General features: G+C 43.5%; 40 protein-coding genes and 1 pseudogene (1 of these 41 running past the window's edge). 22 read left to right on the top strand and 19 right to left on the bottom strand.

Annotated elements, in window-relative coordinates; translation table 11 throughout:
* The 3 genes from EO92_RS08350 to EO92_RS08340 all read right to left on the bottom strand — a co-directional run.
* A protein-coding gene (locus tag EO92_RS08350; RefSeq protein ID WP_048170803.1) for a type I restriction-modification system subunit M crosses the window boundary here: on the bottom strand, nt 1–1,154 show its 5' portion. 361 nt of this gene lie to the left of the window's left edge; 1,154 of the gene's 1,515 nt are visible here — the first part of the coding sequence; the start codon lies at nt 1,152–1,154; its stop codon lies off the left edge, out of view.
* A gap of 505 nt (nt 1,155–1,659) precedes the next feature.
* Nucleotides 1,660–2,166: a hypothetical protein gene (locus EO92_RS08345; protein ID WP_235283256.1), complete on the bottom strand. Its 507-nt coding sequence runs from the start codon at nt 2,164–2,166 to the stop codon at nt 1,660–1,662.
* A 748-nt stretch (nt 2,167–2,914) separates the two neighbouring features.
* Nucleotides 2,915–3,478, bottom strand: a complete 564-nt coding sequence (locus tag EO92_RS08340; RefSeq protein WP_048170800.1) for a hypothetical protein — start codon at nt 3,476–3,478, stop codon at nt 2,915–2,917.
* Between the two features lie 872 nt (nt 3,479–4,350).
* On the opposite strand from EO92_RS08340, the gene EO92_RS08335 reads away from it, so the two are divergent.
* The 4 genes from EO92_RS08335 (at nt 4,351) to EO92_RS08320 (ending at nt 9,167) form a co-directional block, all read left to right on the top strand.
* On the top strand, nt 4,351–4,818 hold the full coding sequence (locus tag EO92_RS08335) for a peptidylprolyl isomerase (RefSeq protein WP_048135491.1): 468 nt from the start codon (nt 4,351–4,353) through the stop codon (nt 4,816–4,818).
* A gap of 434 nt (nt 4,819–5,252) precedes the next feature.
* The gene (locus tag EO92_RS08330; protein WP_048170798.1) at nt 5,253–6,920 is read left to right on the top strand and encodes an adenosylcobalamin-dependent ribonucleoside-diphosphate reductase; all 1,668 of its coding nucleotides are present in this window, start codon (nt 5,253–5,255) and stop codon (nt 6,918–6,920) included.
* Between the two features lie 184 nt (nt 6,921–7,104).
* Entirely contained in the window at nt 7,105–8,082 is a 978-nt protein-coding gene (locus EO92_RS08325) for a DMT family transporter (RefSeq protein WP_048170796.1), read from the top strand.
* A gap of 164 nt (nt 8,083–8,246) precedes the next feature.
* Complete coding sequence (locus tag EO92_RS08320; RefSeq protein ID WP_048170794.1) at nt 8,247–9,167, top strand: DMT family transporter; 921 nt, start codon at nt 8,247–8,249, stop codon at nt 9,165–9,167.
* Here the strand turns inward: EO92_RS08320 and EO92_RS08315 are convergent.
* Together EO92_RS08315 and fdhF are read right to left on the bottom strand one after the other, a co-directional pair.
* On the bottom strand, nt 9,153–10,355 hold the full coding sequence (locus tag EO92_RS08315) for a Coenzyme F420 hydrogenase/dehydrogenase, beta subunit C-terminal domain (RefSeq protein ID WP_048170793.1): 1,203 nt from the start codon (nt 10,353–10,355) through the stop codon (nt 9,153–9,155). The two genes, EO92_RS08320 and EO92_RS08315, sit on opposite strands and share 15 nt — an antisense overlap.
* The gene (gene fdhF / locus EO92_RS08310; RefSeq protein ID WP_082107985.1) at nt 10,352–12,487 is read right to left on the bottom strand and encodes a formate dehydrogenase subunit alpha; all 2,136 of its coding nucleotides are present in this window, start codon (nt 12,485–12,487) and stop codon (nt 10,352–10,354) included. Before fdhF ends, EO92_RS08315 begins: the two co-directional genes overlap by 4 nt.
* Before the next feature lie 58 nt (nt 12,488–12,545).
* Between fdhF and EO92_RS18945 the strand changes: the two genes are divergently transcribed.
* The 3 genes from EO92_RS18945 to EO92_RS08300 all read left to right on the top strand — a co-directional run bounded on the left by EO92_RS18945 (nt 12,546) and on the right by EO92_RS08300 (nt 14,054).
* A complete protein-coding gene (locus tag EO92_RS18945) occupies nt 12,546–12,698 on the top strand; it encodes a hypothetical protein (RefSeq protein ID WP_082107987.1) in 153 nt (50 codons plus the stop codon).
* A gap of 206 nt (nt 12,699–12,904) precedes the next feature.
* Entirely contained in the window at nt 12,905–13,588 is a 684-nt protein-coding gene (locus EO92_RS08305) for an ABC transporter ATP-binding protein (RefSeq protein WP_048160719.1), read from the top strand.
* Nucleotides 13,589–13,598: 10 nt separating this feature from the next.
* Nucleotides 13,599–14,054, top strand: a complete 456-nt coding sequence (locus EO92_RS08300; protein ID WP_048170790.1) for a PPC domain-containing DNA-binding protein — start codon at nt 13,599–13,601, stop codon at nt 14,052–14,054.
* Nucleotides 14,055–14,212: 158 nt separating this feature from the next.
* Here the strand turns inward: EO92_RS08300 and EO92_RS08295 are convergent, their stop codons facing one another.
* Nucleotides 14,213–14,602 (bottom strand): transcriptional regulator, encoded by a 390-nt coding sequence (locus tag EO92_RS08295; RefSeq protein WP_048135509.1) that lies wholly within the window; start codon nt 14,600–14,602, stop codon nt 14,213–14,215.
* A gap of 638 nt (nt 14,603–15,240) precedes the next feature.
* On the opposite strand from EO92_RS08295, the gene eno reads away from it, so the two are divergent.
* Both eno and EO92_RS08285 read left to right on the top strand, forming a co-directional pair.
* Complete coding sequence (gene eno / locus EO92_RS08290) at nt 15,241–16,527, top strand: phosphopyruvate hydratase (protein ID WP_048135511.1); 1,287 nt, start codon at nt 15,241–15,243, stop codon at nt 16,525–16,527.
* A gap of 647 nt (nt 16,528–17,174) precedes the next feature.
* Nucleotides 17,175–18,344, top strand: a complete 1,170-nt coding sequence (locus EO92_RS08285) for an ABC transporter permease (protein ID WP_048160716.1) — start codon at nt 17,175–17,177, stop codon at nt 18,342–18,344.
* A gap of 98 nt (nt 18,345–18,442) precedes the next feature.
* Here the strand turns inward: EO92_RS08285 and EO92_RS08280 are convergent, their stop codons facing one another.
* Nucleotides 18,443–19,255 carry a sulfite exporter TauE/SafE family protein gene (locus EO92_RS08280; RefSeq protein ID WP_048170788.1) on the bottom strand — a complete coding sequence of 271 codons (813 nt, stop codon included), beginning with the start codon at nt 19,253–19,255 and terminating at the stop codon, nt 18,443–18,445.
* Between the two features lie 528 nt (nt 19,256–19,783).
* On the opposite strand from EO92_RS08280, the gene EO92_RS08275 reads away from it, so the two are divergent.
* From EO92_RS08275 to EO92_RS08240, 7 genes are all read left to right on the top strand, one after another.
* A complete protein-coding gene (locus EO92_RS08275; RefSeq protein WP_048170785.1) occupies nt 19,784–20,437 on the top strand; it encodes a hypothetical protein in 654 nt (217 codons plus the stop codon).
* Nucleotides 20,438–20,801: 364 nt separating this feature from the next.
* A complete protein-coding gene (locus EO92_RS08265; RefSeq protein ID WP_048170828.1) occupies nt 20,802–21,017 on the top strand; it encodes a hypothetical protein in 216 nt (71 codons plus the stop codon).
* A gap of 312 nt (nt 21,018–21,329) precedes the next feature.
* Nucleotides 21,330–22,658 carry an APC family permease gene (locus EO92_RS08260; protein ID WP_048170784.1) on the top strand — a complete coding sequence of 443 codons (1,329 nt, stop codon included), beginning with the start codon at nt 21,330–21,332 and terminating at the stop codon, nt 22,656–22,658.
* A 139-nt stretch (nt 22,659–22,797) separates the two neighbouring features.
* On the top strand, nt 22,798–24,129 hold the full coding sequence (locus tag EO92_RS08255; protein ID WP_048170826.1) for an APC family permease: 1,332 nt from the start codon (nt 22,798–22,800) through the stop codon (nt 24,127–24,129).
* Between the two features lie 218 nt (nt 24,130–24,347).
* Nucleotides 24,348–26,813 (top strand): plasma-membrane proton-efflux P-type ATPase, encoded by a 2,466-nt coding sequence (locus EO92_RS08250; RefSeq protein ID WP_048170782.1) that lies wholly within the window; start codon nt 24,348–24,350, stop codon nt 26,811–26,813.
* Nucleotides 26,814–26,939: 126 nt separating this feature from the next.
* Nucleotides 26,940–27,326 carry an SET domain-containing protein gene (locus EO92_RS08245; protein ID WP_048170780.1) on the top strand — a complete coding sequence of 129 codons (387 nt, stop codon included), beginning with the start codon at nt 26,940–26,942 and terminating at the stop codon, nt 27,324–27,326.
* A gap of 605 nt (nt 27,327–27,931) precedes the next feature.
* Nucleotides 27,932–28,972, top strand: coding sequence for a calcium/sodium antiporter (locus tag EO92_RS08240; protein ID WP_048170778.1), 1,041 nt, complete (start codon nt 27,932–27,934; stop codon nt 28,970–28,972).
* Nucleotides 28,973–29,196: 224 nt separating this feature from the next.
* Here the strand turns inward: EO92_RS08240 and EO92_RS08235 are convergent, their stop codons facing one another.
* From EO92_RS08235 to thiC, 7 genes are all read right to left on the bottom strand, one after another.
* Complete coding sequence (locus EO92_RS08235; protein WP_048170824.1) at nt 29,197–29,571, bottom strand: PleD family two-component system response regulator; 375 nt, start codon at nt 29,569–29,571, stop codon at nt 29,197–29,199.
* Nucleotides 29,572–29,630: 59 nt separating this feature from the next.
* Complete coding sequence (locus EO92_RS08230; RefSeq protein ID WP_255350337.1) at nt 29,631–31,961, bottom strand: ATP-binding protein; 2,331 nt, start codon at nt 31,959–31,961, stop codon at nt 29,631–29,633.
* 54 nt (nt 31,962–32,015) lie between these two features.
* Nucleotides 32,016–32,603 carry a PAS domain S-box protein gene (locus EO92_RS08225; RefSeq protein WP_048170776.1) on the bottom strand — a complete coding sequence of 196 codons (588 nt, stop codon included), beginning with the start codon at nt 32,601–32,603 and terminating at the stop codon, nt 32,016–32,018.
* A 288-nt stretch (nt 32,604–32,891) separates the two neighbouring features.
* Nucleotides 32,892–33,629 carry an alanyl-tRNA editing protein AlaXM gene (gene alaXM, locus EO92_RS08220; protein ID WP_048170765.1) on the bottom strand — a complete coding sequence of 246 codons (738 nt, stop codon included), beginning with the start codon at nt 33,627–33,629 and terminating at the stop codon, nt 32,892–32,894.
* 30 nt (nt 33,630–33,659) lie between these two features.
* The gene (locus EO92_RS18100; RefSeq protein ID WP_162197460.1) at nt 33,660–33,848 is read right to left on the bottom strand and encodes a hypothetical protein; all 189 of its coding nucleotides are present in this window, start codon (nt 33,846–33,848) and stop codon (nt 33,660–33,662) included.
* Nucleotides 33,849–34,085: 237 nt separating this feature from the next.
* Nucleotides 34,086–37,730, bottom strand: a complete 3,645-nt coding sequence (locus EO92_RS08215) for a PGF-pre-PGF domain-containing protein (RefSeq protein ID WP_048170763.1) — start codon at nt 37,728–37,730, stop codon at nt 34,086–34,088.
* 1,111 nt (nt 37,731–38,841) lie between these two features.
* Nucleotides 38,842–40,128, bottom strand: a complete 1,287-nt coding sequence (gene thiC / locus EO92_RS08210; protein WP_048170762.1) for a phosphomethylpyrimidine synthase ThiC — start codon at nt 40,126–40,128, stop codon at nt 38,842–38,844.
* A 513-nt stretch (nt 40,129–40,641) separates the two neighbouring features.
* Between thiC and EO92_RS08205 the strand changes: the two genes are divergently transcribed.
* The 3 genes from EO92_RS08205 (at nt 40,642) to EO92_RS08195 (ending at nt 44,820) form a co-directional block, all read left to right on the top strand.
* Nucleotides 40,642–43,143, top strand: coding sequence for a DNA topoisomerase (locus EO92_RS08205; protein WP_048170755.1), 2,502 nt, complete (start codon nt 40,642–40,644; stop codon nt 43,141–43,143).
* A gap of 880 nt (nt 43,144–44,023) precedes the next feature.
* Nucleotides 44,024–44,428 carry a pyridoxamine 5'-phosphate oxidase family protein gene (locus EO92_RS08200; protein WP_048137605.1) on the top strand — a complete coding sequence of 135 codons (405 nt, stop codon included), beginning with the start codon at nt 44,024–44,026 and terminating at the stop codon, nt 44,426–44,428.
* 179 nt (nt 44,429–44,607) lie between these two features.
* The gene (locus tag EO92_RS08195) at nt 44,608–44,820 is read left to right on the top strand and encodes a hypothetical protein (protein ID WP_048136213.1); all 213 of its coding nucleotides are present in this window, start codon (nt 44,608–44,610) and stop codon (nt 44,818–44,820) included.
* A 267-nt stretch (nt 44,821–45,087) separates the two neighbouring features.
* Here EO92_RS08195 and EO92_RS17090 read toward each other — a convergent pair.
* From EO92_RS17090 to EO92_RS08185, 3 genes and pseudogenes are all read right to left on the bottom strand, one after another.
* Nucleotides 45,088–45,277, bottom strand: a pseudogene (locus EO92_RS17090) (hypothetical protein); the annotation flags it as partial.
* Between the two features lie 92 nt (nt 45,278–45,369).
* Complete coding sequence (locus EO92_RS08190) at nt 45,370–46,539, bottom strand: ABC transporter permease (RefSeq protein ID WP_048170753.1); 1,170 nt, start codon at nt 46,537–46,539, stop codon at nt 45,370–45,372.
* Nucleotides 46,540–46,696: 157 nt separating this feature from the next.
* Nucleotides 46,697–47,848: a hypothetical protein gene (locus EO92_RS08185; RefSeq protein WP_048170751.1), complete on the bottom strand. Its 1,152-nt coding sequence runs from the start codon at nt 47,846–47,848 to the stop codon at nt 46,697–46,699.
* A gap of 518 nt (nt 47,849–48,366) precedes the next feature.
* Between EO92_RS08185 and EO92_RS08180 the strand changes: the two genes are divergently transcribed.
* Nucleotides 48,367–49,824 carry a cobyric acid synthase gene (locus EO92_RS08180; RefSeq protein WP_048170819.1) on the top strand — a complete coding sequence of 486 codons (1,458 nt, stop codon included), beginning with the start codon at nt 48,367–48,369 and terminating at the stop codon, nt 49,822–49,824.
* Between the two features lie 1,019 nt (nt 49,825–50,843).
* Here EO92_RS08180 and EO92_RS08175 read toward each other — a convergent pair.
* Nucleotides 50,844–51,464: a hypothetical protein gene (locus tag EO92_RS08175; protein WP_048170749.1), complete on the bottom strand. Its 621-nt coding sequence runs from the start codon at nt 51,462–51,464 to the stop codon at nt 50,844–50,846.
* Nucleotides 51,465–51,942: 478 nt separating this feature from the next.
* Between EO92_RS08175 and EO92_RS08170 the strand changes: the two genes are divergently transcribed.
* Nucleotides 51,943–54,702 carry a tetratricopeptide repeat protein gene (locus EO92_RS08170; RefSeq protein WP_048170746.1) on the top strand — a complete coding sequence of 920 codons (2,760 nt, stop codon included), beginning with the start codon at nt 51,943–51,945 and terminating at the stop codon, nt 54,700–54,702.
* 434 nt (nt 54,703–55,136) lie between these two features.
* Here EO92_RS08170 and EO92_RS08165 read toward each other — a convergent pair whose 3' ends face one another.
* Nucleotides 55,137–55,664 (bottom strand): CRISPR-associated endonuclease Cas1, encoded by a 528-nt coding sequence (locus tag EO92_RS08165; RefSeq protein ID WP_082107984.1) that lies wholly within the window; start codon nt 55,662–55,664, stop codon nt 55,137–55,139.
* 994 nt (nt 55,665–56,658) lie between these two features.
* Between EO92_RS08165 and EO92_RS08160 the strand changes: the two genes are divergently transcribed.
* Nucleotides 56,659–57,351: a hypothetical protein gene (locus tag EO92_RS08160; protein WP_052734309.1), complete on the top strand. Its 693-nt coding sequence runs from the start codon at nt 56,659–56,661 to the stop codon at nt 57,349–57,351.
* Nucleotides 57,352–57,671 lie beyond the last annotated feature (320 nt).

Here is a 57,671-nt window from a genome sequence, read left to right as displayed (position 1 = left end):
ATCGTGCCCGGGCTGCCTGTGTTATAGAAGAGGTTCTGGGGGAGGGCTAGGACAGCTTCGATCTGGTCATCGTCAACATAGCCCTGGCGGGAGACTTTCTCCTGCCCGCCGCGGAAGAGGACTCCGTTGTCAAGCACAATTCCAAGCACACCCGACGAGTTCAGGGTCGCTGTCATGTGCTGAATCCACATCCAGTCGGCTGAAGAGGCGGACGGGAGCGCGTATTTCACGCGGGAATAGGGGTCACCTTTGGCGAGCCAGTCTCTTGACCACTCTTTCTGGTTCCACATCGGGTTGGCTAAAACGCGGTCGAAAACCATCAGTTCGCCGTTGTCCAGCAGCTTGGGGTCGGCCATCGTGTCGCCTTTCTCGATCCGCGCGTCAAGGATGTCATGCAGGAGCATATTCATCTTGCAGATGGCCCAGGTGTTGAGGTTCTTTTCCTGGCCGAAAAGGGAGATTTTGTCCTGGTTTTTGCCGTGTTCCTGCAAATAGTGGATACATTCGATAAGCATGCCGCCTGAGCCGCATGTGGGGTCGCAGATGCGCATATTTTCGGCGGGCTTGACCAGCTTTACAAGGAGCCTGACCACTTCTTCAGGGGTGTAGAATTCCCCGCCTTTCTTTCCGGCATCGTCTGCAAAGTGTTTGATCAGATATTCGTAGGACCTGCCCAGCATGTCTTTGTTTTCAAGGGAATGGTTTGCCAGGTTGTATTTCCCGAAATGGGTGATAAGCTTCTGGAGGACGGCGTCGGATATGCGCTCCTTGTCGTTAAAATCAATCGCGATCAGGACGCCTTCAAGGGAGCTGTTTTCGTGTTCCAGAGCTTCAAAGGCTTTGTTTATAGCCTCACCTATGTCAGAGGACTTCTTTTCAAGTTCGGACCAGCGGGCGCGGGGAGGGACAAAAAAGCTTCCTCCGTGCTCGTCCTTGTCGGATAAGGCTATCTCTTTTGCTTTGGCTTCAGGCATTCCATCTTTTACCAGTTCTTCTGCAACCCGGCTGACGTTTTCCTCAAACTGGTCAGAGAGCCTTTTTAGAAAAAGCATTCCGAAAATGTAGTGCTTGTATTCGGAACTGTCAATTGAGCCCCGCAGGATGTCTGCGGCTTTGAAAAGGTGAGTGTTTAATTCGTTAAGGGTTAAAGGCATGTTTTTTGGTCCTGTTCTGGTGAGAATGAACACTGTGTCCTAAAATTTTGTGTGTGGGGTGACGGAGTTAGAATCGAATTGGAATTGAATAATATGACAATCTCTTATTAATAATCCAGTAAAAAGCTTGCGATTCCGTTTTACCTTTTCAAGATTGAAGCTCTTCTTTAAAACTCTCCTTTAAAGCTCTTCTCGCAAGCATTAAAACAATCAGTATAATTATTATATTTATTTTTAAGGAAGTGTGGTTGAAGTTTTCATTTTTTTCGCGAAAAGCCATTGGACTCAAGCCGCGCCGGATTGCTGGAATAAAAACGTGAGGGGGTTATTCAGGTCCCCCTGAATAATATATCACTAACCACGGAAACCGCAGAAAGCACGGAAATCTCTGTACCCATAAATTGGTCCTCTTGAGCGCAGCGAAAAGGACGGCGGGCTCCCGAATCGCAATTCGGGATCACAAAACCCCTTAAAATTTCACAGGTATCTTCTTCGAGAGTCAGTCTCAAATTTGGTCATAAGTCGTAACCATAGCCTTTGTCACTTCGAACAGATCTTCAAGTAGCGGTGTTGTGCTTTCAGATTGCCCGAGGGTTGCATTTGCAGCATCGATCATATCCTGCGGATATATGAGGCTTTCATTCAGGTTTGCAACAGCACCATCGAAGGTATTCAGAGTGAAATTTGCCTCACTCATGTTCTCAGGGCTTGTTTCCATGACAACAATAGCCGAGTTCACTGCTTCTATGCCCGTAGCAGCTCCCTCTATTATGGGCTGCAGAAAAGGATATTCTGCAGAGTGTTCATTGAGAGTTTCGTGTATAAGGTCCAGGTTGAGGTCAAGAAGATGGAGCATTGATGCGAGAAAACGGAGGCTCAGGCTCAGCTCCTGTTCAACGACTTCAGTTTCGTTATATGAAGATGTAGAGTTATCTATCGGATTTATTTTCGCGTATTCATTTTTAAGAATCGTTCCAGTGTCAAAATTTATTTCTGCTGAAACTGGAAGCACAGATAGAGTGATGAAGAGTCCTGCTGCTATCCACAGGCAAAAAACCTGAAATCTGGTTATAACAATTTCCCCCCTGTTGTAGATCGGAACTTAACTGTACGTAACAGAAATTAACAGTACTTAACGGCACTTAACGTATTTTCGCCCCTATTCAAAAGGATACTAAACTGCCTATAAAAACATAATGATTTATATAAAATTATCTTGGAAGTAAATGCCATGCAAAAGGACAATATAGTGAAGAGTTTGTACAAATTTTTTCATGTTTTATAAAATTTAAACTACTGTAGGGTGAATATTTAGAAAATAAATTTGTAAGTTAGACCGTAAGAAAAGAAAAGCCCCCAATCTCGCTCAAAAACTTTATATATTTGGGAACTGCATATTTATAATTATAGAGATATTATAATAGAACTTGGATAATCTTTATCGGACTTTAAACTCTCATTTCTAATTACCAATCTCAAATACACCATCAATAGAATGTACGGGCATCTTAACTCAGGAACAATAATCAGGAATTAAGAAATTTTATTTCTCGGAATTGTGCCTCCAAAAATGCCCGAAGTCCTGAACTATCTCCTACCTGATAAAAGCAAAAAGGACTGAGAACTGTTGAACGTACAGTTCAACTAAAAGAAAATGAAAGGCTGTATCTTTTTAAAAGTAAAAATGAATAAGCCGAGACCGGATCACAAAAATCCGTAAAACCTCAAAGGTTCCCTCGTCCCCTCTTCCTTATTCAGCCTCAGATGTTGTCATAAGTCGTAACCATTGCCTTTGTCACCCGGAAAAGATCTTCAAGGATCGGAGTTGTGTTTTCAGGCTGTCCGAGGGTCGCATTTGCAGCATCGAGCATGTCCTGCGGGTATACAAGGCTTGCGTTCAGGTCCGCAATAGCACCGTCGAAGGTATGCATAGTGGAATTTGCTTTACTCATGTTAGTAGGATCTTCCACATAAATAATCGTTGAGCCCACCGCGTCTATCCCTGTGGACGTTCCCTCTATTGTGGATTGCAGGAAAGGATATTCTGCAGAGTGGTCATTGAGAGTTTCGTTTATAAGGTTCAGGTTGAGGTCAAGCAGGCGAAGCATGGATCCGAGAAAACGGAGACCCAGACTCAATTCCTGTTCAACGACTTCAGTTTCGTTATCTGAAGCCGTTGAATATTCTGTTAAATTTAGTTCCTCTTTTTCATTTTCAAGAATTGGCCCAGCTTCAAAAGTTGTTTCTGCTGAAGCCGGAAGCACAGATAGAGTGACGAAGAGTCCTGCGGCTACCCACAGGCAAAAAACCTGGTATCTGTCCATAACAACTTTCCCCACTATCGTTTATCGGAACGTAACGGAACGTAACGGAACGTAACGGAACGTAACGGAACGTAACGGAACGTAACGGAACTTAACAGAACTTAACAGAACTTAACAGAACTTAACAGAACTTAACAGAACTTAACAGAACTTAACAGAACTTACAGGAATTTTACCTAGTTTTCCCTATTAAAAAATAAGCTAAGCTGCCTATAAAAACGTAGGGATTTGTATAAAATAATCAAGAAAGTAAATAGCCCGCGAAAGACAATATAATGAAGAGTTTGTACAATTTTTTTTATGATTTATAAAATTTAAACCACAGTCTACGGAAAGTTTAGAAAATAAAGAATCAAGTTGCACCATAAGAAAAGAAAAGCCTCCAATCTCGTTCAAAAACTTAATATATTTGCAAATAACAATATTATAATTTTGTGGCAATATTAATTCAACTTGAATAGTCTTTATCGGGCTTTAAACTCTTCTTTTCAACTATTTTCCTCAAATACGTAATCAATAGAGCACTCGGGCATGTCAAATCAAGAACAATAATTAGTAATTAAGACACTTTGCCTCACTGACTTTTGCCTCCTGAAATGCCCGAAGTCCTGAACTCTCTTCTACCTGAGAAGAACGAAAAGGACTGAGAACTATTGACCGCACAATGCAACTAAAAGAAAATGAAAGGCTGTAGCTTTGTAAAGTAAGTCCTCTTGAGCGCAGCGAAAAGGACAGCGTACTGCAGAGCCGCAACTCTGCTGGCGAAGCATTTACATGTAAGGCGAGCATACAATGCACAAAAAGCCAACAAAAAGACAGGCACACATAAAAATAAGGTTAAATCAGGTTAAAAAACCGGAAGAGGAACAGAAATGGCTGTATGGAAGGGAAAGAAAGTGGTTCTGCACACCACTATGGGTGACATCACTCTTGAACTGTTTGAAGACATGCCGATTACGGCAGGAAACTTTGCAAAACTTGTGGACAAGGGCTTCTACGACGGCGTGATTTTCCACAGGATAATTGACAAATTCATGATCCAGGGCGGAGATCCGACAGGAACAGGCATGGGAGGACCCGGCTATGAGATCCCGGACGAGTTTACGAAACACAACCGGAACGACAAGGGCACGATTTCAATGGCAAATGCCGGCCCGAACACAGGCGGAAGCCAGTTCTTCATTAACCTTGTAAATAACACCCACCTTGACAGAAATCATCCCGTTTTCGGAAAGGTTGTAGAAGGCATGGATGTTGTCGAAGCCATGGGAAAGGTAAAGGTCGACCGCCAGGACCGCCCGAAAACCGAAGTGAAAATCGTGAAGGCTGAACTGGTCTGAAGACTTTTCTATCTTCAGGTCAACCCTTATTTTTTATTTTTTATCCGTGGGGAATCGATTTCCGTAACGGCCTATGACGATTTCAGTTTTGCATCCTCAGATTTTCGGATTTTGGATTACGTTTTAGGATTTAGGATTACGTTTTAGGATTCAGGATGATTTTTAAGGGTCATGGATTCTACTTATTTGTTAAAATTCTTTTTAGGATTACACCCTCTAACTATTTGTTCTAATCATGTTTAGGATCATGGATTCTAACTATTTGTTCTGATTATATTTTCTCATCAGCCATTCTTATCATGTTTTCTAACCGAGTTTTCGGATAGAATGATAAAAAATCCCGTATAATTATGGAATAGTATTTCTTTTTAGCGAAAAACACCGAAACCTGCTTTTACAGAAGCCTGAGGAGATTTACGGGAGAAACGATTTAGGTGCTGGATACTGAGGAAGGATGGGATGCTCTGATTGCCGAAGCTCTTAAAGCCAGGTATCTGCGCGAAGGGGAGAAAGGCTGGGAGGACATCTGTGAAAGGGTGGCAAAAGCAATTGCAACGGGTGAAGAAGAATATCTGGAATTCAAAGACCTTATGGTCCGTAAAATCTTTCTTCCGAGTTCGCCCACGCTTATGAACGCAGGTACGGAACTGGGCCAGCTAGCCGCATGTTTTGTAGTCCCTGTAGAGGACAGTGTCGAGGAAATTTTTGATGCCCTCAAAACCGCAGCCCTTATCCAGAAGACCGGAGGAGGGACCGGGTTTGACTTCTCAAAAGTACGGCCAAAAGGTTCTCAGGCCCTTTGCGTTGACGGGGTTGCCAGCGGCCCGCTCTCTTTCATGAAGCTCTTCAACGAGGCAACGGAAGTCATCAAGCAGTTTGGCAGGCGCAGAGGCGCAAATATAGGAATCCTGGACGTTTCCCATGACGACCTCATACCTTTCATCAGGGCCAAGCACGTTGAAGGAAACTTCAGGAATTTCAACCTCTCAGTAATGGTCCCTGATGCTTTTATCAAACTTGTTGAAGCAGGCAGCACTGGAGAGGTCTGGAACCCCCGAACAGGCGCAACAGTTGGGACCATATTCTCCGAAATCGTTGATGGGGTATGGAGAAACGGGGAACCGGGCGTTCTCTTCTATGACCGTATAAACAGGGATAACTTCACCCCGAAACTTGGGAACATCACTGCCACAAACCCCTGCGGAGAAGAGCCTCTCCTGCCCTATGAATCCTGCAACCTGGGCAGCATTAACCTTTCCCTTTTTGTTGTGGACGGAAAAATCAACTGGGATTCTCTGAGGGAAACCGCCGGAAAAGCTGTCCGTTTCCTGGATAATGAAATTGACATAAATGTCTACCCTGTCCCGGAGATTGGGGAGGCAACCAGAAAGACAAGGAAAATTGGACTTGGAGTTATGGGATTTCACGATATGCTTTTGAACCTGGGGCTGCCCTATGACTCAACAGAAGCTCTCGAGCTTGCAGAAAAGCTTATGGAGCAGATTAGCCGGGCTGCAGTCAGGGAATCAAGAAAACTTGCGGCAGAAAAAGAACCTTTTCCGGAACATGAAAACTCCACCTGGGAACTTCCAATGAGAAACGCCGCATTGACTGCAATTGCCCCGACCGGAACTATCAGTATTCTTGCAGGTTGTTCTGCAGGGATTGAACCTGTTTTCAGCTGGGTCTACAGGCGGACCCGTACAGTGGGAAAAGAATTCCTGCTTGTTCACCCCCTCTTTGAAGCACATTTTAAGCCAGAGCTTTCGGAACCTGATTACCTCCGGCTCCTTGAGCATGTCTACACACACGGCACCCTGCAAGACATAAAAGACCCGAAAATAGTGAGCGAAGACGAAAAAAGGCTCTTCAGGTCAGCCCTTGATATTAGCTGGAAGACTCATATTGATGTACAGGCGGCCTTTCAGCGCCACTGCCATGCAGGAATCTCAAAGACCATCAACATGCCTGCAGATGCCAAAAAGGAAGATATTGAGAAAGCTCTGATTTACGCCTGGAAACAGGGATTAAAGGGGCTTACAATCTACAGGACCGGAAGCAGACAGCATGTGGTTCTCAACTTGAAAAAGTCAGGAAACTAATTCAGGAAACTAATTCAGGAAACTGAACTGTCTCTGGCAGGGTAATTTTGGAGTATTGGCCTCCCACTGCAAAATAAAAATACCCTTCAGAACAAGTCCCTTAAGATTTTTAAGAAGTATTATACTACTAGAATTATAGTTATCTCACTAAAAATATATATACATTCGTCCCTCCAGAATAGATATGACTGTTTCTGTGACTGCTGCCTCCAAACACCACCTTGAACTGCTCACTGCGTGTGTTATATATGGTACCGTCGGAATTTTCATGGAATGGCTCAGGGATATGTCTGTAGGTTCGATTATTTTCTACAGAGTCCTTTTCGGGCTTTCAGCCATACTATGTTATCTTGCAATTACCGGAAACCTCGGTCAGCTCTCTTTGAAAAGGAAGAAAAAGTACCTCCTTCTTCTGGGAATTCTATACGTTTCACAGATGTTTTCCTACTATTCTGCAATCCGATACCTGGGAGCTTCTTCTGCTGTCCTTCTCCTGTATACTGATCCTATATACCTGACTTTCCTTGCACCCGTTCTTCTAGGTGAAAAGAATACTGGAAAAACTATTCTTGCTCTTTTCCTGGGTCTGGTAGGCGTCTTCTACGTAACAAGACCTGAAGGCGGTTTTGAACAGCTTGAATTTGGAAGCAACTATCTGAAAGGTGTAATCTTCGGGCTCGTAGGAGGCCTCTTCAGCAGTGGAGTCATAATATCCGTCCGCTTCCTCAGGGACGAGTATAACGGCCTTACCCAGCTTGTCTGGCAGAGTGTAATCAGTCTGGCCTTCCTCTCTCCTTTCGCAATCTCCCTTCCAGGGCAGGTACTCGCTGCAAACCTTCCTGTCCTCATGCTCTTCGGCTTCCTCATCACCGGTGTAGGTGCAGTGTTCTATATAAGAGGCGTTGCGGGCGTAAGCGCCATTACAGGCAGCGTCCTCACCCTTCTTGAGCCGGTTTCCTGTATATTTTTTGATCACACCGTTCTGGGAAGCCCTGTTCACAGCGGGATGCTTATAGGTTCCTTCTTTATCCTTGCAGCAGCAATCGTAGTAAGCCTGGATAACTCTGTTTTCCTGAAGAAGTTGATTTTCGGGGAAAAGATGAGATCGAGCAAAAAGATACCTTTCTGGAAAAAAGAGCTTTTAAGGGTACAGGGTAAATAAGTACCCTGTTTTCTTTTTTATATATTCTTTTTTATAATTACAGATTTTTACCATACAGATTTCTTCCATACAGATTTCTTCCATACAGATTTCTACCATACAGATTTCTACCAGTTTTTCCCTTTTCCAAAAAATATATATCTGCAGTCTTTTATTTCCAGAATGTGGCAGTGCAGGAAAACTCTTTCAAGCCGTACTCCGAGGTCATAACAGGCAGTATCATTTATGGTACTATAGGAGTTTTTCTGGACAGGGTCCAGGACATGTCCGTAGGGTCCATTCTCTTCTGCAGGCTCTTTTTCGGGTTATGCATGATTTTCTTTTATCTGCTGATGAGCGGAAGCCTTGAACAGCTCAGACCTGGCAGGAACAGAAAATATCTTCTGCTGCTGGGTTTTCTAAATGCTGTAACAGGCATATGCTATTTCTCGGCCATAAGGTACAGCGGAATTTCCGTTGCTGTCCTGCTCCTTTATACGGCTCCTGTATATGTCAATCTGCTTGCTCCTTTAATCCTTGGAGAAAGAAGCAGCAACAAAAGCCTTCTGCCTCTTTTCATCTCAGTTGCAGGGGTATTACTCATTACCCGTCCCGGAGAGGTCCTGGCAAGCCTGAGTACAGGGTCCGATTTTATGAAAGGCCTGTTCTTCGGCCTGCTTTCAGGGCTCTCCTTTGGCACCACCATAATCACGATCCGCTACCTTAGGCATGACTATACAGGGATATCCCAGACTTTCTGGCTGACCGGAATAAGCCTTCTCTTTATGCTGCCGTCTGCCCTTTCGACCCCCATCCCTGTCTACTTTAGAAACTTCAGTACTCTGCTTCTCTTCGGTTTGACCATTACACTTGCTGCCATTCTCTACCTCAAAGGAATTTCGGGCATAAGGGCGCAGACAGGCAGCATTCTTGCCCTGCTAGAACCTGTATCGGGAATTTTCTTTGACACTGCCGTCCTGAGAAACCCTCTCTATATCTCGACTTTTCTGGGCTGTGTCCTCATCCTGACAGCGGCTTATCTTGTGAGCCAGGCCAGGGACGCAGAAGAAGTCCCTGAAGATTCCCTCCCCTCATCGCTTGCCTGATTTATTCTGTCCCTTTTCGTGAAAGAAAGCTTCCAGAGGTGCGACCGTCGGAAGGGAGAGGTCCTCTCCTGCCCTGTACCCGTAGAGTTCCTGAAGCTCCACAGCAAAGGAATGCATGAAAAGCGCATTGGGGATGTCCATTGGACAGAGTTCCTCGCACTGCCCGCAGTTGATGCAGGAATCCGCAACAAGGGAATAGCGAAGCGTGTGGAACGCAAAAGCTGGAGGGACCTTTCCGGAAGCATCTACTGTAAAATCGGAGGGTTTTGCATGGGGGAGGGCAGGGCAGACTTCAATGCAGGTGTAGCATTTAATGCATCGGGAAGTTTCATTTATTAGCTGTTTCAGGCGAGCCTTCCCCTCCCCCAGCGCCCGGAAGTCTTTTTCCCTCCATTCCTCAGCCAGGTTCAGCATCGACTGCTCGATTTTACCCCGGACCTCCAGCCCTTTCGGAACGGGCAAAGAGGCTTCGATAGCTCCTGAGGCTTCAGCTTTTTCAAGCAGCTCTGCACCCTTTGCGCTGCAGACCTCAACAAAAGTTGCTTCCGTGCCAATAACACCCCATTCCCCACAGGCAAGGTCAGTCTGTCTTGGGATTTTCAGCTTGCAACGCCTGCAGTTACTCCTGCGCCCATAGCCTTCCTCTTCAAGTTCGTCCATGGGCACTGAAAATTCCCCTTCAGGAGTCCTGAAGATGAACTTCCCCTTTGAAATCCTTTCCTTTTCAACCGAATCAGGGTCCACTGCAAACTTTTCTGCAGCCATTTTCCTTGCCATTTCCGGACTTATTGAGCCTCCGCAGTTCAACCCCAGCATGAGGATATTTTCCAGCCTGACCTCTCCCCGCTTTGCAAGCTCGTAAAGCCCCATTACATCGCAGCCTTTCAGGGCAGCTGCAACCTTCAGGTCCTTTGCCCCACCCAGGTAACTGCTGAAAAGCCTGGAGAGAAGAAGAGTCCCACAGTGCAGAGAACCCGAAATGTCCGAAATTTCCGCCGGGTCTGTGATCAGCACCGGAACAGCGTCGTAGAGGTCTGCACCTTTCCTTACCCCAAGTACTGCGTCCACGCTTCCGCTTTCCAGGGCGAACTTCAAAAGGGCTGATACCGCACCCCCGGACTCGCCTTTTTCCAGGAACTCCCGGTCACGGGCCCGGACATAAAACTTGTCTCCTTTCAAAGGTTTCAAAGTTTTCCCTCCACCGTCTCTACTTGCTCGACCTGTTCTACTTGCTCGACCTGTTCTACTTGCTCTACCTGTTCTACTTGCTCTATTTTCTCTACCCTGACCGCACAGGCCTTGTACTCCGGAATCTTTGCCACGGGGTCAAGGGCTCCGCTGGTCAGCAGGTTGGCCGCACACTCCTTAAAATGGAAGGGGATGAAAACAACCCCAGGTTTTATGTCTTCCGTAACCATCGCAGGGATTTCGATTTTCCCCCTCCGGGAAAGTACGCGGACTTTTTCCCGGTTACTGACTCCAAGTTTTTCCGCATCCTCCGGGTGAAGCTCCACCCAGCCGGTCCTGACTTCGGAGTCCAGGGTTTCTGACCTGCGGGTCATGGTCCCGGTGTGCCAGTGCCAGATATTCCTTCCTGTGGTAAGGATGAAGGGATATTCCGTATCCGGAACTTCGGCAGGAGGCTTCCATTCCACGGCGGAAAACTCCCCCAGCCCGTCCGGGGTGGCAAATTTTTCGGTATGCAGGATGGGCGTTCCCGGATGGGACCTGTCCGGACAGGGCCACTGGAGAGAGTCAGGGTTTTCAAGGCGCTCGTAGCTCATACCCCCATACTGGGGAACAACCTTTACAATTTCCTCAAAAATCTCAGCTTCATTCAGGTAGGAAAACTGCGGCCTGTACCCCATACGCCCGGCAAGTTCGCAGATAATGCGCCAGTCTGCTTTAGCCTCTCCCGGCGGGTCAAGGGCTTTTCGGAGCCGCTGGACACGGCGCTCGGTGCTGGTCTGAGTCCCGTGTTTTTCTGCATAACAGGCTGCAGGCAGGACGACGTCAGCAAACTTTGCAGTCTCGCTCAGGAAAATGTCCTGTACGACCAGAAAGTCCATGTGTTCCAGGGCTTTTTTGACCCTGTTAAGGTCCGGGTCCGAGAGCATGAAATTTTCTCCCATAACGTACATGCACCTTACCGGCGATGTCCCTTCCGCAAGCTCTTCCATCAGCTCTGTGACCGTGACTCCCGCTTTATCAGGAAGTCCGCCAACTCCCCAGATAGATTCCATCTTCCTGCGGACTTCAGGACCTGAAACCTTCTGATACCCGGGATACACGTCCGGAAGGCACCCCATGTCACAGGCGCCCTGTACGTTGTTCTGCCCCCGCAGGGGGTTGACCCCTCCTCCGGGAACTCCAAGGTTTCCGGTCAGCAGCATCAGGTTTGCTGTGGACTTCACGTTGTCTACTCCCACCGTATGCTGGGTAATACCCATGGAATAGAGAAGGACAGAAGGCTTTGAGTGGGCGATCCACTCAGCTGCGGTTTTTAAGTCTTCCTCAGGCACTCCTGTGATTTTCGAGACATTCGGCAGGGAATAGGCCTCCTGCATGACAACGGTTTTCATTGCCTCGAAATTTTTTGTCCTTTTCGCGATAAATGCCTGGTCTTCCCACCCGTTTGCTATGATATGATGCATGAGCCCGTTCAGGAGGGCCACGTCTGTACCCGAGTACATGGAAAGGTAGAGGTCCGCCTGTTTTGCCGTGGGTGTGAAGCGGGGGTCCGCATAGATTATTTTAGCTCCCTTCTTCTTTGCAAGAATTACCCTCCTGCCTATAAGGGGGTGCTGCTCGAAGGTATTGCTCCCGATAATGAAGATGCATTTAGACTCTTCCAGGTCCGCAATTGAATTCGTCATGGCCCCAGAACCGAAAACTGCAGCAAGGCCAGCGACTGTAGAGGAGTGGCAGAGCCTTGCACAGTGGTCGACGTTGGACGTCTTAAGGACAACCCGGGCAAATTTCTGCATAAGGTAGTTGTCCTCGTTTGAGGTTTTTGCCGAAGAGAGACAGGCAATTTCCTCATGGAGAAAAGTAGTGAACTTCCCTGCAACCAGGGTCAAAGCTTCTTCCCAGCTAGTTTCCGCAAGCTGCCCATTTTTCCTGACCAGCGGCTTTACAAGCCGATCCTTGCTGTGGATGAACTCGTGGGCATACCTGCCCTTCTGGCAAAGCTTCCCTGAATTGACAGGAGCCCGGTGCCAGGGCTCGATACCTGCAACCCTGTTGTCCTTTACCACAAGGTTAAAACCACATCCTGTTCCGCAGTAGGGACAGGTTGTGGGGACATATTTCAATTCCATGTTCTTCCTCCCCTTAAGATGATGGATCTGATAAGCTGTTAATCATGAATATTGATTAATCCTTCATAAAAGAGTTAATCTGGCAGTAAAGATAGGATCAGGAGTAAAGATAGGATCAGGAGTAAAAATAGGATCAGGAGTAAAAATAGGATCAGGAGTAAAAATAGGATCAGGAATAAAGATGGGATCAGGAATAAAGATGCAGAAATGATCGTTCGGTAAAAATTTGAAACTGTATTGTGAATTTTCAGTCTATCTAGAGTCTCTGATACTTTGCGGGAATCTTACCGGGCTCGATCAGCCTGTTTGGATTCCAGAGCTTCTCCTTATTCCCGGCTTTTGCCTTTCTGCCCAAAAACTCTTTACTTAAGAAACCCTCTATTTTGAACATAAAAGTTATGAAAATGCAGGAAAAGCATGACAGACGGAAGCCCAATTATAGAGCTTAAGAACCTGACCAAAGTTTATAAAAACGGAGTGGAGTTTCGCGCGCTCGACAATGCAAACCTGAAAATTAAAAAAGGGGAATTTGTTGCAATTGTAGGGCCTTCTGGTTCAGGTAAAAGCACACTTATGCATCTCATAGGTCTGCTCGACACACCCAGTTCAGGTACCCTCCTGATAGACGGCAATGACGTGACTAAAATGTCGGATAAGGAGCGTTCCGGGATGAGAAACAGGATGCTCGGCTTTGTCTTCCAGTATCACCACCTGCTTCCGGATTTCACTGCTCTGGAAAACGTAATGATGCCGCTCTTGATTGCGGGAAAGAGTAAGGACGAAGCAAAGGATATTGCCGAAAAACTTCTGAAAGAGGTAGGGCTTGAAGACAGGATGGACCACAGGCCAGGAGAACTCTCCGGAGGGCAGAACCAGAGGGTTGCGGTAGCCCGGGCTCTTAGTTGTTCTCCGGCAATCGTACTTGGGGATGAGCCTACAGGCAACCTGGATACTAAAGCAGGAGATTTGATCTATGAACTGCTCCGCAAACTGAACAAGGAATATAACCAGACCTTTATTGTGGTAACCCATAATGAGGAACTGGCCGGAAAAGCCGATAGGATAATCAGAATTGTAGACGGAAAAATAACGGATCAGTGAGGGGGAAATAATGGAGTACTCAAAAGGAAGGATAGGCAGGGTCTTTACTGTCAGGGTTGACCACGGGGATGACCTTCTCCTGGAACTTATTAAACTTGCAGAGATGGAGAAGATCGAATCAGCTGTGTTTATGCTGCTTGGCGCGCTGAGGAAAGGAAAGCTTGTTACAGGCCCGAAAGAAAACAAAAGGCCTCCGGAACCTGTCTGGTCTGGCTTTAATGATGCCCATGAGATTCTCGGGATAGGAGATATTTTCCAGGAGAACGGAAAGCCCAAAATACACCTTCATGCAGGAACAGCCAGGGGAGACAGCATTAAACTGGGATGCCTGAGAGGTGAAAGCGAAGTTTTTATGGTTGTTGAGGTATTCATTTTCGAGTTGGAAGGAATTTCTGCCAGAAGGGTAATGGATGCGGAGCAGGGCTTTGCTCCTGTGAGCTTTGTGCATGTCCCTGATCAGGAATGACGCATTGAATAGAGTAAGCGTTAAAAGGGCTCGACAATTGGAGTAATTAAAGCTGAAAACGATTTATGGAAAATAAGATCTGGCAGATCTCCTTACATTTATTTTTTGTGAACTTATTTTTTGTGAACTTATTTTTTGTGAACTTAATTGCGGTGAATTTAATTTTGCAGTATAATTTCCAGTTCCCTTAGCCTTTTGAGCGCGATCATTTTCTCGTTGTTGTATTTTAAAAATTCCTCTTCGAGAATCTGTACTATCTGTGGGAACGGTACTGTTAACTGGTAGTACTTCACAGGTCTGCCTTTTCCCTTATTCTTTTTTTCGGACCTTTCATCCACCCAGCCCCTATCCCTGAGAGGGCGCATAGCTACACTCACTTCAGGCTGCCTGAGCCCGGAAACAAGTTCGATATGAAGAGATCTGAGTTCTCTGCAGTCTTTTAAGCACACGATTGCGGTGGCCTCTGTCCTCGGGAGTCCCAGGCTCTGGAGCTTATCAATAATTGAATACTCTTTTTCGGTTAAATTAACTGGAGAATCGTCGGTCATCGAGAATGAATAATACTTTCAGGTTTATATATTTTATGTAGATAAAATTATTTTTTTAATAAATGGAGTATTGTCAGTAAGTAAAAAAGGCATCTAACCCTAGTAAGGCTTTTTTTCTGGAGTTTTTATATAAAAGACTGTGGGGATTCATCTTAAGAAAAAAATGTGCCCTGTAGTTTTAACCAAAACCTTTAAAGCAAGTGTTTGCAGGAATAAAACATCCTTTAAGTAGGAAATAGGCTTTCCAGAAACAAAGAGATAGGTTTTGCCATATAGAATATTGAGGCTCCTGAAAGTTGGAAATTAGCCTTTCTGAGAAATGAAATACCCGGTTTTGAGCGCAGGGATATCTTCAATTCTTTAAGAGGGGAAAATTCACTCAAAAAGAAGAAAGAATAAATCCTTAAAATCTGGACTCCTTAAATACTGCTGCTCTAAGGTAGACAGGATACTGGAAGCGTGAAATAGAGGAGTCTCTTCTATAAGAAACACGGGTATAATTCAGGTAAATTGATTAATTCAAACCGGATAAACAGTTAAATACCATTCGGACATGTAACGGTTAAGTTAAGTAAAAGTCAAGTTCAAATAACAGAATATATCTATAGATAGATCAGAGATTTAGAAAGGGTGAAATGATGTCGTATATCGGTTTACAGCAGGATTCTGGAGAATATAAGATCCAAAAGATACATGCTCGGGAGATCCTGGACTCAAGGGGAAATCCCACTATTGAAGTTGATGTGTTTACACCGAAGGGATTTGGCAGAGCAAGTGTCCCTTCAGGAGCTTCCACGGGTACGAACGAAGCCCTTGAACTGCGCGATGCAGACCCCAACAGGTACGGTGGAAAGGGAGTCCAGACTGCAGTCAAGAACGTAAATACCGTTATCCAGAAGGAATTGCTTGGACTTGATGTGCGAAACCAGCGGGAAATCGATGAGCTGATGATCGAGCTCGACGAAACCGAAAATAAAGCAAATCTCGGAGCCAACTCAATTCTTGGCGTATCCATGGCGGTTGCAAAGGCTGCAGCTGACTCCCTTAACATGCCCCTTTACCGCTACTTCGGCGGTTCTAATGCTTTTACCCTTCCTGTACCCACAATGAATGTCCTGAACGGAGGCAAGCATGCAGGAAATGAGCTTGCAATCCAGGAGTTCATGATTCAACCCAAAGGCGCAGACACCTTCTACGAGGCCCTGCAAATCGGGACAGAGATCTACCAGACCCTGGGGAAGTTTCTGGAGAAAAAATACGGACGCTCTTCTATTAACGTGGGCTATGAAGGCGGGTATGCTCCCAAAATGAGCGAGTCTACAGAAGCTCTTGACGCCCTCGTACAGGCAATTGAAGAAGCAGGCTATACCGAGTCCGAGGTTACAATAGGGCTTGATGCGGCAGCAACCGAGTTTTATGAAGATGAATTATACGCAATTGATGGAAAGAAACTGGCTGCTCCGGAACTGCTTGACTACTATGTAGAGCTTGTAAACTCTTATCCCATCCTTTCTATCGAAGACCCCTTCCAGGAAGAAGCCTTTGATGATTTTGAAGCCCTTACCAATGAACTCTGGGACACGATCATTGTAGGTGACGACCTCTTTGTCACAAACATAGAAAGGCTCTCAAAAGGCGTGGATATGGGAGCAGCAAATGCCCTTCTCCTCAAAGTCAACCAGATCGGCTCAATCTCCGAAGCCTTTGATGCCGCAAGCATGGCTTCCAGAAACGGCTACACCGTAATCGTAAGCCACCGCTCTGCCGAAACCGAAGACACCACCATCTCAGATCTCGCAGTTGCCATAGGAGCAGAAATGATAAAGACCGGAGCTCCGGCCCGTGGCGAGAGGACTGCAAAATACAACCAGCTCCTCAGAATCGAAGAAGATCTCGGTGAAGTTGCACATTACGTGCAGCTCTAACCTTTTTTTAATTAACTTTTTAACTTCATTATTTATTTTTTAACTGTTGCATTCACTTTTTTAACTTTTGCCCCCTTAGTCCTTAATCTTTTAGCTCTATTAATCTTTTAGCTCTATTTTTCATTGATTCCTGATTTTTTAGTATTTTTATGGTTTCTTAATTCTGGCAGTTCATGAGAAACCGATAAATACTGCTACGGTACTGCCTGAATATCATTATCCTCCGTTCAGGTCTCGCGTCGAAAAGTGGCTGGAGTCCTCCTTTTTGATGAAATGGAAAAGCGAAAATGCCCCTGCTTGTTCGAAAAGTACTTCTCTTTACCCCAGAAACCGGTTTTAAATCCATGCATTATAGGATGCCTCCGCCAGCTTGCATTTCTACCTATTAGTTAATTACAGGTGTTCTCAGTAGTTTTCATTGTATTTTCCGTCTCTTTTTTCCGGTATCAGAAACAGATTTATAATCAGCCCTCTAAAAGTGAATACAGAAGTCTAAAGATCTGAAAATCCTAACAATTTAGAATCCCTTGAAGTTCAAATATCTCAAAGCTTTGAAATGTTGAGCAAATTGAACTTTCCTGATACTTTGAAGGTTTGAAGCTGCCTGAAAATTCAGATAATCTGGTCGGGTCCAGGAGTTTATCCAGATGTATGAACTGAGAATCGCTTTGAGGCAGGTATTATCCAGAAGAAGACAGACCCTTTTTGCCATACTTGCTGTTGCTCTGGCAGTTGCTGTGATCACGGTAATGATGGCAATGCTGTCTGGTTTTCAGGATGAACTTGTAACCTCAAGTATTGAAAACAATCCACATATTGTTATCAATCCTCAAGATGAAGAGGAAGAGTTCATCCACCTTTACAGGCATACATCTGCCCGAATTGCTGAAAAGGAAGGAGTTATAGCCGTATCCCCTAAATACCTGGGCCAGGCAGCTCTTGAATACAGGGACAACGCCGAAGGGGTTTCTCTTCAGGGAGTTGACCCTGTGGCTGAAGAGAATGTTATGAGGGTAAGTGAGGATGTTGTAGAAGGGGACCTCATGACCCTTGTCCACACAAGATACGGGATTCTGCTCGGAGATAAGCTTGCGGAAAACCTTGAAGTCCATGTGGGAGACAGGGTTGACGCCGTTTTTCCGGGCTCGCAAACAACTTCTTTTAAGGTTATAGGACTGGTTCATACCGGCACTGCTGCGGACGAGGTAACAGCCTACACAAGGCTGGATTCAGCGCAGGACTTTTTTAACGAACCCGGAGTTGTGAGTACCATTGGAGTCCGGGTTGCAGATCCATACCAGGCCGAGGTTATTGCAGCTTCGATTGAGGGAGAAACCGGGCTTGATGCCGTAAGCTGGAGCGAAGCAAATGCCGAAATCCTCAGCCTCCTTGATACCCAGATGGTCTTTGTAAATATCTTCTATCTCCTGATCTACGGGATTGCCGGTTTCGGGATTGCAAATACCCTGATAACCATCGTTGCCCAGAGGACCAGGGAAATCGGTATTCTGAAAGCGATGGGGGCTTCTCAAAAAAGCATAATGGTTGTCTTTCTTTTCCAGTCCCTGGTCCTTGGAGCCATAGGTCTGGTGCTCGGCACTGTTCTGGGTTACATTGTGACTGTTGCCCTGCAGAACTATGAAATCGAAGTCCCTCAGGAAATGTATTTCGGGCTTCAGACCCTTCCTCTTGAGGTAAAGCCCCTTAATTTTGTATATGCCTCATTTTTTGCTTTCATAATAAATATAATCTCAGGCATCTACCCTGCAAGGAAAGCTGCAAAACTTGACCCTGTAACAGCTATTGAAAGCGCCTGAAAAGAACGGAATATTATTTTTAACAGTTGTTAATTTTAACAGTTGTTACTTTTAACAGTTTCAGAAATTCCCTTTCAGCATTTCTGTTTATTCTGTTTTCAAATAACTCCTACCATTTTTAGCCCTACGTAGATCATCAGAAGTACAAAAAGATGTTTTAAATATTCCGGGTTTACCAGATGAGCAACTTCTGCTCCTTTTTTTGCTGCAAGAAATCCCGGAACTACAAGTAAAAACCAGTTAAGGAGATTGATATATCCAAGAGAATAAGGAGGAAGCCCTGTTTGCCCCCAGCCGTTGATGATGTATCCGACCGATCCTCCAAAAGAGGTAAAGATCATTATTGCAGCCGAGGTTCCAATGGCTTTCCTCATATCAAAATGCAGAAACACAAGCATGATTGGAATTCCAATTACCCCTCCCCCGATTCCAAGAAGCCCTGAAAAAAAACCTATAAAGATACCGGCAAAAATATAAGATATCAGATTGGAGCTAATTTCAGTCTTTTCCTTTACAGCCGGCGTGGTATAAGTTTTCAGAGCTCCCAGTATGATCACAACCCCGAAAATTGTACTCAGTGTAGAGGCAGGCAGGTAAGAAGCTACCGCTGCTCCCCCGAAACTGGCAATTAATCCGGAGGCTCCCATAATAGTAGCCTGTTTCCAGAGCACTGCTTGCTTTCTATGATATTTTAGGGTAACAATTATGGAGTTTATTAAGATCACGAAGAGGCTTGTCCCGAGAGCTGCCCTTATAGCCAGGTCTGGCTGCATTCCTGTTTCCTGCAAAAGCCAGTACTGGACAGGAGACATAATAAAGCCTCCTCCCACACCCAGAAGACCTGAGATAATGCCCGTAAAAGCACCTGTGAGAACGAGGATACCAAGATAAAGGGGGTCTGTAGGAGTCATTTTCAGATTAGTATATTATATTTATTTCCTGATTTTTCCTGATTTAAACGTATATTTCTGGCTGATCTCTACATGAAACTGCGAGTTTATTTAAGTTAATAGTATCGTGCTGAAAATTAACAGTATCGTACTGAAAATATGCAGGGCTGCCACTGATGGTAAAGTGGAAAAATCCGGAACTTGCAGAAAGATTGTACTTGAAGGGATAAATCATGGGTTAAGAGGGTAACTATTTTTCTTAAATAATTTCCCCTCGGAATAATTCTTACTTTCTTTAAATCAGCCTTAATTTCTCAGGTTTCCCTGCTGAATATTCAAGGAATAAATCGAGTAACTGTAAAATTAAAAAGTGAGCATGCTGCGCAACAAATATTTAAAATGAGTTATTATTTATTAGCCAGAAGCAAGTTATTAGCCAGAAGCAGGTTATTAGCCAGAAGCAGGTTTACGAACTATTTATCTATATAATGTATTTACCAGACCGGATTTATGTTTTATTTACCACAACCGGGTTAAAGAGGCGCTTTTATGATTGAAATGAAGTTACATGGGACATACAACATTTATTTTGCGATTCTTGGAATGCGGAACCCTATGAATTCCTGGCACCTGATGGACAGCAGTGAGCCTGATCAGGCAGGGAACTGCAGACTCGGGGAAAAGGACCTTAACCTGGCCAAGCGCCTGACCCTTGCAGGAAACGAACACGGAAAGTTTCTCAGGTTCATTACGGTCTGCTTTGACCTCACAGCCCCCCTCTACTGGTGGAAAGAGTTTGATACTTACAAATTTACGGAAAAGAATTCAACCTCTACAATGCATAAGCTGACCAGCAGGGACCTGGCTCCCCACGACTTTTCCTTTGATACGATGACGGACTACAGGAACTCCCAGATCCGGCATCTCAATGACCTTATCAAAGCTTACAAGTCCCGCGAAGGGGATAGTGAAGAGGACAATGCATACCGGAAAGCAATCTTCAGGGAACTTATTCAGGACCTTCCGAGTGCTTACATGCAGAAAAGGACAGTCATAACCAACTACGCTGAACTCCGGAACATCTACTTCCAGCGCCGCCACCACAAGCTTGATGAGTGGCGGGAGTTCTGCGACTGGATGAAAAAGGAACTCCCGTACTGTGAAGATCTGATCTGCCTTGAAAAAGATGAAACCAAAAACTAAATTGTAACTATTCACTATTACCTGGAAATGCCAAATGATATTCATTGATTCCAATGCTAATGCCGTAAATGGAAACAAAGCTGAATGGCACATGCTCAAGGTATCACAGATGAGAGAAATCTATGCAAAGTGTGAAACACCATTTTTGCCTGGACTGGGAGTATTCAGTACTTTGTGTATTCTATTGACAGTGTTTATTCTGATTAAGAAGAAGTAAACCAGTTATATACTAGTGTCGTGTCAATCCTCAAGGATTAAAGGATTCTGAATAGCTGTAATAGACTATATGCGACATTTTACTGCTGACGCAACACTAGTGTTACATTTTTATTTCTGGAAAAAAAATCAAATGGTGTGGAAGTTTATGAAATTCGGTTTCAGAAAACCATCTTTGAAAAAGTCTATTAAAGCAAGGACTACAGGCAAATTAAAACGCAAAGTAAAAAAGGCTGTAATACCATTTTATGGAAAAAAGGGAACGGGAATTGTAAAGAATCCAAAAAAAGCAGTGTACAATAAAGTTTACCATAGGACATCGTTTAGTATATTCGGTATTTTTAAGAAGCTATTAAAAAAATAAATTCAATATTTCGATAAAATTTAATAGTTCCAAATTAAAGCCAGACAATTAAATATTTTTTTAAAAGGAACTGGGCTCTTCAACAAAGCTCTGTTTCCTCTCGATTTAAAGCCTTCCTTTATATGCAGATGTTTTTTCTTTTCGTGCCCTGGATCTATCGCCTTTTTTGAAGTAAGCTGCGTATGAACCTGCAAAGGGATAATATTTGACTTGCACAGATGAAAATCGCAAACATTATAGGGTTTTAAAGTGTATCCTCGGTTTCTTCCCCTTCACTTCTATGAATTATCCGGGACAGAAAGGATACAAATCATGACCGAACTTGAAAAAACAGTTACTCTTGGGCGAGGTGTGGTCCTTGCAATTCTTATGGTTATAGGTTCAGGGCTCCTGGGCCTGCCCGGGCTGGTTGCGGATGTAGGGACAGTGCAAGAAGTGGTTTTCGGCTGGCTCCTGATTATTCTGGCAGCAATGCCTCTTATTCAGATCTGCGCAAGGCTCGGAAAGAAATTCCCCTGTTCAGGGGGCCTTTTCCATTATGCCCGTGAAGCGGTAGGAGAGTGGGGAGGGTATGCAGTGACAGCCCTTGTCTGCGGCTCCTTTATTCTGGGAGAGCCGGCAGTTGCCCTCATTGGCGGCGAATACCTGCAGCACCTCTTTGACCTGCCTGATTTTGGAGCCCATTTGCTGGCTTTTCTCATCATCACAGCCATGGCTCTTATAACGGTTGCCGGGGTCAGACTGGTCTCTTTTTTCAACTACGCAGCTGTTGCTGTATTGCTTTTCCTGATTGCAGCCCTTACCTTTTATAACTTCAATTTCTTTTCTTCAGGGCTCGCGTTTTCAATACAGGCTCTTGGAAGTGGTTTATCCGCTATTCTGGAAATGAATTTTGAAGCTTTTGACCCTTATAGCGTCTGGGAAATTTCTGCTCTTCTCTTCTGGGCTTTCCTGGGCTGGGAAAATATGTCCTTTGGCATTGGAGAACTCCAGAACCCGGAAAAAAATGTCCAGAGAGTTTTCTGGCTCAGTTTTGTCCTGGTAATCTTCATTTACCTGATGCTGGCAATCACAAGTATAGGGGCTGATGCAGCCGGAATTCCTCTCTCCGGGGCATCCGGACTCGTGGAACTCGTTAAGTTCACACCTCCGGGAAATCTGCTCATCTGGCTGATGGCAATGGTTATCGTGGCTAATGTAACCTGCTGGAACTTTGCTTCAAGCCGCCTTGTCTACGCATCGGGAAAGGAAAAAGTGCTTCCGGCTTACCTGGGAAAACTTTCGAAGCGCGGACAGCCTATGGCAAGCATCTTGAGTATGTATACGGCTTTCGTACTGGTGCTCCTGGGGACTTATGTGTTTAAGGTTCCGGTTTCTTCCCTCCTCATGCTCACAAACCAGAACTTCCTCTTCCTCTACGGCTTTATCCTGCTCTCCTACTGGAAAACCGAAACCGGCTGGAGGCGCTGGATCTATTCAGGGCTTTCCTTCCTGTCTCTCTCATTCCTGGTTTCAGGGTTCACCTGGAAGATCCTCTATTCCGTTGCCCTTACAGGGCTTGGGTATTACGGGTTTGTGAGGAAAACAAGAAAGAACAGGAAAGAAGAAAAAGCAGCTTCTCGGACTCATTCAGAGCTGTAAATTTTCGGAGCTGTAATTTTCGGAGCTGTAATTTTCGGACATTTAATATTCTGCCGGTCAGGGAGAAATAACCTTGACAAACCGCTGGCATATAGATAAATATTACAAAATATATTTACTGATCTACTTAAGGGGAAAAATGACTGAACTTGGAAAAACAATTACCCTCAGGCGGGGGCTTGGGCTTGCAATCTGCATGCTCATAGGAACAGGAATCCTGGCACTACCGGGTCTGGCACTTGATGCTGGCAGTGTCCATGAAGCAGTCCTTGGCTGGTTCCTTATTTCTCTAATCGCAGTTCCTCTTATCCAGATCTGTGCTCGCCTTGGCTTGAAATTCCCTTCAACTTCCGGCCTTGCCGGCTATGCCGAAGAAGCTGTGGGTCCCTGGGGAGGGTATGCGGTCTCCTACCTTGTTGGTGGGTCTTTCTTTTTCGGGCTTCCCGCTGTTGCGCTTATCGGAAGCGAGTACATGGGACAGCTCTTCACCCTCTCCGAAGCAGGGGTCGCCCTTTTTGCAGTTCTCCTCGTAACCCTGATGCTCCTCTCAAATCTTGCCGGAATGAAAGCTATTTCCCTTATCAATTACATGGCCCTTGCAGTGCTTTTCCTGCTAATAGGCCTGCTTATCGGCTTCAACCTGGACTTCTTCGGCTCAGGCGTGGGGATTGCAAGGGAAGCCTTAAACGGTAATGGAAACGTAGACCTGAGCAATGTCTGGAAAGTTACAGCCCTCCTTTTCTGGGCCTTTCTGGGCTGGGAAAACCTCTCCTTTTCCCTGGGAGAAATTAAGGACCCTGAGAAAAACGTGCCTCTCCTTTACTGGCTGAGTTTTGCCCTGGTGACCTCCATCTACATCCTCCTGGCCCTTATCAGTGCAGGAGCCAGTGCTGCAGGCGTCCCTCTTCGGGGGGCTGCCGGGCTTTCGGGCCTTGTCCTCTTTACTCCGGGAGGAAACTTCCTTGTGTGGCTCATGGTGATAGTGGTTGCAGCAAATGCATGTTCCTGGAATTTTACGGCAAGCCGCCTGCTCTATGCCGGAGGCAGGACAGGCATTTTCCCTGAAACTTTCGGAAAACTGTCAAAGAGGGACATTCCTGTGTCCGGCCTTGTCGGGTTATATGTTTTGTCAATTATCCTGATTCTCGGAAGCTATTTCTTCAAAGTCCCGGTTTCAGCCATGATCCTGCTCGTAAACCAGAACTTTGTCTTCCTCTACGCCTTCATTATAGTTGCCTACTGGAAGACCGAAACCGGCTGGCAGAAGTGGGTCTTTTCAGCGCTTTCGCTCGTATCCCTGAGCTTTCTGGTCTCCGGTTTTAGCTGGGAGGTCATTTATCCGATCTTCCTGATCGGGTTCGGATATTACAGGTTTATCGGAAAAAAGAGACAGTTAAAAACATTGCAGTCTGGAAAGGACTTATCTTTATGCGAAGACTGCATGGAGCTTCCCTGTCCCACTCAACACTGAAAAACCTTATTTTTTTAGGTGATCGAATCCTTTCCCGGGAATATCCTGTTTCTCTGGCCCAAGCCCTTCAGCTTACTGTTATTCTTTTTTGAATTTTTTGTGTGGCAGGCTATAGATAGCAGAATGATATAATTGATTAATTGGGAAAATGGGATTTATAGGGAAAAGAAGATCGAATAAGAAAAAGAGGGTCAAAGTGTTTTGTGGGGACCATTTTGATGAACCAAAACATCATGAGCACGGATGAAGCAAAAGAAGCATCTGTAGCTGAACTCCTGGAGAAACTATCTTCAAGTGAAAGAGGGCTTACTGCTTCAGAGGCAAAAGAACGGCTTCGACTATATGGGCCCAATGAAATCACGGAAAAGAAAACCAGTGCTATTGTCAAGTTGTTAGGCTATTTTTGGGGGCCTATTCCCTGGATGATCGAGATTGCAGCAGTCCTGTCGGCAGTCCTGCATCGGTGGGAAGATTTTGCAATTATTCTTGCGCTGCTGCTGCTGAATGTAACGGTGGGCTTCTGGCAGGAACACAAAGCCGATAATGCTATTGAATTATTGAAGCAGAAACTGGCCTTGAAAGCAAGGGTACTCCGCGACAACAAATGGCTTGAAGTATCCGCCAGTGAAATAGTTCCCGGAGATGTAATTCGCCTCCGGCTGGGGGATATTTTCCCTACTGATGTCAAACTCATAGGCGGAGATTACCTGCTGGTAGATGAATCCGCATTAACCGGAGAATCTCTCCCTGTAGAAAAACATGTGCCCGATGTTGCATACTCCGGCTCTGTTATCCGGCAGGGGGAAATGGATGCACTGGTAGTTGCAACCGGCATGAACACCTTCTTTGGCAAAACTGCAAGGTTGGTAGAAGAAGCCAAAACCCGGAGCCACTTCCAGAAGGCTGTCATCAAAATCGGGGATTACCTTATTGTTTTTGCCCTTGCGCTTGTAGCCTTTACTTTTCTTGTGGTTCTCTTCCGCCACGAAAGCATGCTTGAATTTTTCCAGTTTGCGCTTGTCCTGCTTGTAGCAGCAATCCCGGCAGCTTTGCCTGCAGTTCTATCGGTGAGCATGGCAGTAGGAGCAATTACCCTGGCCAAAGATGGAGCGATCGTCAGTAAACTTGCAGCTGTTGAGGAAATGGCCGGAATGGATATCCTGTGTTCGGATAAGACAGGGACTATTACCAAAAACGAGCTGGTTCTGACTGAAATAAACCCTTTTCAGGATTTTTCCGAAAACGATGTGCTTCTTTTTGCCAGTCTGGCTTCAAGGGGAGAGGACCGGGACCCGATTGACGATGCAATTCTCGCCAGAACAAAAACCTTGCAGGGTTTTTCCGGGTTTGCCGAAACTTACAGAGTACTTTCATTCAAGCCTTTTGACCCTGTTTCAAAACGGACAGAAGCCGCAATAGAGGACTCTTCCGGCAACAGGTTCCTGGTAACAAAAGGAGCAACTCAGGCAGTTTTGGCTCTCCTGGACAGTAAAGTTACTATGGACAGTAAGGATACATCCGGACCACGGGTTGACGAATACATTAACGATTTTGCTTCCAGAGGGTACAGGGCCCTGGGAGTTGGCAGAACAGATGCTCAGGGAAGCTGGCATTTTGCAGGACTCATTGCCCTCTACGACCCACCTCGTGAAGATTCCGCAGAAACCATCAGGACTGCACAATCAATGGGCGTGAATGTAAAAATGATTACCGGAGATCATATTGCTATTGCAAAGGAGATTTCCAGGCAGGTAAACTTAAAGTCGGACATCATGCTTGCAACGTCATTTCTGGACATGCCTGACAGGAAAGCAGAGGAAATAGTCGATAATGCAGATGGTTTTGCCCAGGTGTTCCCTGAGCATAAGTACCACATAGTGGAATTACTGCAGCACAGGGGTCACATCATAGGCATGACGGGAGACGGGGTCAATGATGCGCCAGCCCTGAAAAAGGCCGATGCAGGCATTGCTGTTGCCGGAGCTACGGACGCAGCCAAATCCGCTGCTGACATCGTGCTGACAAAGCCCGGGCTTTCCACCATAATCAATGCAATCAAAGAGAGCCGTAAGATCTTCCAGCGGATGAACAATTATGCTCTATACCGTATTACTGAAACAATTCGAGTATTGCTTTTCATAACACTTTCAATCCTTGTGTTTAAGTTCTACCCCGTAACTTCCCTGATGATAGTTTTGCTGGCACTTCTAAATGATGCTCCAATAATGACTATTGCTTATGATAACGTCAAATACTCCGATCTGCCGGAAAAGTGGGACATGCGGACTTTGATGAGTATGGCTACTATACTTGGAATTGTTGGAGTTATTAGTTCATTTGGAATCCTTTACATAGGCCTGCATACTTTTCAGCTGACTCCTGAAGTCCTCCAGTCTTTCATATATCTGAAGCTTTCTGTAGCAGGTCACTTTACAATTTTTGTGGCAAGGACAAAAGGCCATTTCTGGTCTGTAAAACCGGCAAAACCCTTATTCACAGCGATAGTAGTTACACAAATAATTGCCACGCTCATTACCGTGTATGGGTTCTTGCTTCCTGCAATGGGCTGGAAACTTGCCCTTTTTGTATGGGGATATGCGTTGACTGCCTTTATTATAACAGATTTTATCAAAGTCCGTGTCTACAGCTTGCTGAACCACACCGGGATAAAGTTTCATATATAAAATAGGCTGCAATTTCATTTGAGTCTTCCGGAGAATCTTTTGGAGGGAAACTTTTAAATTCATTGCCTTCTCAAAATAATGCAATAGTTAACAGGCAATTTATAACACGTACAGGAGCCTGATCAAATGTCATTGGTAAGTGTTAAAGACGCACCTGGAAAAGGTAGAGGCGTATTTGCACAGAGAAATCTTAAAAAAGATGAAGTAATAGAAACCTGCCCCGTTATCGTTCTTCCTCCTGAAGAAGTTGATACTCTTGAGCTTACCCAGCTTTTTAACTACTACTTCGCATGGGGAACCGATTCAAGAGCAGCAGCGATTGCTCTGGGCTATGGGTCTCTTTACAACCACTCTTATACCCCAAATGCAAAATACCAGAAAGACTTCGACAACGGCCTTTTGAAATACGTCTGTATAAAAGAGATCCGGAAAAATGAGGAAATCACCATAAACTATAACTGTGACCCTGAAGACAAAACCCCTGTCTGGTTTGATGTTTCAAGCCGGAACTGATTTTCCAATTTTTAGCTGAGGGGAGATAAATTTTATCCTCCTATGCCAATTTATTTTTCACTTTTTTACCAGAAAATATGTGGCTGATTTCGAGGCACCTTTCCTGCTTCCACGGGCAGGCTTTCAAAAAGAAAGGTTTAGATCCAGGCTTTTCTGGTGCTTTTTCCCCTCAAAATTGATCTGCCTTCTGCATGCTCAGTTCTTTTCGTCTCTGAAGTTCTTCAGATCCCTGACAAGATACGGACCGTTTTTTATGACTTTTATTGAAGGTTTCTTTTCTTCGGTTTGTGAAACCATTTGTCCCATCCCCTGGTATTACATTAGCCCTTTCGGCTTAATTATTTGCCCGTGGCTTCTGATTACGCAGACCGGCTTCCCGCGGTTTGCTGCCTTAAAGTACCGTCGCTGCCTTCACAGCCCCTGCCGGACTTGTATTCTATCTTTGTGTAATCTTATTGTATAGCCTTCAAAAGGCTGCCTGAATAGCCGCCTGAATAGCTCCCTCTTAATTCTCTTTTTACTGAAAGCTTTTAATAAAAGTTATTCAGATTAAAGCTTGAACCGATAATGATCAAACAGCCGAAAAACATATCAGATGTGATTTTATGATCACAATGAATTTCCTCATTCTTTTACTTGGCCTGGTCTTTCTGGTCAAGGGTTCAGACTATTTTGTAAAGGCAGCCTCGACGATTGCAAAAAAGCTTGGCGTTTCTGAATTTATCATAGGGCTGACTCTGGTAGCAGTAGGGACATCAATCCCGGAACTTGCTTCTTCCATGGTCGCGTCTATCCAGCATGCAAGCGGTATTGTAATAGGAAACGTTGTAGGCTCAAACATTGTTAACATAGGGCTAATTGTTGGGCTTGCTGCATTTCTTTCCCCGATGAAAACCGAAGTTGAGATGCTCAAAAGAGATGGGTATATCATGCTCTTTTCATCTGTGCTCTTCTTTGTTTTTGCCCTCAATGGAGAATTGTCAATAATCGAATCAGGTATCTTTGTACTGCTGTATATCGCTTATGTATTTTTCCTGTTTGAGGAAGGAGAAATATACGGAGGGAAACCCTATTTCAAAGAGTTTCTGAAGTATTTTGTCAAATTCAAGTATATAAACAGTGCAATGCAAAAGATCAATGGCGCAAACCGTAACAGAACCTCAGGCTCAGAAAATGGAAATGGCCGATTAGAGGGAGGCTTTGCAAAAGATATCTTTACCCTCGTGTTAAGCTGTGCAGCAATTGTAATCGGGGCAAAGTATTTTGTGGAAGAGTCTATCTTCTTTGCAGAACTCTTAGGGGTCCCGGACACTATCATAGGCACGACTCTGGTCGCTGTAGGGACTTCCCTCCCGGAACTTGTGGTAACCGTATCTGCAGCAAGGAAGGGTTATGGAAGCATAGCCCTTGGTAACATCATAGGTTCTAACATCACAAACGTATTCTTGATCCTCGGACTTTCCGGGCTTCTGTATCCCATAGCCGTTGCAGAAATAAGTCTCTTCTTTACGACTCCTGTCATGATAGTCATAAGCCTGATCCTTCTGGTGTTTATCAGCACGGGCTGGGAAATAAAAAGATGGGAAGGAGTAGCAATGATGGCATTTTATGCAGCTTTCCTTGTCATGCTCTTCTGGATTAGCTGAGTGAAAGGATGGGATGAAATCCAGGGTAAAACTGAAAAAGTTAAAAACAGTATAAGAAAACAGTAGTGAACTGCCCCTGGGTAAAACCTGGGGGTTTTACGCTTCGTTCTATAAAAACAGTATAGAAGGCAGGAACGACCCGAAAGCAGGAATAGTCCGAAAAAATCCTCATATACCTCAAAAACAGGAGAAAACAAAACGAAGGGAATTATAGGAAATGTAAATTAGAGTCCCAGAGTTCTCCTGGCAGTTTCCAGTTTTGCTTTTAGTTTCTGGTTATTAAAAGGCTTCTTGAGGTAATCATCGGCACCTGCCTTAAAACCAACCTCAATGTCCTCATTCAGGTCTCTGCCGGTTATAAGGATTATATACATGCTGCTTATCCGGGGATCTTTCCTTATTTTTTCGCAGACCTCTATACCCTTCATTTTTGGCATCTCCCAGTCGAGAATTACAACTCCCGGAGGGTCGCATCCTTTCAAAACCTCCCAGGCTTCGCATCCATTGCGCGTGGAAATGACTTCATAACCATATCTGGTCAACATATTTTTAAGCCACAAATTGGAAATCGGTTCATCTTCAGCAATCAGAACTTTCACAAGCTTGCCTCCCGTTGAAAGCCGGAAACTAAAAGCAAAACTGGAAACTGCCAGCCGAACTAACATGCCTGGCTTTCAAGATACCTGATAAGGACCGGTTCAAGTTCTTCAAGTCGGAATTTTATTTCTTCAAATTTGTTTGAGGCTAAATCCATTCGGTTTTTTCGCCCTATCTGCTCAAGGTAATAAGCAGCCCTGAAGACCCTGTTTGCCCCTATGCTTCCTGCTGCACTTTTTAAAATGTGTGCACTTTGACTGAGTTCTTCAGCCTCTCCTTTTCTTATAGCATTATTTATGGAATCCAGCAACTCCGGCGACGTCTCAAGGAAAATTTTAACCATTTCCATTAAGAGTGTCTCGTCACCCTCTGTCCTTTCAAGCACTTCTTTCAGGTCAAAAACCAGGTCTTCCGGAAAATCAAAACCTATACTTTCCGTGGTTGTTGTCCCTGTGTAAGGGGATATTTTCTCCATCCCAGTAGATTCCTTTGTCCTACCCGAATAAGAGGATTCGTATTTTGTATCTGAAGATACTCTTTCAGGAGTAATTTTTCCGGACCTGATGTCTTCCAGTACCATGAAGAGTTTTTCTTTTTTCAGGGGCTTTGAAATATAATAGTTCATACCTGCTTCAATACATTTTTCATTATCTTCTTTCAGAGCCCGGGCAGTAAAAGCTATTATCGGAATTTCATGCCATCTCACTCCGGAAGAAGGGTCCCTTATCCTTCGAGTAGCTTCCAGCCCATCCATGCCCGGCATCTGGACGTCCATCATCACAGCGTCAAAATCTCTTCTGGAGAGGGCATCAAGCGCATCTTTTCCGTTAGTAACAAGGGTAAGGTTATGCCCCTTTTTCTCAAGAAGACTCACAATTAATTTTTGATTTATCGGGTGATCCTCGGCAAGAAGGATATTCAGGCTTTTTCCGAATATTCCTTTTCCATAATTTTCGGTATCTTCCGGGCACGGTAATGGGTTTTCTTCCGGAGATCTTTTTTCCTGCTCCTGGCCTTCTTTGCCTGTCTGTTTTATTACCCTGACAGTGAAATAAAAAGTGCTGCCTTTCCTTACCTTGCTCTCCACCCATAACCTGCCGCCCATAAGCTCGACAAGTTGAGAAGATATTGCAAGCCCGAGGCCGGTCCCACCGTATTCCCTTGTGACAGAGGCGTCAGCTTGTGTGAAGGAATCGAATATTCTGGAAAGGTTTTCAGGAGGGATTCCAATTCCAGTATCTCTTACCTTGAAAAGGAGTATCATCTCTTCTTCTAAATCAGGGTTCGACAGCCCATCATATTCCCTATCCGATGGCATGTATGCCTCAACTGAAAGGACAACTTCTCCCTCTTTAGTGAACTTTATTGCATTGCCTAGAAGGTTAAACAGAACCTGTTTGAGGCGAATCGGGTCCCCTATGAAGGTGGACGGGAGGCTCTCTTCAATATGAAAAGCCAGTTTTAGTCCGCTTGAGTTTGCTTTTCCAAAAAGTAAGTTAATGATATGGGATATGAGGCTTTCAAGATCGAAACTGATCTTTTCAAGCTCGATTTTATTTTTTTCAATTTTTGAGAAATCAAGCACGTTGTCGATTATAGAAAGGAGAGATTCTGCCGAGAAGTGGGCAAGCTGGAGGTATTCCCTCTGCTCATCCTTAAGGCTGGTTTCCAGCAGCAGGTCAAGCATTCCAAGAACTGCGTTCATAGGAGTACGTATTTCATGGCTCATATTGGCAAGGAAATCCCCTTTTGCCCGGTTTGCAGTTTCTGCTGCTTCTTTTGCGTTAAGAAGCTGTTCTTCCAGGAGTTTTCTTTCCGAAATGTCCTGAGTTGTCCCGAACATCCTGATCGGGGTTCCCTTCTCATCAAGGCTGATTTCTCCCTGGTCATGGACGTAGCGAACCGAACCATCAGGCCTTACAATCCGGTACTCAGAATTGAATTGATATTTCTCCTTTACTGCAGTTTGAAATGCTTCACAAATGCTTTTCCGGTCTTCAGGATGAATCCGGGAAGTAGCCATTTCTAATGAAAGCTTTTGATCGGGTTCATAGCCCCATATAGCTTTAAGTCCCTCTGACCAGCAAACTTCCCCCGTCCGGATGTCAAGGGAGTAACTGCCCAGATGAGCCATTGCCTGGGCTCTGGCGAGATTTGATTCACTTCTCCTCAGGGCGTCTTCAGCAATTTTCTTTTTCGTGGCATCCATTGCCGTCCCGATCAAATGTAAAAGTTTACCCTCAGGGCTCCGCTGAGCTTTCCCTTTAACCAGAAAATGACGTATGGTCCCATCAGGATGGAGTAAATCATGTTCAAAATCATAGTTGTCGGTCTTTCCTTCCACAACTTCCCGAAATATATTCAGCACCCGAATATTATCTTCGGGAGGCAGAGCTCTATTAGAAAGTTCAAGTAAATTTTCATGAGTCTGGAGAAATTCTTCCTTCTATATGCCCGCCAGACGAAAGAGGGTTTCGTCCCATGTAATTCTATTGTTGAGATAGTCCCATTCCCAGGTCCCCATCCCTGCAGCTTCGAGTGCAATATCGAGCCGCTGTTTTGACAGCGAAAGCTCTTCAGTTCTTATTTTCAACTCATTCTCTGCCCGCTTGCGCTCAGTGATGTCAAAAAGCGAGCCTACAATCCCGATGACTTTTCCATCACCGTCCCTTAATATATTTAAAGATACGTGGGCATCGAACAGTGTCCCGTTTTTTCTTCTGGCAACCAGTTCACCATCCCATTCACCTCTTGCCCTGCATTCATCTCCTGCCTTCATCACTTCTGATGGAGAGTTCCAGAACTGAGAAGCAGGATGCCACAGAATTTCGTCAGCTTCGTATCCCCATATTTTGGGCACTACAGGATTCACATATTTCAGGTTCCCTGTAAAATCCGTAGTAATGAGGACAATATTTGAGGATTCGACTGCCCAGCTAAGCAGTTTAAGTTTTTCCTGCAAATGCACCTCTTCCTGAGCTGCAATAAATTCTTCTTCCCTTTCCTTTTCAGTGATATTCCTGATACCACTCATAGTTTAATGTCACCATGTTCTCAAAATAGCATAACCATTTTTAAAGTACAGGATTATACAAGTTATAGTAAGAAAAGATCTACGAAGTATAAATTGAATAGTTCGTATATATAAACTTGACTAAATAATATTATAGTTCCTCATTAGGAGTTATAATCAGACTCAAGATAGAATAGTATCATACTTGATATCTGAGATATAATACTTGATATCTGAGAGATAAGGGCGAATGTTCTTCGAAAATCCTGAAAAAAGAAAATTTGGACTGAATTGAAGAAATATCCCTATTCAGTCCACTAGCGTAAAATACATTCTCCTGTTGCTCTTCCCCTTGTTCTGAAGTTTTTCGATCTTTATTCCCTTAATCTCTCCTGTGTTTTTCAGGTGCGTCCCGCCGCAGGCTTCAATTGTCACGCCTTCGATTTCTACAAGGCGGACTTCGGTGATCTCTTCGGAGAAACCTTTGGCAAGCGTGGTAAGCCTTGAGAGTTTTTCTTCGGCTTCTTCGCGGCTGACCAGGTAGAAATTTACAGGATGGTTTCCGGCTATTACCTCATTTGCTATTTTTTCGTATTCGGCGAATTTGTCCCTGTCAAAAGCTTCAAGGCTGAAATCCACCCGGCTCTGGTCAAGCCCGAGCTGGTTCCCGGTAATCTGGGCTCCGGCTTCTTTTTCGATCACGTTGGCTATTACATGGGTTGCCGTATGCATCCGCATGTGCATGTAGCGCCGGTCCCAGTCAATGACTCCTTTTACCCTGTCCCCGGCTTTCAGGCCTGAAGCTGCGTTTTCACCTGCCGGGGCAATTTCATGGCTTATGTCCCCATTGAACTTGCCGACATAGACAACCTCAAACTCAGCTCCGTCGGACTCACGGACAAGCTTTCCGGCATCACTGGGCTGGCCTCCGCTCTCGGGATAGAAAGCCGTGCGGTCAAGAACAATATACTTATCATCCGTTACTTTTTCGACGGTTGCTTCAAATTCTCTCAGGTAACAGTTAAGGAAGTAAAGCACTTCTGTCATTTGTAATCCTCTCTTCTTAAAAATATATTATCAGGTAAATGGATATTCCTTTAAAAGAGTTTCCAAATATTGCGTTAAAGAATCTCTTAATTCATCGGTTAATGCCCCTCCAGCTCGAGAAATACTCCCCTTGACCACGGGAGCCTCATTTAAATCCACATTAAATATAAGCGCCCCCGCCAGCTTGTCTGGCGGCCTATAAAAAAGAAGACCGAACATAGAAGAAAAAGGACAAAAAGAGACCGAAAAAATAATATTATTCAGATAAAAATTGATTTATCTTTCTTTGGCATCTTTAAAGGTTTTTAGGTTGCTTTTCTTGCTGTTTTTTTGTTGATCTCTTATCGGACTTCCCGGTCATTTCTACCTGTGAGTTTCTTATAGGTGTCATCAATTGTTTTTACTTTTTGGCTTATATTTTTGCCCTATTTTTTTCTCTTATTTTTCCATCATCGCTCACTGTTTTTTAATCCATAGTGTGCCTGCGAGCAAAAGGACGAGACATGTTACAAAACCAGGGGATGGAATATTCCTGTTATCTTCGTTGCCCTCTTCTTCGTTGCCTTCTTCTGTGGAGTTGTCTGCATTTTCACGCGTGATCCAGATTTCCGGAGCTCCGTCCGGGCCTGTTTCAGGCGAGTTATTCTGCATGCCGGCATGAGAAGGAAACTGTAAAGACCCACTCTGCTTCTGGCCAACGACTGCAAAAGATGCAAAACCCGGAGTTTCGGATTCAAAATAGAAGAATGACTCATCTTCTCCGGTAATCCCGGAAGAAAGTTCTGTCCAGTTTGTGGCAGAGTACCTGTAGAGAGAAACTGAAGCTGGGACAATTCCATTTTCGGAAAGCCAATCTTTTTCTACCCTGAAGCTGACTGTTGGATTCTCAATATTTTCCGGAGATGCAAATCCACTGTTGCCAGCCCAGATATTGAAGTGTCTGTAAACCTCGCCTTCCGGCAGGCCTGAAACCAGAACTGACAGGTTTTTTAGCATTTCCACGGTGACTGTAACTTTTCCGGCGTTTTTCCTGGCATCAAATTCCACGGCTGTCACAGGTGTTGCGTTTCTGGAAAAACCGAACCGAATATGGCTTCCACTGGCAACGATATTCTGCGCCAGTTCCTTGCTTTCGACATTACTTGAGGGCTCAGGGGAACCGCCTGCACTACCTGCACCGCTTCCTCCGCTCCCTCCGCTTCCACCGCTTCCACCGTCTACTGCACTCTTTTCGTTACCTCCTCCTGAAATGCTGCCCCTGGTCACATTATCTTCATTTGTGTTCTCCTGCGTGCCTGTCCCTTCTTCTACAGGAGAGGTTGTCAGGTTCCAGCTGTGCTGCAGGGTTGAAGAGCCGTTTGCCGCAATAACTGTCAGATTGTATTCAGCCGGGAGAGGGGTAGAAATGTTGCTCTCTGTTACGCTGCCTGTAAGTTCGCCAGTATTTATGGAAAGAACGGCAGAAGAAACAAATTCGTTTGTCTGCAGCAGGACTCCGTTTAGCAACCAGCTGAAAGTGCAGTTTCTCGTAGACCTAATTGCGAATTCCAGGGTTTCCTCCTCAATTGAAACAGTATCCTGGGCAGGAGCTGTACTCCCTACCTCAAAACCCGTGGAATATGCTGCCAATCTGGCAATAAGGGGAGAAGAATCACTGCCATAAGGGATGTCACCTATCCCGCTACCGTCTGCGTCCGGCCCCTCATAATCAGAGTAAAAGTTTCCAAATCGACTTTCATAAACCCCGCCATTATAAAGATAGCGTACCTCTTCAACCGTGTTCCAGGTGTTTGAAAGCCCTGTTTTTCCTGCAGAACTTTCATTGATATTGATACTGTTATCAAACTCGTTTTCAAGGATCAAGTTCAGGAAAGAGTCTGTTAACCTGAGCCCTTCCGCATTATCTGAGATGTTATTTCCTGTAAGAGTGTTGTTAAAGGACTCTTCCAGCAGGACTCCCGGACTGCAACCTGACACCTTATTATTCGCAAGCATACAGGCTGTTGCACTTTCCAGGTATACGCCAGCCCAGCCAGAGCCGTTTATCCCAAACCCGCTTATCTTTGCAGAATTTGCAGTCACATGAAAGGCAGGCTTCGCTGAGTTTTCAGCTTCGAGAATAGTATCCTCGGGCTTTCCGGAAGCAGAACTTATATTGAGAGCCCAGGGCACATCCACGTTTTCCCTGTACTTTCCCGGATAAACAAGAATGGAATCTCCAGGCTTGCTACTGTTTATGGCATCCGAAATTGAGGGAAAATCCCCGCTACCGTCTGTTTTCACAGTAAAAGTGGAAGGATCGGCTGATGCCTGTTCATGCATCCTGAGGGCGTCTACAAGCCCGTGTCCGAAAACAGGATCATATCCGGGCTCACCGAGGTCGGTTGATGAGGTGTAAAGCAGCCGCCTTATATCCATAGCTGACTTTTCCGGAGACGCGCTCCAGACCAGCCCTGCAATGGCTGCAACGTGAGGAGAAGAGGCGCTTGTGCCATAAAACTGCTCTGAAATCCCGCCTGCACCTGTGACACTTACGCCATCAATCCCTGAGAGGTCTGTTTTAGGGCGAATTTCCGGAGAAGGATAGGAGAGTGTAACAGGGCCAACGGAAGAGAAGGACTCTATATAATAATCACCGGATTCCCCTGTACCAACTGCCCCTACAGTTATTACTTCAGGCAGTGCCGGGTGCCCGAAAATAGAATCTTCGGCAACGATGTTTGCAGACCTGAGCATTACCCCAGGCCAGTAGTAAATGTAGAGCTCGAGTTCTCTGGCTTCCCCGGAAGTTTTTCGGACCTCGATAGAAGCGTTAAGGGTGTTTTTTCCACTATTGGTATACATTATATATTCAAGGGGCAGATTGTCCCCGTCCTGATAAACTTCACTGGACGCTATGGTCTCTAAAGTATTCCTGTCTTTAAGGAAAAGGTCATAGTTATTTCCCGAATGTTTCCACCTGTCATCCCACTGGAGAAAAACCCATACCTCTCCTGAGGACTGGATTTCGAGCTGCAGGTTCTCTACCTTTCCCTGCCCACTGCTGAAATCATGCCAGCCACTCCCGTTGTCATAGAAAGACCCCTGGTAATGGCTGTCTCCGGAATTTCCTGCAGAGCTTACGTAAAGGAGATCATGCTCTTTTACAACCTCTTTTACATGGTCTGCCACTATCCCATCTTCAAAGAAAGGTTCGGAAAGCCAGCCTATATCGTCACAGATTACAATACATCCTTCGTTAACAAGGGCATCGACCGCTCCATTGAATTCGAGCCTGCTGTTTCCGCAGTCGTGGAAATACAGTTCTGCCCCGGGCGCGATATCATGGACAATTTCAAGCATATTCGTGCCTTCATTTCCTCCGATCTTATTGCTCAGAACATGCACATCAGAAGAAAGATCGTCCGTAGCCTGCGCATCCTTAAGGCTGTCCACGCCGTCAGATATGATTCCGATTTTTATTCCTGTCCCATTTACGCCGTAGAGTTCCCTGAGGCTGGAAGAGTTAAGAATTGAGTCCCCTTCCGAAACCGTGCTCCCCTGCCTGATAAAAGGGGGCAGGACAGTTTGAATATTCCTTACCTCAGAAAGAGCAGCCAGCTTCTCAAGAGATTCAAGCGGGACCCATGCTACTGCAATATGATTTTCTTCATCCCTATCCGTAACCTCGCAGTACCCGTCAAGTATGCTGCTGTTTGCAAAAAACTCCAGAGAAACGTAAACATAAACTTTTTCATCCGGATAAGAAGAAGATTCGCTGGCATTTTCCCCCGAACCTGCAGGATTCTCAGTATTCTCAGTATTCTCAGTATTCTCAGCATTCTCCGGGTTTTCTCCTGAAAGAACCACCCTTCTCGAAACAGGATCTGCCTGACTCAACTGTCCCAGCTTAACCATACGAGCTCTCAGAGTCTCAGAAGATTCTTCTCCGGACAGATAGCGCTCATCACTCAACTGCAGCAGGTCACTTGAGAGCTTCTTCTGTGCAGGGTTTAAAGTATCTCTGGAAGAAATAGCCTGCCATCCCTTGTCTGCGGAAATACTGCTGTTTTCACTGTTGTTTTCAGCCAGGGTGAATTCAACTGCAGAAGCCCTCTGCATGTCTGAAAAACAGGAAATCAGAGCTCCTGACAGAAAAACAGAAACCAGAAAGACACTAAAAAATAAACGCAACAACACTTTGCTCATAATAACCAGCGCATCAATTATTAAATACCCGAAAAGCTCCCAATAGTTATACAAAAAACACAGGTAACTGGCAACTCTCTGAAAAAGCACGCAGTCCCCACGAAATAGTGCTCCCAGAATAAAATTAACGAGCTGATAAGTTATAAATTCATAAGATAAACTGATAAGATAAACTGTTAAGGTAAACTGTTAAGTCGTCCACTATTATCTGGTTGCTCGCCCGAGTTTCGCTTCCCGAGTTTCGCTTCGGCACCCGAATTGCGCCTCGGGAGTACGCGGCCCTTTTCGCTGCGCTCAAGAGGGCTAATTTATGGGTTATAGCAGTGAGCTTCGCAAATGCGGACTAAATTAGATCTTTCTGACCCGTACAAACTTATTCGCCATACCATGTCGTTTTTGTCACGCTCGACGCAGGAGAGCGGCCTTTCAGACAAAAGAAGATGAAAAAATATAAGCCCGAAAGTGAAAACTACTGAGAACACTGTAAGAAACTAACAGATATAAATGACCGGGAAGTCCGATAAGGGATCAACAAAAAAAGCAGCAAAACAACCTGAAAACCTGTAAAGATGCCCGAGAAAGAGAAAACAAATTCTATCTGAAAAATATTATTTTTCCAGTCTCTTTTTATCTTTTTTCTTTCGTCTTCTGTCTTTTTTTGCAGAGCCGCCAGACAAGCTGGCGGAGGCTCTTATATTTACCTGTGGATTAAATAACGTTTTTCAGGGTAGGAGGAAGTATTTTTCGGGCAAGGGAGACATTTCTTTTGAGTAATTGGTTTTTCTTAATACCAGCATGAATTCGACTGTTATTTCTTCTTACCCCGGGAGGCGGGCTTTAGTCCCAAAAGGCGCAGAAGAGAAAAATGAAAGTTTCATCTCCGGATGCCTGAATAATGCTAACCGACCAATAAAGAACCGCCAGTCCTTTTGAGAAAGAAGAAAAGAAATTAAAAGAAGAAAAGAAATTGAAAGAAGAAAAAGAATTGGAAAAAAAAGAAATGAAAGAATTCACTCTTCCATCTTCACTTTTCGTTCTTCTTTTCCTCGAAGGCTTCCTTTACAATCTTAACGGCACAGAGTTCGCCGCACATGGAACAGGCGTCGCTTTCCGTCTTTCGGGCGTCCCGGATTTTGCGGGCGCGGTCGCCGTCTATTGCAAGTTCGAACTGCTTTTCCCAGTCAAGGTCCCTGCGGGCATAGGCCATGGCTGTGTCCTGCTCCCAGGCGCGTTCCCTTGGGCCTTCTTTCAGGAGGTCGATAGTGTGGGCTGCAATCTTTGTTACGAGCAGGCCCTCTTTAATATCTTCGAGGGAGGGGAGGGCGAGGTGTTCGGAGGGAGTTACCATGCAGAGGAAGTCCGTGCCGTACATCCCGGCAACTGCGCCCCCGATTGCCCCGGTGATGTGATCAAAGCCAGGAGCGATATCGGTAACGAGGGGGCCGAGGAGGTAGAGGGGGGCTCCGTCGCAGAGCTCTTTCATACCCCTTACGCTGAGTTCAATCTCGTTTAAGGGGACGTGGCCCGGGCCTTCCACAAAGGTCTGGACATCGACTGCGCGGGCCCGCTTTACGAGCTCTCCGAGGGTGATGAACTCCATAAACTTGGGACGGTCGGAAGCATCAGCAATACAGCCCGGGCGCATGCCGTCTCCAAGGCTCAGGGTCATGTCATATTCTTTTGCGATTTCAAGGAGATAATCAAATTCGGCAAAGAAGGGGTTGTCTTCCCCGTTGTGCAGCATCCAGGCAAGGGTAAAAGAACCTCCGCGGCTGACCACGTTCATGATCCGGTCGCTCTGGCGCAGACGTTCGAGAGAATTTAAGTTGACTCCGGCATGCACGGTTACAAAGTCCACGCCCTGTTCTGCATGCTTTCTGACAGCGTTGAACATGTCGTCAGAGGTCATTTCCACGACAACTTTCTGGGAAGCTGCAGCCTGGTAGATCGGGACGGTCCCTACGGGGATGTTTACGGCTTTAAGGATACGGGTACGGATCTCATTCAGGTCCCCGCCTGTGGAGAGATCCATTACTGCATGAGCCCCGAAGGCTTCTGCAGCTATTGCTTTTTCGATTTCGGCATCGATGTCGATGCAGTCCCTTGATGTGCCTATGTTGGCATTGATTTTTGTGCTCATATATTTGCCAATCCCGACAGGGAGGGTTTCTCGCCTGTTATTTTTGGGGATGGCTATCAGCCCTTTTGCCACGCAGGAGCGGACAGTTTCGGGGTCGATTCCTTCGGCTTTTGCCACGGCTTCTATTGAGGGGGTGACGATTCCCTTTTTAGCGTCTTCCATCAGCGTCATTGTTACTCCGTATGATGAGGGGGAATGGGGGTAAGTATAAGAATATATCAGTTGTACAAAACGACCCAGCTATAATAATTAACTACACCGATTAATCTCTGTGACTATAACGATTAATCTCTATGGCCCGGGGTTGCAAAGTAGAACAAACGGTATACTGATATATAACTTTTCATTCTGCGGAAAGCCACCAATAATCTATAAATGGCGAAATATATAAATCATGTGCGGGTACATTACATGGATATCTAATCACGGATATCTAATGTACATATTGTGTTTTGATCTGTACATTACATTTGCACATTACATATGTGATGTGTATATTACGTGCACATTGCTTGTATATTACATGTTTGCCGCAAAAAGCAAAGAAAACTGCCTGCAGGAATTGTATTATAAAGAGTTGAGGTTTTACAGAAGTACTTATAAGCAAACTCTGTAAGAAAGAAACCCGAAGATCTTTCCACATTTCATCTTTTATCCGTATCACAGGAGTTCAGGTTTTTCATCATGACAGTTGTCGCATTTGCAGAAAAGAATAAGGCAGCGGCCCAGATTGCCAGTATTCTGGGCGAGGGGGAAGTAGATAAAATCTCAGTGGAAGGGCTGCCTGCTTACGAGTTCAAGTGGAAAGGGGAAGAATGGTTCGTGATGGGTTTATCCGGGCATATCATGAACTATGATTTTCCTGAAAAATATAACAAATGGAATGAGGTTGACCCCGGTGTACTCCTTGGAGTTTACCCTGAAAAGTTCGTGACCAGGGCAGAGTATGCAGCTGCAGTGAAAAACCTGGCAAAAAGGGCAGACAAAATTATCCTTGCATGCGACTACGACAGGGAAGGGGAAAACATAGGATTTGAGGCCAAGACCCTTTCAGAGGAGGTTACAAACGTGCCAATCTCAAGGGCACGTTTTTCGGCCCTTTCCCCAAAAGAAGTCAAGAAAGCTTTTGAAAACCCTGTAGACCCTGACTACAACATGGCAATGGCTGCGGAAGCCCGCCAGATCCTTGACCTGAAGATGGGGGCAGCTTTTACACGTTTTGTCACGCTTTCGGTCAGGGAAAAAGCAAGGACAAAAGACATCCTTTCAATAGGGCCGTGCCAGACACCCACCTGCGGTTTTGTTTATGAAAGGGAAAAGATCATCCGAGCTTTTGAGACAAAGGACTTCTGGAAGATTACTGCAATTTTCGCTGCAAAAGGAGGGGAATTTGAGGGTACCCACAGGGCAGGAAACATCCACGACAAAGAAAAGGCAGTTGAGATCTTCAAAAGGTTAAAGGGGGCAAAAGAAGGCCTTGTAGTAAAGAAGACGGTAAAGGAAGCAAAGACCAGCCCTCCAAACCCGCTTAACACCACAGAGTATCTGAAACGGGCTTCAAAGTTCCTGGGAATCAGCCCGGAAGCTGCCCTTGAAGTTGCAGAACAGCTCTACCTTGCAGGGTTTACGAGCTATCCGAGGACAGAGACCAATAAATACGCAGATGATTTTGATTTTAAGTCTCTGGTCTTTGATTTTGCAAGGCAGAACGAGTATAAGCCCTTTGCCGAGTCAATCCTCACAGCCCCGATAGTGCCGAAAAACGGGGAAAAGGACGCACATGACCACCCCCCTATCCACCCCATCCGGGCGGCTGCAAGGAGAGAAATAAGTGCTGCAGTAAACATCCCGCAGGCGGTAGAGGTCTATGACCTTATTGCAAGGCATTTCCTGGCAAACCTGATGCCTGCAGCTGTTTTTGAAAAGACTCACCTTCACCTGCAGGTTCAGGAAGAACCTTTCGACTCCTCAGGGACAGTGCTTAAAGATGCAGGCTGGCTCGAAGTTTATCCTTTTGAAAATAAAAAAGATAAGCTTCTCCCGTTTGTAGAGGAAAAAGAGAAAGTAGACATAAAAAAGCTGAGCAACACAAAGTCCAAAACCAGCCCCCCGAAGAAGTTGACCGAAGCCGAACTCCTTACCCTTATGGACAAGCACGGGATAGGAACAAAAGCAACAGCTCCGTCCCATATAGAAACAAACAAGAAGCGAGGGTATTTCGAGACTAAAGGAAAGACGGTCTCGATCCTTGATACAGGCTTTACCCTGATGGAAGGGCTCTCCCTGACTGTGCCGATCCTCGTCAGGCCAGACATCCGCTCAAAGATCGAAGCCCTGATCCAGGAAGTAGAAGACGGAAAAAAAGAGTTCGAAGCTGCTCTCGATGAAGGCACAACCCTGATAAAAGAGATGTATGCCCAGCTTGAAGCAAACAAAAAGGAGCTGACTTCAAGCATTGCAGGCACGATCAAGGACGAAGCCGCCCTTGAAGACAAGAAAAATTACATCGGGACCTGTAAGGCTTGCGGGCACGTGCTCAAGATTGTGCAGACGGACACGGGGCGTTTTGTAGGCTGCACAGGTTATCCTGACTGCAGAAACTCGTTCCCTCTGCCGAAAACGGGAGCATTCACAGTACTCAGGAGCAAAGAGTGCAAAAAGGAAGGAGCAGCCGTCCTGAAGGTAGGCAACAAATACAACTGGGCTGTTGGCATAGGGCCCTGCTTTAAATGCGAGCTTGAAAAGGAATGCTATCCCCCTGAGACCGTAGGGCCCTGCCCTCAATGTGACGGGAGCATGTTCCTGATCTCCTTTAAAGACAGCCGTTTCCTGGGCTGTACGAAGCGCTGCGGGTACACGCATTCGGCCCCGAAGACCGGAAAACTTACCCTGCTTGATAAAACCTGTCAGACCTGCGGCTGGAAACTGTTCAGGTTAAAAGAAGAAGGTGAAAGCCCGGAAGAAGATTTCTGCGTAAACCGGCGCTGCACGGAAGGCATAAAATACTGGAAAAAAACAGGCCCCAGAAATGAGTCCAGGGGTCAGGCAAAGGCTTCCGGGGATTCGGCATCAAGGCAGGAAGCAGGAAGTACTGCAAGAAGTACAGCAAGAACTACGGAAAGGCCGGCACCCGGTAGAGTTTCAAAACTACCTCCTGCTGCAGGCCGCAAGAAAGATGACAGGTGAAGGCCCGGTAAAGAAGAGACAAAAACTACGGAACCATGGAAGGCCTGGAGAACACGAAATAAAGAAAAAAATGGCACACCCGTTCCATGTCTTCTTCTTTTGTGCTGTATAAAGAAGTTAAATAACTTAAATATTCAAATACGCCCTGACAACAAGCCAGATAATAAACCATCCAATAGCTGATAGTAAATTATTCCTGAATTCTGTTTCCATGTATTTACAAATGTCATCACAATATTTAATTTTTTTTCTCTGTTTGAAAAATATTCAGCCATCTGTTAGTCTGAAAATAAAATGTTTAGTATTACTCAAAAGATATGTTATCATAACCTAAAGGCTGTTTTGCTTTGCAGGTTAATTTTGTATATGGAGACTTTTTTTAAAAAAATCAATGTTTATGAATATTTATGAAAATTAAACTATGAAAAATAATTTATTTGCTATTTTGGAGATATATTGTCGTGAGATTTAGGGCATATGTTAACCAGCTTTAAATCATATACATATTTTCATAATGTAGGAAAAACGCCATCATTAATAAGTCTCAAAATCTAATGTCGACCTGCAGAATGGAGGTAAAAAGGCTCAAGTTTAAGGGAAGTAAAAATTGCTGCTTTTGATCGTACCTTTTGAACCTGGTGAAACACCTGAATTAATTTATTTAAAAAATATACATTTTATATAATATATATTTTTAAAGAAGATAAGTATTCCGAGATTTCTTACCCAAATGTAAGATCATGTATGGTTTTGAGACAGCCTGTTAGACGGGTTTTTGCCCTAACAGGTCATTAAAATACACAAATAACTCCTCAGGTACAGAATTCTAACGCTTAAATATATAAATTTGTACTGCAAATCATCCTGATGGTGAAATATTATGGTAAAGTTAAATGAAGATATGAAAACTGCCTTTTCAAAAGTAAAGATCTTTCCTGTTGCCACAGCTTCAAAAGAGGGAGTTCCTAACGTAGTTCCTATAGGTTTCTGTCAGCTTGTAGATGATGAGACCATCTGGATTGCAGACAACTTCATGGTTAAATCCCTGGCAAACCTGGAAGAAAACCCAAATGTCGCAATCTATGTATGGGGACCGGAAACAGGCGGCTGCTTCCAGATAAAAGGAGAAGCTGCAATTATCAGTTCAGGCGAAAAATTCGATAAGATGAAAGCAATCGTGAATGCTGCAAAGCCAGGTCTTCCTGCAAAAACCCTCATAGAAGTCAGGATCAGCGACGTCTTCCAGTGTGCCCCCGGTCCTGCAGCTGGAAAGAAACTTCTGTGAAAGGAAAATATACCTGAAATAAAATGGTTTGATCAAAATACTCTTCATATAGGCACCCGGTCAAATAAGTACATTAGTCAACTACCCGCTAAATCTAAAGATTTAAGGGTTTCCTGCTGAGGTATTATGAGAAGTACTGGTGCAATATCTGAAGAATGTGAATAATCGGGGGCGAGGAAATGGTTGAAAATAAGGGGAATCCCCCTGTTTTTTGTGAAAAACTCTGTATTGTCTGCAAAGGAGCAAGATCAGGTAACAGTGTCTGCAAATCTATCCAGAACCTCGAACTGAAGATATTCGGGAAAAACGGCTGTATCTGGGGAGCTGCAAGGACGAAATATTACGGAGTTACTCCTGACAAAAAACTTCCTGAAAATTCAAAAAAGAAGTAAATGCAGAAGATCTGACCAGAAAAGATCAGGCAAAGGAATAATGGAAGAATGAGTTGAGGAAAGGCTGTAAATTACTTATTATTTCTTCATTGGTCATCGTTTAAGGATTTATTTCCTTCCCCTCGCACTCTTTTTTTGGATCAAATCCTTTCATTACTTATTCAAACAACTTTCATTTTTTATTCAAATCACTTCATTTTTTATTCAAATCAATTCATTTTTTATTTAAATCAATTCATTTCTTGTCCAAACCCATTCAGCTCTTATTCAAACCACTTCTGGTATTATCCAAACCCATTCATCTCTAAACTTTTCTCTGTTTACATGCAGATCCAATGCTTGACTTTCATATCCGCTCATTTTTCATATTAACACTCATTATAGTTTCAAAAGTTCTTTGAATTCCGCAGCTATGAAGAATTACTGTCAACAAATCTTATGCATTATCTGCAAATATTTGTACTCCAACATAACCTTCAGAATGTGCTCCAACGTAACCTCCGGAATGTACTCCAACGTAACCTCCGGAATTTTCACCTTGTGTTTTTTTCACCTTGTGCTTATTGCTTTTACAGGGTCCAGCTTCGCCGCCTGTCGCGCAGGATAAATTCCGGTAATCAGGTTCAGCAGGAAAACAGCGGCAATAATTAACACGATGTCCTGAGCGCGGACAACAATCGGAATAAAGGTAATACCCCCGTAGACATCTGAAGAAGCTGCCGGGATTTCATATCCGCCTATTGCAAGGGCTATAAGGACTCCTGCAAAAGTACCGACAAGGGCGCCCAGCAGGCCAAGAATCCCGCTCTGGAGAATGAAGATCTTCTGGATGCTTGAGACCGGGGCACCCATAGCGCGGAGCATGCCTATCTGGCCCGTTGCACCGATAACCGAAAGGTTCAGGGTACTGACCACGCCAAAAGAGGCTATGACAATAATAAGACCGTATATAACATTGTTTGAAGTGCTTTCGATAGCAATGGTACGGAGGATTGCAGGATTGGTCTCGGTCCAGCCTTTTGCCTTATAACCGGTTTTCCCGATCTCGGCTGCGATTTCCCGATCCGTATTAAAATCCCTGAGCCGGACTGAAATGCCATTAACCACATCCGGGACATCATAGAATTGCTGGGCAGTATCCAGGGAAGTATAGGTCAGAGACTCGTCCAGAGGGGAGCCAGTATGAAAAATCCCCACAATTCTAAGAGAAAGAGGATTTGCATTCGGAAAAGATACATCTACGGAATCGCCCAGATTAACTTCAAGTTTATCTGCCAGCCTTGAGCCGATAACCACTGTATTTCTTGAGAACTCGAGTTCCCGGAAACTGCCTTCAACAATATCTTCTTCAATCGAGCTGATTTCATTTTCCTTTAAAGGGACCACCCCTTTAAGCTCAGCATTGAGGGAATTGTCCTTGAACCGGAAAGAAGCCTGCCCCGTAAGGAAAGGAGAAACTGCAGTAACTCCTTCGATTGAACTGATCTCCTCCATGAGATTCCTGTAGAGATAGATGTGATCTTCACCTTCCTGCGGAGAGACCGAGACTTGAGGGAGTTTGTTTACGGTAGTGTCGTAAAGCTCCCCTGTAAAACCAACCATGAGAGCCTGGGAAACCGTGAGTACCATCACAGCAAGAGCTATTGCGCCTACCGAAAGGAGAGTCTGGAATTTTCTTGCCCGGATCTGCCTTAGGGCAATAAAGAGTTCATAGCGCATGGGATTCACGGCTTTTTTGGCTTTTTTAGCTGTTTTGAGCTTTTTTTGCTGTTTTGAGCTTTATTCGGATGTTGTTCAGGATTTTTTCCTGATTGGTACATCTGTGGTACATCTGTGGTACATCTGTGGTACATCTGTGCTTTTACACAAACGGGTTTTAATGCAGCTTTTTGAAAAGGGCGAAAATCATGGCAAGCCCTGCAACTCCGGCAGCAACCGAAAAGCCAGGGATGCCGTTTCCACCGTTTTCTCCCGGGGTTTCGTTCCCTGTGCCGGGGCTTACCTCACTTGCATTTGAGGGGGAAAGATCGGACTCAATAATGGTTTCCCTGCGTTCGATAACATCTCCATTGTTGCCGAAAAGTTCGATCTCAAGCCTGTAGACCCCTTCCGTGAGCCTTTCTTTCCAGGCAACCTCAACGGTCTCATCATCATCATTCAGCAGTACGGGGACTCTTTCCCGGACGGATTCAACAAACACGGAACTGCCAGATCCTGAGGTTCCCTGCAGTTCATATACGGAAAAAACCAGGCTTCCTTCAAAAGGCACCTGGGAACGCCCTAAAACAGTTGCACTTGCTCCGGTCTCATCTTGATAGATATCAGTAATCTCTGCATCGTCTCTGGCAGTGAAATTCTCTGCTGATGCAATAAAACCTCTACTGGGGGAATAGACCCGGACCTTCACCCTTCCCGTATATTCTTTATTGTTTTCGAGGAGTGTACCCCAGGATGCGGAAAAAGCTTCCGGGAAATTTGTCAGGGATGCCTTTTCAGTTTTTGTACTGTAAATGACATCGTGCCCATCTATAAGCATGTATTCGAGATCAAAAAGTGAAGCCTGGTTGGGGGAGAGCGCAACAGTGATCCCTTCGGAGTTGGGGACAAGGTCATCGACCTGAAGTCTGGAAGCGGAGTTGCTGCCGTAAACAAAACTAGATTCCGATTCTGAAAGCACCTTCCCCTGTTCCAGAAGCTTTGCCTTCAGGGTGTAAGCCCCGCGTTCGGCATTCCTGATCTCCCAGAAGCCGACTTTCATGACCATCGTATTCGCAGGAAAACTGCCAGTTGAAAATGCCTGTTCAGCAATGACCTCTTCATTCCCCCTTTCCGGCCTGAGCAGAGAGACCTCAAGGGTCAGGTTCTCCTCCGGCTGGCTTGAGTAGAGAGTTACATCAAAGGACTCGAGGTCGCTGTAGAGTTCGGCTATGCGGGCTGAACCTGTTCCATCGACCTGAGAGGCATCTGCTGCAGAGGCCGGGAGGACCGAAATAAGAAATAAAACAAGAAAGAAAAGCACGGCTTTCATGGTCTCTTTTCCCCGATTCAATAACAAAAAGATTGTTCTGATCTTATTTAAAAGAAATGCAGCCGGATAAACATATGGATTAACATATTATTCTCTCCAGCCCGCAAGTAGAAACAGAGAAAAACAGAAGCCTGAAATAACAGAGAAAAAATAAGAAGCCTGAAATAACAGAGAAAAAATAAGAAGCCTGAAATAACAGAGAAAAAAACCAGGAGCCAGAAATTTAGGGATAATCAACCGGTTAATAGGGGTCACAAAATAAAGATTAAAGGAAAGATGGTTGAGCAGATAAAAAATTTGAGAAATAAATAATTTTTTGAACTAAATAAACAAAACCTGCAGCGAATCCGAAAGTATTTATTCTTTAGTTGAAGTATAAGATGACAATTATTTAATTTAAGCAAGTTTACTTGATTTATCGCTTTGGGAACAAAAATCTCACTGTCGGTTTTAATGATATTTTTAGTTCCACCTGAATTATATAAAAAACACGTGTTCGACCAGAAGGTATGGTAAAAATGGAGAAGAAAAGCCTCTTAATCCTGGGAACCGCATCTCATGTTGGTAAAAGTTCAGTTGTGACTGCCATATGCAGGATCCTGTCCAGAAGCTACAGGGTTGCCCCCTTCAAGGCCCAGAACATGAGCCTGAATTCCTGGATCACAAAAGACGGAAAGGAAATCGGGATTGCACAGGCAATCCAGGCAAAAGCCGCAGGTGTAGAACCCACTGCGGACATGAACCCTGTCCTCCTGAAGCCAAAAGGGGACCGTGTTTCCCAGGTAATCCTGCTGGGCGAACCCTATGCTGACAAGAGTGCAGGCGAGTATTACGATTCCATTGAGGAGATGCATGCAGTCCTTAAAGGGGCTCTCGAAAGGCTCTGGAAAGAACACGACATCATTGTTATGGAAGGAGCCGGAGGGGCTGCAGAGATCAACCTCTATGAAAGGGATATCGTAAATATAGGTACTGCCAGGCTCACTCAGGCTCCCATAATCCTTGTGGGAGATATTGAAAGGGGAGGCGTGTTTGCAAGCCTTTACGGCACGGTTGCCCTTCTGCCCGAAGATGTAAAGAAGAACGTCAAAGGGTTAATAATCAATAAGTTCAGGGGAGACCCTGAAATCCTGAGGCCCGGACTTAAGCAGCTTGAGGAAAAAACCGGAATCCCGGTGCTCGGAGTCCTTCCCCATTTCAAGCTCCGCATCCCCTCAGAAGATTCGGTCTCACTCGGGGATAAAGAAGGTTCAAAGACAGAAAATGAAATTGAAATCGCAGTTATCCGCCTGCCCAGGATCTCTAATTTTACGGACTTCGAACCCCTTGAGGGACTTGTAAAAGTCCGTTACGTAGACATTGACGAAGAACTCGGGAACCCTGATGCGATCATGATCCCCGGCACGAAGAACACGGTCAATGACCTTCTCGACCTGAGGGCAAGCGGCATGGACAAAAAAATCCAGGCCTTCAAAGGAAAAATCCCAATCTTCGGGATCTGCGGCGGTTACCAGATGCTTGGCAGGACCATCTTTGACTCAGGAGTGGAAAACGGAGTCGAAGCCGAGTTTGAAGGCCTCAGCCTCCTGGATATAGGGACCAGATTCGGAGCCTATGAAAAGAGGACAGTCCAGGTAACAAAGAAAGTTAACGGCCACGGTCCCATCCTGAACCTCATAGATGGTGAAGATATTAAAGGTTACGAGATCCATATGGGAGTTACGGATTCAGCCCGCACCGTTTTCGGAGACGATGGAGCCATTGATGAAGATGGCCTGGTTATCGGCACATATCTTCACGGCCTCTTTGATAACGGGAATATAAGAAATGCCCTTGTTCAATATCTCTGCGAGAAAAAGGGGCTTGAGTACACGCCTGAAGAGGTCGTAAGCGAAAAAGACGCCTATGACGAACTCGCAAGTGTATTTGAGCAAAACATTGACATGGAAAAGTTCTACGAGATTTCAGGGGTCTGAAAATCTCCTTCCCCACAAAGATAAGAAATTACTGAAAACACGCTCAAACAGGTGCTGCTTATCCGCAGTACCTGAAAGCCTTCACACAGTTCCACCTGAAAAAGCTGGAGTTGAGGTATAATTCAAAATAGGTGTTGAGCGAGTTCCGGAAAGGATACTGGAATATCGAAACTGAAAAAAATGGTACCTGGGTTAAAGTATAATGCTCGCGGAGGCATAACTACTCTCCAGAACCCACTCAACGTTCAATAATTTTCTCGCTAACTATTTATTTATTAGGAAATGTTTCTACTTAATTGGAGTAAGGACGATATATAGTCCAATGTAGTTTCTGTAACTAATTTAAGGAGTATCTGTTTTTAACGCACAACCTAATTAGGGCTGGTTTAGAAGCAAAAATGAAAAAACTCTTGATATAGGAATATTAGCTTGATGGTGAGTTCTTGTCCTGAGAGAAGAATGGAGTTTTAAATTTGATTCTAAAGAGTTCAGGGTTCGAATCACGTCCCTCGCACTAAAAGGCTGGGATATATATAACAATAAAAAAGTATACGCTGTTTTGTGAGAATTTTGCACAACAGTTAATTTTTTAGATGTTGTTTAACTTAGATGTTGTTTAACTTGTTTGTTGTTTAACTTGGTTATTGTTTAACTTGGTTATTGTTTAACTCAAAAATACAAGTTATTTCTATAAATTTCTTCAATAAATATCCAGAATTTTTTGTGCATTACTGTAATATAATAACAGTATATGTTTTTTAAGTTGACTAACCCAAATTAATTTTTATTTTATGCATATATTTTGTAAAAAAGTATAATTTTTACGTAACTACAAAACATCAACAGTATAGTTTTCGAAAATACACTTTAAATTTCAATTCTAAATTTTAGAAAAATTTGAATGTTTATAAATTTTGGTGTTTTCATGTTTTGTTACATATGCTCTATTCCCAAAAGTTGCTTTGACCAAATTTTTTTAATTTTGAAATTTCATTTATAAAAGTGTTGAAAATTTAAATTTATTCAGTCCTGAAACGATATAGCCTCTTTGGTTCAATTATGTCAATATATACCCTATCTTTTGGCTGTAGTTCTGGATGTTTATGGAAAATACCTGTTATATGTGGCAACCTGTTTGCACCTTCTATGTGGGTTTCATATTCATAGTTTCCATCAATAAGCGTAAACATTTTATCTCTCTCTTTGTAATGGTCTCCTCTACAATTTGGCAACTTTGATGGGAAAAGATTTAGATATCTTGTTGGAATTGTTAAGTGTTTGCTGTTTACGTCAGTATTTGACAACTGTAATTCAATTGTCATAGGTTCCCATGAGCTTACATTGAAATCAGAAGTTTTTACACCAACCGACATTGGGTTTTTTAGAGTGTCCTCATTGTCCCATGTAAAGTCTTCTTCTTGGTTGACTAATGTGCCTTCTTTTTGCGCGTCTTCATTTTTGGTGATTTTTTCTTGAACGTCGATTGGTATCAGTTCCTTAAGACTATTTTCTATTTCCGTTATGCTTCTTTTGAGGGCAATTTCAACTATTTGACCCTTATCAAGGCCATATCTATTTTCCATTGCGCTCAACTTATGATCGTATTTTTCATCAATGTTTAAAATTACCCTTCTTCTCATATATGTTCACAAGAAACATGTTATCTGTTCTACTATTTAAATATACCTGTTAAATTATCATAAATATCAAAAAAAACATAAATATGTATTCTGTGTTTAATTATACTGATATTATATCCACCAAAAACGATTATATTAATTTTAAGTGTCCTAATGCTTTGATGCGTTTGTCTGGAACCTTGCTAACAGATTGATTATGAAGTTTCTCTAGGCCTATCTACTACCCAATACCAGACAATGGTATAACTTAAAGCTTAAAACTATGTTTTTGGATGAGCTCGTTCAAATTCCCATAGGATATAGAATAATTGAGTTTAGAAACGCATAGTATAAACGACTGGCAGAAATATTAACCAGTTTACAATAAAATAATCACACTAATATATTAAAGTTTTCTGAAATGTAATATAGATCAACTAATAATGTATCAGAAGTTTCTAAGTAAAAACGGGGATTAAGCTTGTGGAGATTTTTATAAATGGCACTTCATCCATCTGATTATTTTAGGAAGGAAAGGGTTTTTGTTGATCGCGAAACTTGCATTTATAATTTTAAAAACTTTATCCAAAACTATAATAATCAAGATTATAATGCTCTATTTTATTATGGTATAGCAGGCATTGGTAAAAGCAAGTTGCAACATAAGTTGCAAAATATACTGAACACGGAATATCCTGAAATGCTTTGGGTATCTATGGATTTGGAAAACGATACTCACAGAAATGTGAGTACTTTTTTAATAGCACTCAGGAACAAAATTCAGAAAAAACGCAATGTAAAGTTTTATAAGTTTAATTTGGCCCATGCCATATTCTCGAAAAAAAGTCGGCCTGATATCCCACTAAATAAAGAGACATACCCAATGCTTAAAGAAGATGGATTTTTTTACGATATACTAAATGCTCTTAATGAAACCGCATTTGGACCTTTTTTATCAATACCTGTGAAACAGATAGCTGACATTATAAACCATGCCCCTGGGAACATCAGAAGACATTTTGGAGAGCTACCTATAGACATTAAAAAACTTGAATCTATGGAAGCTCATGAAATCGAAAAGATATTGCCCGGTATTTTTGCTGCAGATTTTACAAGTAACTTTGGTACTAGTTCAAGAGCTTGTATTTTTATTGATACTTATGAAGCTATATGGAAAGACTGGCGGGGAATAGGGAGTTTCAGTGAAAAAGACAAATGGATACGAAAATGCCTAATTCCTAATATGCTAGGAGTTTCATGGGTAATATGTGGGAGAGAACAAATAAAATCATCATGGGTAGAAGATGAGCAAGACTGGGAAATGTGTATGAAAGAGTATCCTATAGAGGATCTGCCTGAAAAATATAGTGAACAATTCTTAAAAGAATGTGGTATAGAAGAGAAAGACATTCGAAATATAATAGTTAAAGCGAGTGAAGGAGTCCCATATTACCTTAATCTATCTGTTGATACCTATGAGCAAATCAGTAGAAGCAAAAAACCAGAAGCCAAGTACTTTACAGATACAAAGAAAGAGGTTTTTGACAAGTTTGTAAAATATCTGGACAATAATGATAAAAGAACTCTTTATATGCTCTCGGCTCCAAACTCATGGGATCGAAATCTATTCAAAATATTAATAGAAAAATTCAATCCAAATTATTCAATTTATGAATTTCAAGACTTGATTAAGTATTCTTTTATCAAAGAGGTTAAGGATGGGAATTTTTCACTCCACCAGCTAATGAGGAAAAGTCTTCAAGAACATCAAGATCCGACATATAGAAAAGAAGTCCATCTATTTTTACATAACTACTATAGTAACAAAATTAAAGACATCGATGTTAAATCAATCACCCAAGAACATGAAATAGCATTAATCGAAGCTTACTATCATGCAAAAGAAGCATTAAAATTCGCAGAATTAGGTGTATGGGTTATCAAATATATTGAACCATTTGACAAAGCAGGATATTGGAAAACCATCGATCCAATTTATGAAGATTTTGTAGAAGCATTTAAAGAAAAATCCGGACCTGAAAATATTTACTTTGGAGTTTTTTTAAGAAGGCTAGCCTTTATAAAAGAAGATATAGGTAGATATAATGAGGCAATTACTTATTACCAACAAGTTTTAAAAATATTTGAAAAAAATATGGGTAAAAAAGTCTTGGAGAATAATAACCTTGCAGTTGACAATCATTCAATTGCAATGGTAACTAACGATTTAGCAAACTGTTATCTGAGTATTGGGATGTATGAAAAAGCACTTACATTGCAACAAAATTCCTTGAAAATGATTCAAAATATAGTTAATGAAGATCCTCTTTATATTGCACTTCTGCAACAAAATATAGCGCTAACTTATCAGTACTTAGGTCGGTACAGCAAAGCAAAGGAGCTATGCCAAGAAGCTCTAACTGTCCGAGAAACTCTTTTGGGGAAAGAAGATCTCGAAGTTGCTATAACAGTAGAAAATTTAGCAGTGATTCATCAGCAACTAGGTAATTATAAAGAAGCCTTTGCCCTTGCTCAAAGAGCACTTAATATAAGAGAAAAAAAGCTTGGTCCTAAACATCCCATAGTTGCAAAAAATCTGTCTAGTTTAGGAGTACTCTGTACTATAATGGACAACCTTGAAGGGGCATTGAAATACAATCAAAGGGCAGTTGAAATTGCAGAAGAAAAATTTGAGGGAGATCACATAGCATTTGCACAAACATTATCCAACTTAGGAGCTACTTATCAATATATGCTTAGGTACGATGATGCATTAGAGGCTTATCAACGAGCCTTACAAATAACTGAACGCAGTTTGGGATTGGATAGCTCGATTCTTGTGAACACATTAAATAACATAGCAGAGACATATCGAAAAATGGAAAATTACGATGAAGCACTAGAATTTTATCAAAGAGCCTTAAATATAGCTAGAAATCATCTGGGAGAAGAGCACCCCACAGTTGCATTAATTATGAACAACCTCGGAAGGCTCTATATAGATACAAAAGAATTTGATAAAGCCCACCCACTTTGCCAACAAGCACTTGATATTCGCGGGAAAACTCTAGGAACTGATCACGTTGATTTCGCAATAACATCGTTGGATCTCGGAATTATTTACGGATGCGTTGGAAGGCGTGATTACGCTTTACCCTTGTCAGAACACTCTCTAAGTATATTCGAACAAAAATTAGGTTCTGATCATAGATATACCAAGCAGGCTAAACTAGTAGTTGATACTCTTAAAGGGATCTAAATAAAAGATCCTTATTTCGCTTTTTTTAAATATGATTAAGTGAAAATCTTTTTTCATGTGTTTCTTTGCAACATGTGCATATTCTGCTTTCAAGCAATCACAAAATTTTAGTCATAGTTTTTTTTTGTTTCTTTACTCTCTATTAGCATATTTATTTAGTTGTTTAACTTGATTGTTTAATGTTGTTTAACTCAAAACTGGATTGTGAATTTTATGCATTCTTCTACTTATAAAGAAAATAATTTTAGGTTCAAGATTCTTGTAAAGTATTTAAAAATTTTTGAAAAAAGGTTTAGAAAGTTTAAAAACATTTTGTAAAAAAAACTCAGTTTTTTTTCGTTTTTTAACCCTTAATCCTAAAACTTAACCCCAAAATCTAAAATCTACCTCTCTATCCTTAAAACTTGCCCCCAAAAACTTAAAAATTAAATTTCTTAAACCCTAATCTGCCCCCCAGAAACTAAGTTTTCCCAAGCCTTAACCCTCTCTAAAACATGGCTGTTAAGGGTAAAAGGTTTATCACTTTTTGCATTCTGCTTCATGTAATGCAAAGTACCTTTGGAAAACCCTAGTTTTTTCCAATCAACATAAGAAATATTGAGAATTTTTTGTCTGATTTCTTGAGAATCAATTCTCTCAATTTCATACTCAGGCTTAACAAAGTCCAGTTTTTCCTTTTTGCTGGTAAGATAGTGGGCTAATTCCCTTACCTTCAAAAAGATAACATAACTCCAGGTACTTTCTTTTCCCTGGTAACTTACTTTTTTATTTACCATACTTGAAAACTCATTAACAATCTTCCTGGCTCCTGTAGGCTTAAGCCTGAGATTGTAATTTTCTGTCCTGATGAAATCCTTATTTTCCAGAGTTTTATTTTCAATCAGGCTGATAACTGCCAGATCCACAAGGAACCTGAAAGGCTCCTGAAAGTCATACGCTAAACTGTGTTTGCTTGGGGTCATTTCATGAAAAATCTATCCGCAAAAGCCGCGCTGAATCAATTATAGGGGTTTGAGGTTCCAGCCAGTGATGATGTGAATGTCCGGTCCGGCAGTGGCGGTAAGGATAAAGTCAAAAACAATTTCAAAAGAAAAAAAGTACAGCCTGAAATAAATTAAGGTCGCCTGTTAGAAGTTTTTGATGAGGTATGTAGCTTCTGTTTTTGTATGTACTGAGAGTAATAGACAGAAGAAACCAGGAGTTATGCAGTCCGAAAAAAGAAATATTACAATGCTTTTTGAAAGCCTGTGCCTGAAAAAAGGGTGTTGAGCGGTTAGGGGGTTAGAATACGGGGAGTATTTTTGAAAGAAAATTTGATACCATTTGGGGGCTTGGTATGCTTACTCGTAGAGGGCGATAATTCCCAGAAGGGGAACCACTCAACAGTACCTATTTTTGCTGCTAAGTATTTATGCCTTATGAATTAATCATACTGAACTAAGATCACTAAACTCAGACTTCAAAAATCCATAACTATCATTAAATAAATTGAATCTTCTTCACAAAAACCCTGGAAAAATGGAGAAGAATATCTAAAAATTTAATATATGAAAACCGGCTGAATACAACAATTCCTTCAATCCCTTATTTTTACTTCGATTTCAAGAACCGCGGTTGTTTCCCTTCTGATTTCTACCTGATCTATAAGAATATCACAGGTAAGAGTCTCACTGGTCAGGCTTTACATGATTTACCTGGCCCCGGGTTCTATAGAAAAAGCTCCAGGAATTTTATCCGGTTTTCCCTTCTGTATTAACACAATGTCAAAACAAAATAGTCTAAAGTTTTAAAGAGTGTTACTCGCAGTTCAGTGTAAGCAAAAATTTTAAAACTAATGAAGTGTGATCTAATAATAAAAATGCTTTTCAAAGATAATTATGAGGAATCCCAACTCATAAAATATTATTGATTATGTCTGCATGAAGAGCCAGGCAAACATTAATTGGAGGATTTATATTGAAATACGCATTTCAGAGGAAGAACCTCATTATGATAATCTTGTTTTGTGCAACCGCAGGAATCTTAATAGCACCTGCATCTGCAGATATTACAAGTTGGAGCCTATCTTCGGAAAATCCCAGTGTAGGAGACATTATAAAGATCTCCGGAGAGGCAGGATCTAAAGAAATAATTGAAGTATCCATTTTGCATGAAGAACTTGTTCCGGTTTCAGGAAAAAATTACATTTATCAGATAAACAATCTGAAGATTCCCCCGGCTGTACGTGGAGGAAAAAGTTTCTTTAGTGTCAACGCAAGTGGAGAAAATGACTGCATTGAAGTAAAGGACATCAATGTAAGGGTAAAGAAGGGGAAATGGTTCTCCAGGCATGCTGATGCCTCAGAAGGTGTTGCGGAAATTTCCCAGTCGAAAGTGCCTTCCTGGATGAACTATTTCGTGAAAATCGATGGAAATGTCAAAGGGAATCCAAAGGGCAATGTCAGTCTTGTGTTCGAGTCCAGATACGAAGCTGCAAAAGCTGACAAGAAAGGGAATTTCAAATTCAGTTATGATACAAAATCCCTTCCCTCGGGCAACTACACAATAACTATAAAGAACACCATCGATGGAATCGACAATCAGGGGGAGTTCTACCTCAGCCCCGCAGAAGACTCCGTGGGAAAAAAGAAGCAGGGAAAATGCCTTTAAGCAGGTTATTTAACCCCCGCTTTGAGTAATTCGGCACTTGCAGGAAACGGACAGCAGGAAAGAGGAATAAGGAAAGAAAATCAGAAAAGAGGAAATTTGACTCCATAGAACCAGAAATAATTCTAAGGAGCCATTCTTTCACACCTTTCATCTGCTGCAAATTCATATTCTGTATTTTTATTACATCGGGAGTGCGGAGGGTCACGAATACCCCGCCCTTAACAGGCTGTCCTACAATTACTGGTAGTAATAATATAATAATCGTCTGTTGTTAAACTGGAACTTTTCAACTTTATTAAATTTGCATTCTATTCATTATT

The organism is Methanosarcina sp. 2.H.A.1B.4 (assembly GCF_000979385.1).
Taxonomy (GTDB): domain Archaea; phylum Halobacteriota; class Methanosarcinia; order Methanosarcinales; family Methanosarcinaceae; genus Methanosarcina.
The sequence above is the reverse complement of the archived record's forward strand: the minus strand, read 5'-3'. Positions and strand labels throughout refer to the sequence as shown.

Excerpts from the sequence above, each read along its gene's own strand:
- EO92_RS08200 (WP_048137605.1), top strand. The coding sequence starts at position 44,024 with ATGGTAAAGTTAAATGAAGATATGAAAACTGCCTTTTCAAAAGTAAAG.
- EO92_RS08275 (WP_048170785.1), top strand. The coding sequence starts at position 19,784 with ATGATTGAAATGAAGTTACATGGGACATACAACATTTATTTTGCGATT.
- thiC (WP_048170762.1), bottom strand. The coding sequence starts at position 40,128 with ATGACGCTGATGGAAGACGCTAAAAAGGGAATCGTCACCCCCTCAATA.
- EO92_RS08325 (WP_048170796.1), top strand. The coding sequence starts at position 7,105 with ATGACTGTTTCTGTGACTGCTGCCTCCAAACACCACCTTGAACTGCTC.
- EO92_RS08305 (WP_048160719.1), top strand. The coding sequence starts at position 12,905 with ATGACAGACGGAAGCCCAATTATAGAGCTTAAGAACCTGACCAAAGTT.
- EO92_RS08255 (WP_048170826.1), top strand. The coding sequence starts at position 22,798 with ATGACTGAACTTGGAAAAACAATTACCCTCAGGCGGGGGCTTGGGCTT.
- EO92_RS08215 (WP_048170763.1), bottom strand. The coding sequence starts at position 37,730 with ATGCAGAGGGCTTCTGCAGTTGAATTCACCCTGGCTGAAAACAACAGT.
- EO92_RS08170 (WP_048170746.1), top strand. The coding sequence starts at position 51,943 with ATGGCACTTCATCCATCTGATTATTTTAGGAAGGAAAGGGTTTTTGTT.
- fdhF (WP_082107985.1), bottom strand. The coding sequence starts at position 12,487 with ATGGAATTGAAATATGTCCCCACAACCTGTCCCTACTGCGGAACAGGA.
- EO92_RS08260 (WP_048170784.1), top strand. The coding sequence starts at position 21,330 with ATGACCGAACTTGAAAAAACAGTTACTCTTGGGCGAGGTGTGGTCCTT.
- EO92_RS08295 (WP_048135509.1), bottom strand. The coding sequence starts at position 14,602 with ATGACCGACGATTCTCCAGTTAATTTAACCGAAAAAGAGTATTCAATT.
- EO92_RS08250 (WP_048170782.1), top strand. The coding sequence starts at position 24,348 with ATGAACCAAAACATCATGAGCACGGATGAAGCAAAAGAAGCATCTGTA.
- EO92_RS08190 (WP_048170753.1), bottom strand. The coding sequence starts at position 46,539 with ATGCGCTATGAACTCTTTATTGCCCTAAGGCAGATCCGGGCAAGAAAA.
- eno (WP_048135511.1), top strand. The coding sequence starts at position 15,241 with ATGTCGTATATCGGTTTACAGCAGGATTCTGGAGAATATAAGATCCAA.
- EO92_RS08240 (WP_048170778.1), top strand. The coding sequence starts at position 27,932 with ATGATCACAATGAATTTCCTCATTCTTTTACTTGGCCTGGTCTTTCTG.
- EO92_RS08225 (WP_048170776.1), bottom strand. The coding sequence starts at position 32,603 with ATGAGTGGTATCAGGAATATCACTGAAAAGGAAAGGGAAGAAGAATTT.
- EO92_RS08180 (WP_048170819.1), top strand. The coding sequence starts at position 48,367 with ATGGAGAAGAAAAGCCTCTTAATCCTGGGAACCGCATCTCATGTTGGT.
- EO92_RS08205 (WP_048170755.1), top strand. The coding sequence starts at position 40,642 with ATGACAGTTGTCGCATTTGCAGAAAAGAATAAGGCAGCGGCCCAGATT.
- EO92_RS08195 (WP_048136213.1), top strand. The coding sequence starts at position 44,608 with ATGGTTGAAAATAAGGGGAATCCCCCTGTTTTTTGTGAAAAACTCTGT.
- EO92_RS08340 (WP_048170800.1), bottom strand. The coding sequence starts at position 3,478 with ATGGACAGATACCAGGTTTTTTGCCTGTGGGTAGCCGCAGGACTCTTC.
- EO92_RS18100 (WP_162197460.1), bottom strand. The coding sequence starts at position 33,848 with ATGTTCGGTCTTCTTTTTTATAGGCCGCCAGACAAGCTGGCGGGGGCG.
- EO92_RS08265 (WP_048170828.1), top strand. The coding sequence starts at position 20,802 with ATGAAATTCGGTTTCAGAAAACCATCTTTGAAAAAGTCTATTAAAGCA.
- EO92_RS08245 (WP_048170780.1), top strand. The coding sequence starts at position 26,940 with ATGTCATTGGTAAGTGTTAAAGACGCACCTGGAAAAGGTAGAGGCGTA.
- alaXM (WP_048170765.1), bottom strand. The coding sequence starts at position 33,629 with ATGACAGAAGTGCTTTACTTCCTTAACTGTTACCTGAGAGAATTTGAA.
- EO92_RS08300 (WP_048170790.1), top strand. The coding sequence starts at position 13,599 with ATGGAGTACTCAAAAGGAAGGATAGGCAGGGTCTTTACTGTCAGGGTT.
- EO92_RS08165 (WP_082107984.1), bottom strand. The coding sequence starts at position 55,664 with ATGACCCCAAGCAAACACAGTTTAGCGTATGACTTTCAGGAGCCTTTC.
- EO92_RS08335 (WP_048135491.1), top strand. The coding sequence starts at position 4,351 with ATGGCTGTATGGAAGGGAAAGAAAGTGGTTCTGCACACCACTATGGGT.
- EO92_RS08280 (WP_048170788.1), bottom strand. The coding sequence starts at position 19,255 with ATGACTCCTACAGACCCCCTTTATCTTGGTATCCTCGTTCTCACAGGT.
- EO92_RS08185 (WP_048170751.1), bottom strand. The coding sequence starts at position 47,848 with ATGAAAGCCGTGCTTTTCTTTCTTGTTTTATTTCTTATTTCGGTCCTC.
- EO92_RS08175 (WP_048170749.1), bottom strand. The coding sequence starts at position 51,464 with ATGAGAAGAAGGGTAATTTTAAACATTGATGAAAAATACGATCATAAG.
- EO92_RS08285 (WP_048160716.1), top strand. The coding sequence starts at position 17,175 with ATGTATGAACTGAGAATCGCTTTGAGGCAGGTATTATCCAGAAGAAGA.